49 protein-coding genes and 4 pseudogenes (1 of these 53 only partly in view) are annotated in these 57,396 nt (G+C 68.4%); 22 read left to right on the top strand and 31 right to left on the bottom strand.

All coding sequences use genetic code 11. The features are described from left to right. Nucleotides 1-32 precede the first annotated feature (32 nt). The 7 genes and pseudogenes from GA0074694_RS20165 to hutH all read right to left on the bottom strand — a co-directional run bounded on the left by GA0074694_RS20165 (nt 33) and on the right by hutH (nt 8,606). The gene (locus GA0074694_RS20165; RefSeq protein ID WP_091460717.1) at nt 33-1,319 is read right to left on the bottom strand and encodes a formimidoylglutamate deiminase; all 1,287 of its coding nucleotides are present in this window, start codon (nt 1,317-1,319) and stop codon (nt 33-35) included. Further along, nucleotides 1,316-2,527 (bottom strand): allantoate amidohydrolase, encoded by a 1,212-nt coding sequence (locus GA0074694_RS20160; RefSeq protein WP_091463462.1) that lies wholly within the window; start codon nt 2,525-2,527, stop codon nt 1,316-1,318. Before GA0074694_RS20160 ends, GA0074694_RS20165 begins: the two co-directional genes overlap by 4 nt. Nucleotides 2,528-2,826: 299 nt before the next feature. Continuing rightward, nucleotides 2,827-3,504 (bottom strand): annotated as a pseudogene (locus tag GA0074694_RS20155) (alpha/beta fold hydrolase); the annotation flags it as partial. Nucleotides 3,505-3,510: 6 nt separating this feature from the next. Then, the gene (locus GA0074694_RS20150; protein ID WP_281190143.1) at nt 3,511-4,245 is read right to left on the bottom strand and encodes an amino acid ABC transporter ATP-binding protein; all 735 of its coding nucleotides are present in this window, start codon (nt 4,243-4,245) and stop codon (nt 3,511-3,513) included. Between the two features lie 29 nt (nt 4,246-4,274). Beyond that, complete coding sequence (locus GA0074694_RS20145) at nt 4,275-5,159, bottom strand: amino acid ABC transporter permease (RefSeq protein WP_218105744.1); 885 nt, start codon at nt 5,157-5,159, stop codon at nt 4,275-4,277. Nucleotides 5,160-5,470: 311 nt separating this feature from the next. Beyond that, entirely contained in the window at nt 5,471-6,388 is a 918-nt protein-coding gene (locus GA0074694_RS20140; RefSeq protein WP_176738030.1) for an ABC transporter substrate-binding protein, read from the bottom strand. A 688-nt stretch (nt 6,389-7,076) separates the two neighbouring features. Next, nucleotides 7,077-8,606 (bottom strand): histidine ammonia-lyase, encoded by a 1,530-nt coding sequence (hutH, locus tag GA0074694_RS20135; RefSeq protein WP_091463459.1) that lies wholly within the window; start codon nt 8,604-8,606, stop codon nt 7,077-7,079. A gap of 212 nt (nt 8,607-8,818) precedes the next feature. Here hutH and GA0074694_RS20130 point away from each other — a divergent pair, with 212 nt between their 5' ends. Further along, complete coding sequence (locus GA0074694_RS20130) at nt 8,819-9,865, top strand: NADP-dependent oxidoreductase (RefSeq protein WP_245714815.1); 1,047 nt, start codon at nt 8,819-8,821, stop codon at nt 9,863-9,865. Nucleotides 9,866-9,886: 21 nt separating this feature from the next. Here GA0074694_RS20130 and GA0074694_RS20125 read toward each other — a convergent pair whose 3' ends face one another. Beyond that, nucleotides 9,887-10,744 (bottom strand): MurR/RpiR family transcriptional regulator, encoded by an 858-nt coding sequence (locus GA0074694_RS20125; protein ID WP_176738029.1) that lies wholly within the window; start codon nt 10,742-10,744, stop codon nt 9,887-9,889. A gap of 416 nt (nt 10,745-11,160) precedes the next feature. Between GA0074694_RS20125 and GA0074694_RS33700 the strand changes: the two genes are divergently transcribed. Then, nucleotides 11,161-11,571, top strand: coding sequence for a hypothetical protein (locus GA0074694_RS33700; protein ID WP_281190371.1), 411 nt, complete (start codon nt 11,161-11,163; stop codon nt 11,569-11,571). Nucleotides 11,572-11,773: 202 nt separating this feature from the next. Here the strand turns inward: GA0074694_RS33700 and GA0074694_RS20115 are convergent, their stop codons facing one another. Together GA0074694_RS20115 and GA0074694_RS20110 are read right to left on the bottom strand one after the other, a co-directional pair. Further along, entirely contained in the window at nt 11,774-12,799 is a 1,026-nt protein-coding gene (locus GA0074694_RS20115; protein WP_141714215.1) for a helix-turn-helix transcriptional regulator, read from the bottom strand. A 171-nt stretch (nt 12,800-12,970) separates the two neighbouring features. Next, entirely contained in the window at nt 12,971-14,320 is a 1,350-nt protein-coding gene (locus tag GA0074694_RS20110; protein WP_091460676.1) for an amidase, read from the bottom strand. Between the two features lie 434 nt (nt 14,321-14,754). Between GA0074694_RS20110 and GA0074694_RS20105 the strand changes: the two genes are divergently transcribed. From GA0074694_RS20105 to GA0074694_RS33965, 4 genes and pseudogenes are all read left to right on the top strand, one after another. Then, nucleotides 14,755-16,314: a sodium:solute symporter family protein gene (locus tag GA0074694_RS20105; protein ID WP_091460674.1), complete on the top strand. Its 1,560-nt coding sequence runs from the start codon at nt 14,755-14,757 to the stop codon at nt 16,312-16,314. Nucleotides 16,315-16,456: 142 nt separating this feature from the next. Then, nucleotides 16,457-17,344, top strand: a complete 888-nt coding sequence (locus GA0074694_RS20100) for an alpha/beta fold hydrolase (protein WP_091460672.1) — start codon at nt 16,457-16,459, stop codon at nt 17,342-17,344. A 28-nt stretch (nt 17,345-17,372) separates the two neighbouring features. After that, entirely contained in the window at nt 17,373-18,659 is a 1,287-nt protein-coding gene (locus GA0074694_RS20095) for a YlbE family protein (RefSeq protein WP_091460670.1), read from the top strand. Nucleotides 18,660-18,727: 68 nt separating this feature from the next. After that, nucleotides 18,728-18,943 (top strand): annotated as a pseudogene (locus GA0074694_RS33965) (hypothetical protein); the annotation flags it as partial. Here GA0074694_RS33965 and GA0074694_RS20090 read toward each other — a convergent pair. The 5 genes from GA0074694_RS20090 to tnpA form a co-directional block, all read right to left on the bottom strand. Further along, entirely contained in the window at nt 18,912-19,847 is a 936-nt protein-coding gene (locus GA0074694_RS20090) for a LysR family transcriptional regulator (RefSeq protein ID WP_091460668.1), read from the bottom strand. The pseudogene GA0074694_RS33965 and the gene GA0074694_RS20090 overlap by 32 nt on opposite strands. A 9-nt stretch (nt 19,848-19,856) precedes the next feature. Next, nucleotides 19,857-20,762: a formate dehydrogenase accessory sulfurtransferase FdhD gene (gene fdhD / locus GA0074694_RS20085; RefSeq protein ID WP_091463456.1), complete on the bottom strand. Its 906-nt coding sequence runs from the start codon at nt 20,760-20,762 to the stop codon at nt 19,857-19,859. Then, nucleotides 20,762-21,499, bottom strand: a complete 738-nt coding sequence (locus tag GA0074694_RS20080; protein WP_176738027.1) for a MoeA family protein — start codon at nt 21,497-21,499, stop codon at nt 20,762-20,764. The genes fdhD and GA0074694_RS20080 overlap by 1 nt, the downstream gene beginning before the upstream one ends. 104 nt (nt 21,500-21,603) lie before the next feature. Continuing rightward, nucleotides 21,604-21,828 (bottom strand): formate dehydrogenase subunit delta, encoded by a 225-nt coding sequence (locus GA0074694_RS20075; protein WP_091460665.1) that lies wholly within the window; start codon nt 21,826-21,828, stop codon nt 21,604-21,606. 108 nt (nt 21,829-21,936) lie between these two features. Beyond that, complete coding sequence (tnpA, locus tag GA0074694_RS20070; RefSeq protein ID WP_091460663.1) at nt 21,937-22,332, bottom strand: IS200/IS605 family transposase; 396 nt, start codon at nt 22,330-22,332, stop codon at nt 21,937-21,939. Between the two features lie 38 nt (nt 22,333-22,370). Between tnpA and GA0074694_RS20065 the strand changes: the two genes are divergently transcribed. Continuing rightward, nucleotides 22,371-23,591, top strand: a complete 1,221-nt coding sequence (locus tag GA0074694_RS20065) for an RNA-guided endonuclease InsQ/TnpB family protein (protein WP_218105743.1) — start codon at nt 22,371-22,373, stop codon at nt 23,589-23,591. On the opposite strand, the gene fdhF is transcribed toward GA0074694_RS20065, so the two are convergent. The 3 genes from fdhF to GA0074694_RS20050 are packed head-to-tail and all read right to left on the bottom strand — an operon-like array spanning nt 23,588 to nt 28,595. Continuing rightward, nucleotides 23,588-26,416 carry a formate dehydrogenase subunit alpha gene (gene fdhF, locus GA0074694_RS20060; protein ID WP_091463444.1) on the bottom strand — a complete coding sequence of 943 codons (2,829 nt, stop codon included), beginning with the start codon at nt 26,414-26,416 and terminating at the stop codon, nt 23,588-23,590. The two genes, GA0074694_RS20065 and fdhF, sit on opposite strands and share 4 nt — an antisense overlap. Beyond that, a complete protein-coding gene (locus GA0074694_RS20055) occupies nt 26,413-28,011 on the bottom strand; it encodes a formate dehydrogenase beta subunit (protein ID WP_091460661.1) in 1,599 nt (532 codons plus the stop codon). The genes fdhF and GA0074694_RS20055 overlap by 4 nt, the downstream gene beginning before the upstream one ends. Then, on the bottom strand, nt 28,008-28,595 hold the full coding sequence (locus GA0074694_RS20050; RefSeq protein ID WP_091460659.1) for an NAD(P)H-dependent oxidoreductase subunit E: 588 nt from the start codon (nt 28,593-28,595) through the stop codon (nt 28,008-28,010). The genes GA0074694_RS20055 and GA0074694_RS20050 overlap by 4 nt, the downstream gene beginning before the upstream one ends. 480 nt (nt 28,596-29,075) lie before the next feature. Here GA0074694_RS20050 and GA0074694_RS20045 point away from each other — a divergent pair, with 480 nt between their 5' ends. Further along, nucleotides 29,076-30,233 carry a glycoside hydrolase family 6 protein gene (locus tag GA0074694_RS20045; RefSeq protein ID WP_218105742.1) on the top strand — a complete coding sequence of 386 codons (1,158 nt, stop codon included), beginning with the start codon at nt 29,076-29,078 and terminating at the stop codon, nt 30,231-30,233. 469 nt (nt 30,234-30,702) lie between these two features. On the opposite strand, the gene GA0074694_RS20040 is transcribed toward GA0074694_RS20045, so the two are convergent. The 4 genes from GA0074694_RS20040 to GA0074694_RS20025 form a co-directional block, all read right to left on the bottom strand. Next, nucleotides 30,703-31,845 (bottom strand): RNA-guided endonuclease InsQ/TnpB family protein, encoded by a 1,143-nt coding sequence (locus GA0074694_RS20040; protein ID WP_176738025.1) that lies wholly within the window; start codon nt 31,843-31,845, stop codon nt 30,703-30,705. A gap of 71 nt (nt 31,846-31,916) precedes the next feature. Beyond that, entirely contained in the window at nt 31,917-32,501 is a 585-nt protein-coding gene (locus GA0074694_RS20035; protein WP_091460657.1) for a TetR/AcrR family transcriptional regulator, read from the bottom strand. Nucleotides 32,502-32,530: 29 nt separating this feature from the next. Continuing rightward, the gene (locus tag GA0074694_RS20030; RefSeq protein WP_091460655.1) at nt 32,531-33,853 is read right to left on the bottom strand and encodes an amidase; all 1,323 of its coding nucleotides are present in this window, start codon (nt 33,851-33,853) and stop codon (nt 32,531-32,533) included. Continuing rightward, a complete protein-coding gene (locus GA0074694_RS20025) occupies nt 33,840-34,055 on the bottom strand; it encodes a hypothetical protein (RefSeq protein ID WP_091460652.1) in 216 nt (71 codons plus the stop codon). Before GA0074694_RS20025 ends, GA0074694_RS20030 begins: the two co-directional genes overlap by 14 nt. Nucleotides 34,056-34,148: 93 nt before the next feature. Here GA0074694_RS20025 and GA0074694_RS20020 point away from each other — a divergent pair, with 93 nt between their 5' ends. The 5 genes and pseudogenes from GA0074694_RS20020 (at nt 34,149) to GA0074694_RS20005 (ending at nt 39,150) form a co-directional block, all read left to right on the top strand. After that, the gene (locus GA0074694_RS20020) at nt 34,149-35,390 is read left to right on the top strand and encodes an MFS transporter (protein ID WP_218105741.1); all 1,242 of its coding nucleotides are present in this window, start codon (nt 34,149-34,151) and stop codon (nt 35,388-35,390) included. A 6-nt stretch (nt 35,391-35,396) separates the two neighbouring features. Beyond that, a complete protein-coding gene (locus GA0074694_RS20015) occupies nt 35,397-36,293 on the top strand; it encodes an MBL fold metallo-hydrolase (RefSeq protein WP_091460649.1) in 897 nt (298 codons plus the stop codon). 265 nt (nt 36,294-36,558) lie between these two features. Further along, nucleotides 36,559-36,650, top strand: a pseudogene (locus GA0074694_RS33960) (GntR family transcriptional regulator); the annotation flags it as partial. A 101-nt stretch (nt 36,651-36,751) separates the two neighbouring features. Continuing rightward, entirely contained in the window at nt 36,752-38,290 is a 1,539-nt protein-coding gene (locus tag GA0074694_RS20010) for a fatty acyl-AMP ligase (protein WP_218105740.1), read from the top strand. A gap of 59 nt (nt 38,291-38,349) precedes the next feature. After that, nucleotides 38,350-39,150: an acyl-CoA desaturase gene (locus tag GA0074694_RS20005; protein ID WP_141714214.1), complete on the top strand. Its 801-nt coding sequence runs from the start codon at nt 38,350-38,352 to the stop codon at nt 39,148-39,150. Between the two features lie 14 nt (nt 39,151-39,164). On the opposite strand, the gene GA0074694_RS20000 is transcribed toward GA0074694_RS20005, so the two are convergent. After that, nucleotides 39,165-40,370, bottom strand: a complete 1,206-nt coding sequence (locus GA0074694_RS20000) for an RNA-guided endonuclease InsQ/TnpB family protein (RefSeq protein WP_091460644.1) — start codon at nt 40,368-40,370, stop codon at nt 39,165-39,167. Nucleotides 40,371-40,525: 155 nt separating this feature from the next. Between GA0074694_RS20000 and GA0074694_RS19995 the strand changes: the two genes are divergently transcribed. From GA0074694_RS19995 to GA0074694_RS19980, 4 genes are read left to right on the top strand one after another with little or no spacing between them, the layout of a single operon-like run. Further along, the gene (locus tag GA0074694_RS19995; protein WP_091460642.1) at nt 40,526-41,449 is read left to right on the top strand and encodes an acyl-CoA desaturase; all 924 of its coding nucleotides are present in this window, start codon (nt 40,526-40,528) and stop codon (nt 41,447-41,449) included. 2 nt (nt 41,450-41,451) lie between these two features. Continuing rightward, entirely contained in the window at nt 41,452-41,748 is a 297-nt protein-coding gene (locus tag GA0074694_RS19990) for an acyl carrier protein (RefSeq protein ID WP_091460639.1), read from the top strand. Further along, entirely contained in the window at nt 41,735-42,817 is a 1,083-nt protein-coding gene (locus GA0074694_RS19985; protein ID WP_091460636.1) for a fatty acid desaturase, read from the top strand. Before GA0074694_RS19990 ends, GA0074694_RS19985 begins: the two co-directional genes overlap by 14 nt. Continuing rightward, complete coding sequence (locus tag GA0074694_RS19980) at nt 42,814-44,019, top strand: cytochrome P450 (protein ID WP_091460634.1); 1,206 nt, start codon at nt 42,814-42,816, stop codon at nt 44,017-44,019. The genes GA0074694_RS19985 and GA0074694_RS19980 overlap by 4 nt, the downstream gene beginning before the upstream one ends. Here the strand turns inward: GA0074694_RS19980 and GA0074694_RS31815 are convergent. Beyond that, nucleotides 44,016-44,174: a hypothetical protein gene (locus GA0074694_RS31815; RefSeq protein ID WP_176738024.1), complete on the bottom strand. Its 159-nt coding sequence runs from the start codon at nt 44,172-44,174 to the stop codon at nt 44,016-44,018. The genes GA0074694_RS19980 and GA0074694_RS31815 overlap by 4 nt on opposite strands. A 196-nt stretch (nt 44,175-44,370) precedes the next feature. On the opposite strand from GA0074694_RS31815, the gene GA0074694_RS19975 reads away from it, so the two are divergent. The 4 genes from GA0074694_RS19975 to GA0074694_RS34270 are packed head-to-tail and all read left to right on the top strand — an operon-like array spanning nt 44,371 to nt 48,558. Then, nucleotides 44,371-46,380, top strand: a complete 2,010-nt coding sequence (locus GA0074694_RS19975; protein ID WP_091460631.1) for a serine hydrolase domain-containing protein — start codon at nt 44,371-44,373, stop codon at nt 46,378-46,380. 41 nt (nt 46,381-46,421) lie between these two features. After that, complete coding sequence (locus GA0074694_RS19970; RefSeq protein ID WP_091460628.1) at nt 46,422-47,753, top strand: sensor histidine kinase; 1,332 nt, start codon at nt 46,422-46,424, stop codon at nt 47,751-47,753. Then, nucleotides 47,750-48,406, top strand: a complete 657-nt coding sequence (locus GA0074694_RS19965) for a response regulator (RefSeq protein WP_091460625.1) — start codon at nt 47,750-47,752, stop codon at nt 48,404-48,406. Before GA0074694_RS19970 ends, GA0074694_RS19965 begins: the two co-directional genes overlap by 4 nt. Before the next feature lie 47 nt (nt 48,407-48,453). Then, nucleotides 48,454-48,558, top strand: a complete 105-nt coding sequence (locus GA0074694_RS34270) for a putative leader peptide (RefSeq protein WP_358042297.1) — start codon at nt 48,454-48,456, stop codon at nt 48,556-48,558. 148 nt (nt 48,559-48,706) lie between these two features. Here the strand turns inward: GA0074694_RS34270 and GA0074694_RS19960 are convergent, their stop codons facing one another. The 3 genes from GA0074694_RS19960 to GA0074694_RS19950 form a co-directional block, all read right to left on the bottom strand. Beyond that, nucleotides 48,707-49,960 carry an IS110 family RNA-guided transposase gene (locus GA0074694_RS19960; RefSeq protein ID WP_091460622.1) on the bottom strand — a complete coding sequence of 418 codons (1,254 nt, stop codon included), beginning with the start codon at nt 49,958-49,960 and terminating at the stop codon, nt 48,707-48,709. 275 nt (nt 49,961-50,235) lie between these two features. Next, a complete protein-coding gene (locus GA0074694_RS19955; RefSeq protein ID WP_091460622.1) occupies nt 50,236-51,489 on the bottom strand; it encodes an IS110 family RNA-guided transposase in 1,254 nt (417 codons plus the stop codon). 252 nt (nt 51,490-51,741) lie between these two features. Then, nucleotides 51,742-52,974: an IS110 family RNA-guided transposase gene (locus GA0074694_RS19950; RefSeq protein WP_091460619.1), complete on the bottom strand. Its 1,233-nt coding sequence runs from the start codon at nt 52,972-52,974 to the stop codon at nt 51,742-51,744. 1,240 nt (nt 52,975-54,214) lie between these two features. Between GA0074694_RS19950 and GA0074694_RS19945 the strand changes: the two genes are divergently transcribed. Beyond that, complete coding sequence (locus GA0074694_RS19945) at nt 54,215-54,994, top strand: IclR family transcriptional regulator (protein ID WP_176738023.1); 780 nt, start codon at nt 54,215-54,217, stop codon at nt 54,992-54,994. Nucleotides 54,995-54,997: 3 nt separating this feature from the next. Here the strand turns inward: GA0074694_RS19945 and GA0074694_RS19940 are convergent. The 4 genes and pseudogenes from GA0074694_RS19940 to GA0074694_RS19925 all read right to left on the bottom strand — a co-directional run. Then, a pseudogene (locus GA0074694_RS19940) lies at nt 54,998-55,287 on the bottom strand (winged helix-turn-helix domain-containing protein); the annotation flags it as partial. Between the two features lie 78 nt (nt 55,288-55,365). Beyond that, a complete protein-coding gene (locus GA0074694_RS19935; RefSeq protein WP_091460614.1) occupies nt 55,366-56,310 on the bottom strand; it encodes a hydroxymethylglutaryl-CoA lyase in 945 nt (314 codons plus the stop codon). After that, nucleotides 56,307-57,101 carry an enoyl-CoA hydratase/isomerase family protein gene (locus GA0074694_RS19930; protein ID WP_091460611.1) on the bottom strand — a complete coding sequence of 265 codons (795 nt, stop codon included), beginning with the start codon at nt 57,099-57,101 and terminating at the stop codon, nt 56,307-56,309. The genes GA0074694_RS19935 and GA0074694_RS19930 overlap by 4 nt, the downstream gene beginning before the upstream one ends. Next, nucleotides 57,102-57,396: the end of a CaiB/BaiF CoA transferase family protein gene (locus GA0074694_RS19925; protein WP_091460608.1), read on the bottom strand. 962 nt of this gene lie beyond the right edge of the window; 295 of the gene's 1,257 nt are visible here — the last part of the coding sequence; its start codon lies off the right edge, out of view; its stop codon occupies nt 57,102-57,104.

Raw genomic sequence — 57,396 nt, 5'->3', positions numbered from 1 at the left:
GGACGGTGGCGCGTCGGTCCACGGATTCAGGCTCAGCGACCGGGACGTGTCAGCCGACCGGCGACGATGGTCGCCCGCACATCGCAGGCACGTGCCGCGAGTGGCATCTGCCAAGGGTCGACTCCTCGAAGTCTCGCCGACGTCGTGTCGATCTCGACCGCGTCCCAGTGCTCGCCCACGCGCAGTCCCGGGGGAGATCCAGGGTTCCGTGACAGGCCGAGGGATCCGTACCCCCCGGCGGTGCCCGCCGCCCAGAGCATGTCCGGCGGGAAGACCCCACGCCGTTGCAGCCGCAGGCGCTGGTCGAGCTCCAAGCGGCTGAGTTCCTCGAGCGGATCGATCACCACGTGCTGGTCCGAACCGATGGCGAGGCGTGCCCCCGCGCCCTGGAGCTCGGGGGCGGGGCCGATCCCGTCGCCGAGATCGGCTTCGGTCGTGGGACACATCACGATCGTCGCGCCGGCGTCTCCGAGCAGGTCGATGTCGCCGGTGGTCAGGTGCGTCGCGTGAACGGCGGAGAAACGCGACGACACCAGCCCGTGATCCGCGAGCAGCCCGACCGGCGTCAGGCCGTGCGCCTCGAGGCATGCCCGGTTCTCCGCAGGCTGCTCGGAGACGTGGGCGTGCAGCGGCACGTTCTGTGGGAGGCTGTCGGCGATCACGGAGAGGTCGTATCGCGACACGGCTCGGACCGAGTGGATGGCGGCACCCAGGGTGACGAGCCCGTCACCTCGTCCGGACAGCGCGTCGCGCAGACGATGCCAGCGGTCCAACCACCGATGGGCGTCCCCGTCGCCGAACCGCTGCTGCTCCGCGCCCAGTGGCTCGTTGACGCCACCCGACAGGTAGCAGGTGTCCAGGAGTACCAGCCGGATGCCGGCGGAGGTCGCCGCCGCCACCAGCGCCAGCTCCATCTCGTGACCGCCGTACGGCGTTCCGCCGGGCTGGTGGTGCAGGTAGTGAAACTCACCGACTGCCGTGTAACCCGCGTCGCGCATCTCCGTGAAGACCCGTTCCGCGACGACGTGGTAGCTGTCCGGGGTCAGGCGGTTGGCGACCTCGTACATCCGGTGCCGCCACTGCCAGAAGTCACCTCCGTCGGCGTGCGTACAACCGCGCAGCTCTCGATGGAACGCATGGGAGTGGGCATTCGCGAATCCCGGCACGACCGTTCCGAGCACGACATCGTCGGGCCGCGGCGGTACGCCCACGACGAGCTCGACGACGACGCCGTCCACCGCCTCCACCCGCACCCTCTCGGCCAGGCGTCCCTCCACGAGCGCGGCCTCGCAGTGGAAGCGCTGCCGTTCGCCGCTCATCGGGAGGCCCCGCCGGCGAGGTCTCGGAGAACGTCGGCAAGCCCGTGCGCTCCGGCCTCGCAGTCCTCCTCGCGGGCGGTCTCCTCCGGGGCGTGCGAGATGCCGGTCGGATTCCGGACGAAGATCATCGCGGATGGGACGTACGCGGAGAGGACGCCTGCGTCGTGGCCGGCGCCTGTCGGTATCGCCGGCACACCGCCGAGAACGCCGGCGATCCTCGCCGTGAGCGGCTCGTCGAACAGGACCAACGGCGAGAACGACTCCTCGTGGACCTGGAGAGCGCAGCCCTCGGCCGCGACCCGCTTCTGGATGAGCGCAACCGTGGCGTCCAACTGCGCGCGCACCTCCGAGTCCGAATGCGCCCGGATGTCGAGCCAGGCGTCGACACGCGAGGCGATGACGTTCGTGCCGTTCGGGGTGACCGAGATGCGGCCGACGGTGCCACGAGCGGCCGGTCGCTCCATGGCGATCTCGCGGACCGCCAGAGCGGCCGACGAGACCGCGACCACCGGATCGCGGCGTCCCTGCATCGGCGTGGTCCCGGCATGGTTACCCTCCCCGAGGATCGAGAGCCGCCACCTGCCGTGCGCCATGATGGCCGAACCCACCGCGAGGGGGAGACCGCGGTTCTCCAGGTCGAGGCCCTGCTCGACATGAAGTTCGAGGAACATGTCGATGCCGGCGAGTCGGTCCGGGTCCGGGCCGATGGTGGAGACCTCCAGGCCCGCCTGCCGCCAGGCCTCTTCGAGGGTGACGCCATCGCGGTCGACCCGGGCGAGCGTGTCCTCCGGCGTGATCTCCCCGACCATCAGCCGAGAGCCCAGGCAGGGCATGCCGAAGCGGGATCCTTCTTCCTCCGCGAACGCGCACACGGCGATCGGCCGTGTGGGACGCCAGCCTTCGGCCTTGAGGATCGCGACCGCCTCGAGTGCGCTCACCACCCCGAGAGGTCCGTCCAAGGCACCTCCGCCGGGCACGGAGTCCAGGTGGCTGCCGGTCGCGACGGCTCCCCGTCGGGACTCACCCCACCACGCCCACAGGTTCCCGTTCCCGTCCACCTCGACGGAGAGACCCAGTGCCTCTGCTGAGCTTTCGAACCAGCCGCGAAGCACCATCTCCGCCGGGTCCAGCAGGTGACGCGAATAGCCACCGCGGACGTTGTCCCGGCCGATCGGGCTGATCTCCGCCAATCTGTCACGAACCGACACGGCGACCACTCCTTGCGTCGACGCGCGTCGTAGGTCGCCGTCGGTCGATAGCGATGTGGTGATGGAAGGCTGTACTGGACATAGGTTCTGTCAACGTCGTTTCTGTCGGAGGACACACGTCCTCACCGGCATATCGGGCTTGTCAGGAGGCATCGGCGGTGCGGTCCTCCGCCGTCGAACGTGGCCGTCACTCGCGGTGAAGGTCACCGACCACGGAAGAAGTCGACCAGCAGGCCCGACACGGTCGTGGGCTGCTCGAGGGGTGCGGCATGCGCCGCACCGGGAACGCACTGGACAGACCCGTTCGACAGCATTCGAGCGAGCTCCGCCGACTTGCGCTCGGGGACGAGCTGGTCGTACTCGCCCCACAACGCGAGAGCGCGGACGTCCGTCCGTGGCAGGTCGGCGGAGACGTCGTACGCGGCGAGAGCCTCGCACGCCCAGGCATAACTGCGGTCGTCGGTGAGACGGAGTGCCTCGACCATCGACGCCGCTCGGTCACCGCGGTGCTCCCGGGTCACCGGCGCGAACCAGCGCTGCAGCGATCCCGCAGCCAGCGCTTCGGTCCCTTTCGAACGCACCAGCGCCGCGCGCTCGGCCCAGGCCGCTGGCGCGTCGACATCGACACCAGCGGAGATGACCACGACGCCGTCGACGCGCTCGGCATGACGGACGGCCAGGTCCAACCCCACGGTGCCACCGATGGAGACGCCCGCGTACGAGAACGTGGAGACCCCCCGCGCATCGAGCTGACCGACCACCGCGTCGGACAGGTCGCTGATCGTGAACGCACCCTCGGCGGCGGGCGATGCGCCGTGCCCGGGAAGGTCCCAGGTGATGACACGGAAGTGCGGCGCGAGCACCGGGGCCGCGTCGGCCCAGAGGTCGGATGACGTACCCAGGGAGTGGCCGAGGACCAGGTATGGAGCATCCGTGGCGCCGCGTGGCTCACCGAACGCGATCTGCAGCTTGACCATGACCTCTCACTTCACGTGGTTGAGGAAGTTCTTCGTGCGTTCGGAGGTCGGCGAGTCGATCAGCTTCTTGGCGTCGTCGATCTCGGCGATCCGTCCCTGGTCCATGAAGGCGACGCGATCGGCGACGTCCCGCGCGAACCGCATCTCGTGGGTCACCACGATCATGGTCATCCCCCGCTCGGCCACGCGACGCATCACCGACAGCACCTCCCCGACGAGCTCGGGATCCAGGGCGCTCGTCGGCTCGTCGAACAGCATGAGCCTCGGCTCCATGGCCAGCGCGCGGGCGATGGCGACACGTTGCTGCTGCCCACCGGAGAGGTGGCGCGGGTACGAGTTCTCCAGGTGCTCCAGCCCGACGTCGGACAAGGACGCCCGCGCGCGGGCGACCGCCTCGCTCTTGGCGAATCCCCGGACCTTGACGAGTCCGATGGTCACGTTCTCGAGCGCGGTCAGGTGGGCGAAGAGGTTGAAGTGCTGGAACACCATGCCGATGCGCTGGCGGTACCTCGCGAGCTCGGCCTCGCTGGGCTCGTGGAGCTCGCCGTTCCTGACCGTCGCACCCGCGAAGTCGTTCTCGACCTGGATGTAGCCGCCGTCGATCTGTTCGAGGACGTTCACGCAACGAAGCAGCGTACTCTTCCCTGAGCCCGACGGGCCGATCAGACACAACACCTCTCCGTGCATGACGTCGAGGTCGATGCCCTTGAGGACCTCTACCTCGCCGAAACTCTTCCGCACGTCCCGGATGGTCACAAGTGGCTGCTGGTTCACTTCGACGCCTCCGCGACTCGAGGTTTCATGAGTTTCCGCTGCGGTCCTGCGGACAGGGAGTACTTCCTCTCGAGGAAGTGCTGGCCCAGGGTCGCCAGCATGACGATGGTCAGATACCAGAAACTGACCACCATGAGGAGCGGGATGACCTTGAAGTTGGAGCCGTAGATCTGCTGGGCGCGGGTGAGGAGGTCGCCTCCACCGATGACGGCGACGAGCGAGCTCGCCTTGAGGAGGCTGATGAACTGATTGCCCGTCGGCGGAATGATGACCCGGATCGCCTGTGGAATGACGATGGTCCGCATGGTGAGACCGCGCTTCATTCCCAGGACCTGGGCCGCCTCACGCTGGCCCGGAGGAACCGACATGAAGCCCGCTCGGATGATCTCGACCATGAAGGCACCCTCGTGCAGGGACAGGCCGATGATGGCGGCTGTGAACCCGGTGATGAGGGTGTTCGTCTCCCAACTGGCACCGCCGAGGCCGATCCGCGGAACGAAGAGTGCGGCGTTGAAGCAGATCAGAAGGAGAACAAGCAGGGGTAGCCCTCGGAACAACCCGACATACGCCTTGACGAAGGTGCGGAAGACGGGGTTCCGGGACTCGCCGAGGAGGGCGAGCAGGCAACCGATCAGCACAGCGATGAACTGGGAGAGCAGCGAGAGCTTGATGGTCATCCACAAGCCCTCCAGGATGGGATCGGCGAAGAGGTAATCGCCTACGACATCCCATTCCAGGTTCTCGTTGTTCACGAGTCCGTAGACGAGGAAGCCCAGGATCGCAGCCGCGACGAGCCCACTGATCCAGTGGCTCGGGTGTCTGCGTGGCCGGGGTTTCGCGAAAGGATCTCGCACTACGACATCGGCTGCCGGTTGTGTCACGACGTTGCACCTTCTCTTGTTTCTCGCTGGCGGTGATCCGAGAGGCCTGGTTGATGTCCGAGGCCGACGCTCCTCGTGTGCTCACGACAGGCGGTCAGCGTGGATGGCCGGGCTTGCGCGCTCGAGTCGGTCCGAACCGCAGGGTTCGGTGCGGTGTGGATGTCCGTTCCGCACCGAACCCTGGCGGCTCTCGATACCGTGGCGATGCCCCTTGCGGTTGTCGAGAAGCTCGGGGCGACGAGCTGATCGAGGCCATTCTCGACGCGGCCCGCCGGGGTGACGTCGACGCTGATATCGGCGCGTTCCCTAGGTCAGGAGCCGCACGACCCGCAGACCTTCGGCACGTCGAGGGGACGCTCGGTCGCCAGGTTGATGCCGGGCTTGTCCAACGCGATGTCCTTGAGGTCCCACTCCGCCATGATCTTGTCGTAGGTGCCGTCCTTGATGATCGCCTCGAGTGCGCCGAGCAGGGCCTTGGCGGTGTCGTCGGACTGAAGGCCCACCACGATGCCGACGTAGGTGCGCGACAGGAGCGGACTCGGAATGATCTTGAATTGGCCGTTGCTGGCCTTTGCCTGCCACACCCCGGTCGCGGTGTTGGTGAAGGCGAAGTCGATCCGGCCGGACTGCAGTGCGGTGTTCTGGTCGCCGGCGGTCGGGAAGTTGGTGATCTGCAGCGGAGCCTTGCCCTCCGACTCGCAGTTCTTCGAGAACAGCTCCGCGTCCTGGACGAACTCGGTGCCGGTCTGGACGCCTGCCTTCAACCCACACGCGGTCAGGGGATTCTCCGTGATGCCGCGCTTGTTCTCGGAGGTCGTGATGACACTCTTGGTGGCGTAGGCGTAGTCGACGAACTTCACCGTCTTCTGGCGCTCCACGTTGTCCGTGATGCACTCCATCGCGGCATCGAACCGACCGCTCTGAACTCCGGGAAGCAGGCCGTCGAAGGCGATGGCCTCCTGGCGGATTTCGACGCCGAGTCGCGGCGCCATCGCCATCAGGATGTCGTGGTTGAAGCCATCGATCTTCCCGGAGTCGTTGGTGAAGTCGCACGGCGGGTACTGCGGATCGGTGGCCACGGTGAAGACGCCCGCGTCGCGCACCTTCTGCGGCAGCAGTTCATTCAGTTCCGGGACGAGCAGAGCGCTGTCCTTCGACGTGTCGGCCTCCGTCCCGCATCCGCTCACGAGGATCGCGGTGGCGGCAAGGAGGGAGAGGGTGGCGGTCACTACACGGCTTCTCGGCATCGTTGGCTCCTTGGGGGACTCGAGACTCAACGTGAAAGAATTCATTCAGTGCTGGCGGAACGGTATCCCCTTCCATGCAGCACGGCAACCCCCCTCCCGCATGCGATCTGAGGACGTATCGGAGACGTAACACAACCGCCTTCAAGGCGCCCTTCGGGCGTTCGTTGGGTAGCGGATCGCGCGCATGGCGTAACGGTGGAACGTGTCGATGCGAGATGCTCGACAAACGGGATCATCCCGTCAGGTTGTGCGATGGGTGTCATCCGGGCACGGCGGGGACGATGCCCGCCAAGTCTCTCGCAAGCGACCGACGCGATGTGGGCCGACTCGAGCCCTATGTGCGTCCGGCCGATTCCCTCGGCGGCGAATTCCGCGCAATACTGCACCGCAGAATGCGGCGGATCGCTGGTTCACGGCGGGGCGCAAGAACGAGACACGCGACGCAATCCACGACGAGCTTCGCCGGGCCGGTGACGGGTCGAATCGACAGCATCGACCTCATCCCGGTTCTGCCTCTCCCCCGCAGGTGGGTCGTGGAGAGGCGCGTTGGGCTGGCCGAGGGCGACCAGGGCCCAGGAGCATCGCTCAAAAAGGACGTGAAGGGGGTGGGCGCGTTGTGCCCACCCCCTGGCAATACACACGTCATGCGGCAGGAGCGGAGAGCCGTCGGTCAGGCGATACCCTCCAGCGCACCACCGACGATCCCGGTGAACACCCCGTCGAGGACTTCCGCGGCGACGGCCTCCATCTCACCCGCCATGATCCGGTCGTCCTCGAGGAACTCGGCCTTGGAACGGACAAGGTCGTAGGTGGGGCGATTCGCCGGCGCTGCGGTCCCGCCGTTCCTCAGGTCCAGGCCCTGGGCAGCACACAGCAGCTCGATCGCGACGACGTACGCCGCGTTGCGGACCATGGGTCCAAGGCGCACGGAAGCATGCGTCGCCATGCTGACGTGGTCCTCTTGGCCGGCGGAGGTCGGAATGCTGTCGACGCTGTTCGGAGTCGCCTTGGCGCGGTTCTCCGCGACGAGCGCGGCACTGGTGACCTGGGCCATGATGAACCCTGAGTTCAGGCCGGCGTTGCCAACCAGGAACGGCGCCAGCCCGCTCATGGAGGCATCCATGAGCATTGCCTGGCGGCGTTCGGAGATCGACCCGATCTCACAGACCGCCATGGCGATGATGTCCGCCGCGTAAGCGATGGGCTGGCCATGGAAGTTCCCGCCCGACAGGACGACATCGTCGTCGGGGAACATCAGCGGGTTGTCGGAGACCGCGTTGACTTCCTGCTGGATCGTGTGCGCGGCGAACGTCAGGAGATCCAGCGCTGCCCCCATGACCTGGGGCTGGCAGCGCAGGCAGTAGGGGTCCTGGAGCCGACGTCCCTCGAACTCCACGTCGAGGACCGCGCTGTCGGCGACCAGGCGCCGCAGGAGGCCGGCGACCCGAATCTGGCCAGCGTGCCCGCGGATCTGCTGGATGCGGTCGTCGAGAGCGACCTGTCGGCCCGCCGTCGCCTCCAGCGTCAGCGCACCGGCGGCCAGGCCGGCGTTGAACACGGCCTCGGCGCCGAACAGCCCGCGCAGGGCGATGGCGGTGGATGCCTGGACTCCGTTCAGGAGGGCCACCGCCTCCTTGGGGCCCAGTTCGACGGGAGCCATGCCCGCCTTCGCGAGACCCTCTGCGGCGTTGTACGTGACGCCGCCGATCCGAACGCTGCCCTCTCCCATGAGTGCGCCGGCGAGGTGCGCCAGCGGCGCCAGGTCTCCCGAGGCCCCGACGGAGCCCTGCGTGGGGATGACCGGCAGCACGTCCGCGTTGATCATGTTCACGAGCATCTCCGCGGTCTCGACGCGGATTCCGGAGTGCCCGCGCGCAAGACCGATGAGCTTGATGACCATGATGGCGCGGACCGTGTCGTCGGGAAGCGGGTCACCCACCCCGACCATGTGCGACAGCACCGACCGGCGTTGCAGCTCCACGAGGTCGGACGGCGAGATCCGTCGGTCCGCCAGCTTCCCGAAGCCGGTGTTCACCCCGTAGACCACGTCTGCCCGGCTGATCGCGTCCAGAATCACCTGGTTCGCGCGTCGCAGGTTCTCCACTGCCTGCGGGGCGAGCGCCACCTGGACAGGGCCCCGGAAGACAGGACGAAGCGTCTCGAGGCTCACATGCTCGCCGGTGATCGTGATGGTGCTCACGATGATCAATCCTCCTGTTAGCTGATCTCTTGAGGCTCGCATCCGATGGTCGACCCAGCGACGGGGGCGACGGCAGCGACCGGTCGCCCAGCGGCTGGCGCCCTCGACGTCGAGCGAGGACCTTGCCCCTGGCTGTAGAAAAGCATTCATCTGGCCGGGGCACCGTATCCCGCTCTATGCAGTGGGGGCAACCTCCAGTTATGGTGCCCCGTGTGACCCAGTCCCGTGCCGTCGTCCTCGCCTCCCGACCCGTCGGTGAGGCCGTCCGCTCGAACCTTCGTCTCGAGACGCGCGAGCTCCCGGCCATCGGCAACGGCCAGGTGCTGCTGCGGACGATCTACCTCTCGCTCGACCCGTACATGCGTGGCCGGATGAACGCATCGCGCTCCTACGCCAAGCCGGTGGAGGTCGGCGAGGTGATGGAGGGCGGTACCGTCTGCGAGGTCCTCGAGTCGGCGTCGCCCTCCTTCAGCCCCGGCGACATCGTCCTCGCGCACTCCGGCTGGCAGACCCATGCCGTACAGGACAGTGAGCACCTGCGCAGGGTCGACCCGGCCAAGGCGCCTATCTCAACCGCGCTCGGGGTGCTCGGCATGCCCGGTTTCGCCGCCTACGTCGGGCTCACCGAGATCGGGCGCGTCGTCGCGGGCGAGACGCTCGTGGTGGCGGCCGCCACGGGGGCCGTGGGGTCCGCCGTCGGCCAGATCGCCAAGATCCAGGGGGCGCGGACCGTCGGCATCGCGGGCGGCGCCAGCAAGGTGGCGTGGCTGCGCGAGCTGGGATTCGACGTCGCGCTCGACCACCGTTCACCCACCTTCAAGAACGAGCTGAGCGAGGCCGTTCCGGACGGGATCGACATCTACTTCGAGAATGTCGGCGGCGCTGTGTGGGACGCCGTCTTCGATCACCTCAACGATTTCGCACGGGTGCCCGTCTGCGGTCTGATCTCGCAGTACAACGAGGCGTCCGCGCCGCCTGGACCCGACCGGCTCCCGCAGTTGATGAGCGCGATCAACATCAAGCGACTCGTCGTCCGTGGCTTCACCCAGCGGGACTTCATCTCGACCCACTACTCCGCCTTCCAGCGCGACATGGCGGCGTGGCTTTCGAACGGTCGGATCAGGTATCGGGAGGACTTCGTCGACGGGATCGAGAACGCCCCCGAAGCCTTCTTCGGCCTTCTGAAGGGAAAGAATTTCGGGAAGCTCATCGTCAGGGTCGCCGACGACCCCACGCGCTCCGCACCGCCCGTGCCGTGATGCGCTGGACGACGGCCTCGCTCACTCCTCGAAGACCACGAGGTCGGTGGCGTGTCGTTCGAAGCGCTCGAGACCGTCCTGGGAGGCTCCGGGGTTGGAATCGGCCATGGCGTGAAGGAGCGCGGACGAGGCGATGTTCATCGCTGCGGCCGTGTCGAAGAGCAACCCACTCCCGAACCTGACGGTGATGAGCTCATCGGTCTCGTGCCCGACTGTCGCAAACGACTCGTCGCTCAGAACCGCGGCCTTGAGCCCGATCTGTCTCGCGTAACGCACCAGGTCACAGGCCTCCCTCGGGTAGCGCGGAAGAATGAACGCCAGGCACCAGGTGCCCCCCTCCGCCGCAGCACGAGCAAGGCTCTCCTTGGCCTCCGTGTCGCCGCGGTCGATCACCGAGATGTGCGGGTGCACCTTGCCACCGAGGTAGGCGAAGTGCTGGGCGAACGAACGCGAGATGCGCAGCCCGATGACCGGCAGTCGTTGCGAGGACATGAGGGCGGCCCCGACCCGAGAGATCTGTTCTTCGAGGGTGGCGGACTGGCCGAGCCACTGAAGGTTGGCCACCTCGGTCCCGATCGCCTCGGCCAGAGGACTCGTGCTCTCGCCTGCGGGCGGAAGTGCCGACATCTCGGAGCGTGCCCACTTCTGGAGCGCTCGCTTGAAGTCCGAGAACCTGGCGTAACCGAGCGCGGCCGCGAACCGCGAGACCGAAGGCTGGCTGACGCCGACCTGCCGCGCGATGCTCTCGCTGGTGAGGAACGCCGCCGCATCACGGTGGTCGATCACATAGCGTGCGATCCGTCGCTGCGCAGGCGAAAGCCGAGCGCTGGTCAGGCGCTCATATACGTCGATCGGCGCCGCAGCCGCGGTGGCGGTCATTTCAAGCATCTCCTAGCGCAGATCAGAACACGAGCGGGCGGGTGCGGCGCCCCGCCAGTGGGGAAAGCCTTCTCGGGCAGGCGATACGCGCCATGTTCAGCCGCGCGAACCTCTGGTCTGGGCGCTCCGCCGAAGGAAGTGGTGTGTGCGGCAAGGGTCATGCCCATCCATCACCCTTCCCCTGGAACGCGAGTCTCAGGCTACAGTCGACAGTCGGTCCGCCGGGCCAAACCGCATAGCTTGATGCATGCTATCAGGGATTGGTATGCAAACAATCCAGTGGCTGGCCGGGCGGCGGCGCACTCGTCGGACGGCACCTACCGGACCGCTGGAGCGGCGCCCAAGCGTACGGCGTTGACGACCTTTCGGTCGAGGTCAGACCGGGCATCGTCACCGGCTTCCTCGGCCCTAATGGCGTGGGGCAGTCCACCACTCTGCGGATGCTCCTCGGCCTGGACAGGCCGACCAGCGGCGCGGCGACGGTCGGCGGGCACCGACTGGCAGAACTTCCCCACCCCATGCACGTGGTCGGTGCCGTACTCGACGCGCGCAGTCCACCCGCGCCGCGCGGCGGCCGATCATCTGGCGGCCATCGCCCGAGCCGGAGGCGCGCCCCGGAAGCGGGTGACCGAGTCCCTTGGCCTCGTCGGCTTGGCCGATGCGGCGGGCCGTCCGGCCGGCGACTTCTTTCTGGGAACGTTGGTTGCCGGATTCTCGTCGCACGCTTTGGCCGAGCAGGGTCTGTGCCCGTTCGAAGGAGGCGTCGTCGTCAGTCGCACGGACGGGTGGTTCAGGGTGCGGCTGGACAGCGCGACCGCGGACGGTAAGACAGGCAGCGAGGCTTCCGGTTGGGGCATCGGGTTTTGGTCGACTGCTGTCTTACCGGGAGCCTCGCCCTACGTCGATCCCTGCCCCACCATGCCAGTGACGCATCCCCGCCGACGCTCGCGAACTCAGCTAAGGATTGGACATGGCCGTCTCCTCGCGAGACCGGACCTGGTCGTCTCGCTCGGCTGCGGGAGGTCGGAGTCAGCGGGCTGAGGTCGAGTGCGCCCGCCCGAGGGCAGACCCCATGAGGAGGAGGTCTGCGTCGACGGCGAATCGCGCTAGCTGCGCACGGGACTGGCAGTTGAGCTTGTGCAGGATGTGCTCGACGTGAGTGGAGACGGTTCTCGGGCTGATGAACAGCTCTTTGCCGATCTGCGGGTTCGACATGCCGTCGGCTACGAGTCGCAGGATCTCTGCCTCTCGACTGGTCAGGCCGAAGGGCCAGGAGATCCGCTGTTCCACGAGCATGGTCGTGCGGCCTCGCCACGGGACCAGTTCGATGCGGTGACAGAGGCCTTCGGTGCTCGCCCAGAGGAACCGCCGGGCCCTGTAGGTGGGCTCGCGGATCAGGTCGCGGAGAACCTCAGGGTCCGAGAGGATGGGGCCCATGCTCCGCCCAGGCATATCGGTGATGGAGCCCTCCGCCGAGACGAGTGCGACGTGTGCCTCGGGACCGAGGTCTTGCACTCCGTGTTGAACGTCGCTGAGCAGGTCGCAGGCGCGGGCGAGGACGGGTCGGAACCCTTCGATGATGCGGCGTGCTTCGTCGGTCGCGTGAGCTGACTTCTTCCAGCTGACGTGCAATGCACCTGTGTACCTGCCGTCTGGCAGCCTCAGGCACATAGTTGCGCCTTCGGTGAATCCAGCGGGTATAAGGTGCTCTTCTGCGGAGGACGTTCGGGCGAACTGAATTTCCCAATCGCGAGCGAGGTCGAGCCATCGCAGGGCGTGTGGGACTCGTGTGTGAAGGACGCGGAAGCCGGGGTTCTGCTCGACGAACGCATCGTTCATGTGGTCTTGCAGATCGGTCGGGTAGCCCTCGCTCGCGAGGGTGATGTGTCGGTGGGTTCCAGTTCCGATGTCCCAGGCCGACAGGGCGTAGCCATCCCATGGGATCAGTTCGCGGAGCACTTCCATAGCGGCATTTGCTCGCGCACGTTCTTCGTCTCGTGCGTCGTCGTGTCTCGCACCGGTCGCCATGTACGGGAGAACGGGTTCGATTGTCATCTTCTGCTCCCTGGCCAAAACACCGGACCGAGACTCATCGGTCTCGGGGTGGCGGCAGGATTGGATGTTCGTCTTACGAGCGTAACCCAGGGTTCACCTGTGGGCCAGGGGGCTGTCCGGCCCTCCACGCGGGGGTCTGCGGCTTGGGATGCTCGGACGAGAGGGCCAGAGTCATCCGGCCGATTCGAGTGTCGCCGCGAGCTGCAGGAGGTGGGGCTCCGCGCCAGGGGGTCCGACCAACTGCAGCCCAACGGGCAAGCCGTCCACCTCACCAGCAGGGACACTGATCGCGGGCAGACCCATCACGCTCCAGGGGCTGGTGAGGGCGAGTAGAGCTGACCGGACCTCGACCTTCACGCCCGCGACGGACTCGACACGGCTGTTGATGGCAGGCGGTAGCAGCGGGACGCTCGGCAGAGCGAGCACTCCGTGTTTCCGCAGCAAGCCCAGTGTTCGGCGGCGGGCGAGTCTGCCGAGGTTGAGGGCCTGGATGTACTCGGTCTCGCTCACCCTGCCACCCTGCTGAAACCGCTCGAGGACCTCGGGGTCGTACAACGACGGCAAAGTCCGTAGGGACTCGGCGTGCCGTAGGTACGCCTCACGTCCCTGGATGACCCGGTACGCGGCATGCAACTCGTCCGCTCCCTGGAGGTCCAACTCGTCGACAATCAGGTGGTCGACCAGGGCTCGCGACCGGCGAGTGACTGACGGCTCCGTCGCGTGGATCGAGTCCGGGCGTACCCACGCCACCGTGCTCGACGGATGAGCCGGCCCGCTGCGAGGACGGCCCAACGCATGCCAGAGGAAGCGGCAACCGTCCAGGTCCCGGCTCAGCAGGCCGATGGTGTCCAGTGACGGAGCTAGCGCGTAGACGCCGACCACGCTCAAGGCGCCTTGGGTCGGACGCAGACCGACTACACCGCACATCGATGCCGGTATCCGCGCGGAACCTCCGGTGTCTGTGCCGAGGGCTACCGGCACGACGCCCGCGGCCACCGCCGCGGCGGATCCGCTGCTTGATCCGCCCGCCATCCGGTCTTGCCGGTGGGGGTTACGAGTGGGCCCTGTCGCTGCTCGATCGCCGGTCGGGCCATTGGCGAACTCGTGGGTGGTCGTCTTTCCGATCACGATCGCCCCGGCCTGACGCAACGCACGGACGGCCTCCGCGTCGGCGTCGGCCAGCCGCCTGTCCGTGACTCGCGAGCCCGCCGTGGTGGGCATCCCCTGCACGTCGATGACGTCCTTGATCGCGACCGGGACGCCGTGCAGGGGCCCGCGGTCGATGCCTTGCGCAAGCTCGCGCGCGACGACACGAGCTGCGCGTCTAGCGTTGAAGGCGTCTAGATCGACGAACGCGTTGATGGCCGGTTGCCATCGCTCCGCCTCGGCGAGCGCGATGTCAGTCAGGTCTGGCGCCGTGACGCGCCTTGCTCGAAGGTCTGCTGCGATCTGGCTGACGCCGATGCGCGCGAAGAAGCCGGATCCAGGCACTTGCGAGCCTGCTTCGCTCAGCGAAGACACGTCGACTCCTTCGTCAATCGCCGGGTGGCGTCGCTGGCCGTCTGAGCCATTGAACTCACGTTAGCCCGCACCGGCCGTCCGCGAGATACGTCACCTGACGGATATCTAAGGTGACGACGCTTACCTACGCTCGACCGTCATACCCCCCAAAGTCCACGGAGAAGCCCCCTGAGGTGGAGTCGCATGGAACGCACACATGAAGGTCGGCCGCAGTCAACATTGACTGCGAGAGCGCGATACGCATTTGGTGTACTCTTCGCAGCGGTGTATCTGGTAGCGCTTGCACCCCCGATCTACATCGCATTATCCGGCCAGCACGCCATCGTGGCGATGGTGCCCGTATCCGTCTGGTACATGCTGCTCATTTCAGCGGCGCCTATCGCCGTCACTTATGGACTCTGGGTCACCGAGCGCCGATACGGGGGCATGGACTGATGCTAATCACTTTCGGCTCGCTGGGCCTGTTCTTCGCCATCATCGTTTGCGTACTACACACCTCGAAGCGCCGCGCGGACGTGGCGAACTTCAGCAATTACGCTGTCGGTGAGCGCTCGTTCTCCAGTTGGTTCGTCTCCATGGCGTACACCAATTCCTGGTGGCCGGGTTCGACGTTCACCGCAGTGTTCGGTCTCGCTGTTGCCAGCGGAATCATCGGACTCTACTTCTTGGTCTACTCCGTGCTTGGGGTGATCGCGATGTACTTCATCGCGCGACCGGTGTGGAAGTGGGGTAAGGAGTTCGACCTTCGCACTCAAGCCGACCTTCTGTCTCTACGGTATGGCAGCTCGGCGCTCAAACTGGTCGCCAGTGCTATCAGCGTAGTTGCGCTGGTGCCGTGGCTGATTCTCGGTCTGATCGCCATGGGCGCGGTCGTTGAATGGGCCTCGCTGGGCAACCTGTCGGTGCGAGACTCGATCCTCATCGGAATCGTCATCCTCGTGGTGCGACAGTTCTGGACCGTGCAGATGGGCATGAGGGGTCTCATCATCACGGATATGGTGCAGGGCATCGTCGCCTACTTCGGCGCTGCCGTTCTCTGTCTCGGCCTGCTGTTCTTCTACTTCGATGGTCTCTCGAATCTCGGCAAGCTCTCGGAGAGCCAACTCAGTCTTCCTGGATTTCAATCAGAGTCCGGTGGCCTGTTCTATTTCGGGATTGTCGCGGCCGGCATAATCGGCAGTCTTTGTTGGCCGATGATCTTCACCCGGATCTACACAGCGGCCAGTGTGCAGGAGGTGAAGAAGGGGTCGTTGCAGACGATGATTATCGGTTTCGTCTTCTTCGTGCTGCTGATGGCGGTCGCCTTGTGCGCAGCGCCACTTCCGATCGCTTCCGAACAGCCGGTGTCTTCGTTCTTCGCGATCGCCCAGGACGCGGGTGGGACATGGTTGCTCGCGGCTGCGCTCGTCATCGTCTTCGCAGCAGGCATGGGCTTCGTGGATGGGGTGACACAGGCCATCGGCACACAGGTCGCGAACGACATCATCGGTGTGGTCCGTCCGCTCCGCGACAAGCAGGAGCTCTACCTGGCAAAGGCCGCGATGGCGGGGGCTGCGGTCGTTTCGGCGGTCATTGCCTACCAGATCTACGACTCACCGAACCTGGCTGGTGTCACGCAGCTGGCTTATCAGGCAATCATCCAGCTTGCGGTTCCGATCTTCGGCGGCCTTGTCTGGCGGCGCGGGAACCGCGATGGTGCTATCGCCGGACTGATCGTCGGTTCTATCGTGGCGCTCGCCCTCACGGTGCCCTATATGGACATCGGTGGTGCTGTTCCGTGGCTCGCCGGCCTCGGATCTGGCCTCGTCGGGCTGGTGGTCAACCTCGGCGTCTTCGTCGCGGTGAGTCTCGTGCGACCGAGCAGTGCAGCGGAGCTCGAGCGCGTCGACGGTCTCTTTCGGGCGGCGAAGGCTCGCGGTACCGCCGAGACCGCTGCGGACACCTCAGTGCGTGCTTCGGCGCACAGGGCCGCGGCGGCGCATGAGCCAATCTGAAAGCAGAGCAGTGACGGCTGCACGCCAGGTGTGAGCCGGATCCTTAGTCCCCCGCCTGGCGTCTACGCCGTCGCATACCGCCACCCATCACCTTCACCCGAAGCGCCCTCTATCACCTTCACCCGAAGAATGGAAAGCCGACATGAGCAAGACTGAACTGACCGTCGACATCCCCCACCTCGGCGGTTCGACTATCGGGGCCACGTTCGCCAAACCGTACAGCCCGGATCTGCCGACCCTGGTGATGATCAACTCCTACACGACGTCTGCGGAGCTGTACCGCCCACAGTTCAGCGACGAGGAGCTGAACAGCAGGATGAACCTGCTCGCACTGGAGCCCTATGGCCACGGCCGAACCAGGGCTACCTATCGGCACTTCACCTACTGGGACAGCGCAGTCGCGAACTTGCAGGTCCTGGAGGCGCTCAAGATCGACAAGGCATTCGTCCTCGGAACCTCTCAGGGCGGCTGGATCGCGACCCGCATGGCACTTCTCGCACCCCACGTCGTTCAGGGACTGATCCCTCTGGGCACGTCCATGGATCGGGAGAGCCAGCGCAGTCGGGACCTCGGCTGCTGGGACGGGCCTGCGTTCTGCACTCCCTTCATCGACCAGTTCGGGCATCCGGTGGATGATAGTTGGGTTGTCCCGGACCAGTTTGTTGACGACACCTTCGATGCTGCCCTCGGTGGGCTGACGAGCGAGGAACGAGCGTTCTGGCTGACCACCTACCGCAGCAACTTCGCGGGCGATGATGGTCGTCACCGGCTGCGACTGTGCACGATCAACCTGCGTGATCGCGATGGACTGTATGGGCGCCTCGACGAGGTGACCACACCTCTGCTGTGGCTGCACGGTACGGCAGATCAGGTGTACTCGGTCGCGAACGCAGAGCAGGAAGTGAAGCTGTTCTCCCATTCGGTGGACGCGCGGCTTGAGATCGTCGAGGGTGGGCACCACTTCCTGAGTGCTTCCAAGCCCGCTGAAGTGAACCAGGCCGTGACTGACTTCGTCAGCCGATGGTCCTGATCAGGCTGCGTTGAAAGGTCTTCCTCTGATGTCCGGACTCACGGAGATACGCGCTGCGGCCAATCAGGCGGCGGTGACGAGAATGCTCGCTACGGACCCGGTGTTGGTTGACGTGGTGCCAGCCCTGCATGCGCTGCCCGGCATGACGACGCACACCATCCTGACTTCCGGAGCGCCACTTGCCTGGTCGGAGTACCAGGGAGGGCAGCGACGCGCGATCCTCGGTGCTGCCTTGTACGAGGGTTTGGCTGCGACCACCGAGGAGGCTGACGCGCTTCTGGCCGCTGGGGAGATCGTGGTCAAGCCTTGCCACGATCACGCGTGCGTCGGGTCTGTGACCGGTGTGACTTCGGCGTCGATGCCGGTCTGGGTCGTTGAGGACCGGGCGACAGGGACTCGTGGGCACTGTGTGTTGTACGAGGGGAGTGATCGCGAACGACTGACTTATGGCGTCTGGAATGCGACAGTCCGTCAGAAGCTCCTGTGGATTCGAGAGGTACTGGGTCCCCAACTGTCGGCGGCTCTGCGGATTTGTGGGGGAGTTTCGGTTTCTCCCATAATCCGTCGGGCGCTCGGTATGGGTGATGACCTGCACAGTCGAAACACAGCCGCCTCCGCAGTTCTCTTCCAGCAGCTCTTCGATCCGATCCTCGAGGCGAATGGTCTGACTTCGAAGACGCGCGAGGTCCTTGCGTTCTTGAGCAGGAACGACCTGTTCTTCCTGCACGCCGCGATGGCGACCGGTAAGTGCATTGCCGACTCGGCGTTTGACGTGACCGGAAGCACGATTGTCACGGCGATGGCCCTCAGTGAGAAGGAGTTCGCCATTCGCACGGCAGGGACGGGGAGCCGATGGTTTCGCGCTCCGATTCCGCCGTTGAGGGCGAGGCTCTTCGCTGGCCTCCGAGACGAGGACACCGCTTTCATGGGTGGGGAAAGCCTCATCACGGAAACGGTGGGTCTCGGTGGTCTCGCGGCCGCTGCCGCATTCTCGTTGCAGGATTACAGCGGCGGTTCGGCTGACGAAATGGTGAAGATCACCAAGTCGATGTATCAGATCACGAACTCCGTCCACCCGCTGTGGAAGATCCCATACCTCGGTTTCAAGGGTGTTCCCTTCGGGATTGACGCCGCGAAGGTCGCTTCGACGGGCGTCGCCCCCCGCGTGCACATGGGGGCGGCGCTCCGAGAGGGTGGACACGCCGGGGCAGGGCTGCTGATCCCGCCTACGGAACCGTTCCGGGAGGCTGCCGAGATGGTGGACCGGCTCACCACTGAAGTCATTGGTGGACGGCGTCGAGTCCCCAGCGCCTGAGATGACACGCATCGAGTTCGAGGAAGGCCCCCGGTCGGAGCGCACCTTTCGGTCTCAGCCGCGAGGTCGTCGAGGCGCTCGCCGAAGACGCGGAGCCCCACTACGGCGTGTCCACCGGGTTCGGGGCGCTGGCGACCCGGCACATCCCGGTCGAGCTGTGCGCGCGCTCTCCGCGTGATCCTGGCTGTCAGCGACCGCGGTCACGGCGGGCGGGCGGCCGGTCGCCCTCGCGGCGGGCCTGCTCCGCCTGCGCTACGCGGCGGACCGGCGGGTGTGCCGGTTGATCAGCCGCTCCAGTTCGGCTCGCATGTCCAGCGTCGTCGCGACGTCCAGCAGCGCCCTCGCCAGCATCGGTGGCGGCTCCCGACCGGCCAGCACCAGCCCGACGTGGTGCGCGCGCTGGGGCCGGGCTATCGGAATCAACTGCATTCCGTCCGGAACACCGAACGCGTGCAACCACGGCTGCGCGACCACCGTCGACCAGCGGTGGGTCGAGACGTGCGCATAGAGCACCGAGAGGGTGTCGGACTCCAGCTTCGGCAGGATCGTCACCCCGGCCTCGGCGAAGTGCTGGTTGAGGATGCGCCGGTTCTCCATGTTCGGCGGAAGCAGGCACAGCGGCACCTCCGACAGCTCGGCCCAGCCGATGCTGTTGCGCCCGGCGAAGGGGCCACCCTCCGGCGTGAGCAGCAGATAGCGCTCTCGGTAGAGCGCCACGGTGCGGACCGCGCCCAGGGGCTCACCGTCGATGTAAGTGATCCCGACGTCGAGCTCGAACGCCGCCAGTTGGCGCACGATCTGGCGCGACGACAGCGACTCCACCGCGAGCCGCACCAGCGGATGGCGGGCGGAGAACGGCTCGGTCAGCAGTGCCACCGCTGTCAGGGCGGTCGGAATCGCCCCGATCCGCAGGACCCCCGACAACGCCCCGCGCATCGCCGTCAGGTCATGGCACAGCGCGTCGCGCTCGGCGAGCATCCGACGCGCCGATGCGACGACCCGCTCGCCCTCCGGGGTGAAGCCCTCGAACCGGTGGCCCCGTTGAACGACCTGCACGCCGAGCTCGGTCTCCAGCTTGCGGATCCCCGCCGACAGGGCGGGCTGCGAGACGTGGCATACCTCGGCAGCGCGGGCGAAGTGCCGTACCCGCGCCAGCGCGTCGAGATACTCGAGATAGCGCAGCAGCATGGCCCCTGACTATCCCACCTTCTCCTGCCCTGCCAGCTCCCGGCCCTCGGCGCCCGGCGCCGCGGGCTGCTGCCGGGCCGGCTCGGCCCGCTCCACCAGCACGCGCTCGGCGCCGGCGTAGACGTTCATGCTCGCTCCGCGCAGGAAACCGACAAGCGTCAGACCTGACTCGACGGCCAGATCGACGGCCAGCGAGGACGGCGCGGAGACCGCGGCCAGCACCGGCACGCCCGCCATCACCGCCTTCTGCACCAGTTCGAAGGACGCTCGTCCGGACACCATCAGCACGCACCCGCGCAGCGGGACCCGCCCGCCCAGCAGGGCCCAGCCCAGCACCTTGTCCACGGCGTTGTGCCGCCCGACGTCCTCCCGGACCACCAGCAGCTGCCCGTCGGCGGTGAACAGCGCCGCAGCGTGCAGCCCACCGGTGGTGTCGAAGACCTGCTGCCCTGCCCGCAGCGCAGCGGGCAGCCCGGCCAGCACCCGGGTGCTGATTCGCACCGGGTCCACGGCGGGACGGAAGCTGGAGGCCAGCTTTACCGCGTCCAGCGAGGCCTTGCCGCACACCCCGCAGGAGGACGTGGTGTAGAAGTTGCGCTCCACCCCCGGCTCGGGCGGCGCAACCCCGGCCGCGAGCGCGACGTCGAGCACGTTGTAAGTGTTGCGACCCTCGTCGTCGCGAGACCCGCAGTAGCGGGCGGTGATCACATCGGCTGCGGTGCGGATGACGCCCTCGGTGAGCAGGAACCCGTGGGCCAGTTCGACGTCGTGTCCCGGGGTGCGCATCGTCACTGCGAGCGCTCGGGCGCCAACCCGCAGCTCGAAGGGCTCCTCGGCGGCGAGGCTGTCCGGGGCGCGGTGGGCGCCGGCCGGGGTGATCCGCAGTACAGGCTTGCGGACCGACAACCTGCCCATCAGCACCCCCCGCCGGGCAGCGCGATCAGCCGTACTGGGCCCTCGCCCGGCCCGACGACCGCGATCGCGTCCGCACCGGCGGCGCCGCGCACCATCGCGCTGCCGACGTGCGTCACCGGCTCTGCGACACCCGCGAGGACCCGGGCCGGAGACAGCGCCGGGATGCCGGGACGCCGCGGCAGCCCCCTGGTGCACAGCTCGTCGCCGGGGGGCAGCGCGCCGGCCAACGGCCGCAGGTGCACCTCGAGCAGGTCGTTGCCGACTGCGGCGGCCAGCGCGGCCAACTGGGACGTGACCCGCGTGCCGACGGGGGCCAGCTGCTCCCCCCGCCGACGCTCCTCGCCCGCCCGGCGCACGTGCCGACCGAGCGGCGCCATGGCCGCCGCGGTCACCGACCGTTCGTGACGAAGGGCCTGCCCGTTGGGCAGCATCCTGTCGGTCCCCTCCGGAACCGACGCACCGGTGGCCGCCCCACGGGCCTCGCTGGGCCGCAGCACCGACCCGGCAGCCTGGCCCGCATCGACCCGACCACGGATCGTCCACCGCGGTGCGCCCCGCACGGCGTAGCCGTCCATCGCCGATCGGTCGAAAGACGGCAGGTCGATCAGGGCGAGCAGCGGCCGGGCCAGCGTCGTGCCGACCGCTGCTGCCGGGTGGGGCCGGTTGGGCGCCAGCGGCTCGGCCACCGACGGGGCCAGCGCCCGTGCCTCACCCCAGTCCGCCCTCTCCCCGTCCACCCTTTTCCGGCCGAAGCTCGCATCCGTCGTGGCCTGTCCATCGCGGCGGCAGTGGCCGGTTCGGCGGCGCGGCCCTTCGCGACGAACGTCCGGCCGCAAGAAGCTCACGCCCTCTCCGGCAGCCGGGCCGCCGCCGCCACGGCGAGCGGGTCGAGCCGGTCTCCGCCCTGTTCGATGTACACGAGGAGGGCTGCGCGCAACCCCGGTGCCCAGAACCTCCGGATGTGGTCGGCCACCGCCGCCACCGCCTCCTCTTGCGGACGGTGTTGAAACTGCCGGGAGATGTCGTTGGCCATCCGCACGTGCGGCGGGGTCGTGATGGCGCTCATCGGATGTCTTCCGTGGAAACCCCCGGCTTTGGCCGTGGGGAGGAAACGGAACCCTTGCGGAGCAGGTCAGGGATAGCCCATTCGCTGCCAAGGCGGATGGGCGTCTGGTCACACGTTGCGCTGGTTCTCGACATACCTCTTGACCACCTCCGAAGTGGCGCCGCCGGTCGTGGCGACGAAGTACGAGTTGGTCCACAGGGTCGGCATCCGGGACTTGAGGTGCGGGAACTCCTGGCGCAGCAGACGGGAGGATCGACCCTTGATCTGCTTGACCAGGCGGTGGATGCCGTACTGCGGGTCCACGACCACGAGCAGGTGCACGTGGTCGGGCATCGTCTCGATCGCCTCGATCGGTGCGTTCCGCTCGGCGCAAACCTCGCGGATGATCTCTTTGAGCCGCTCGTCCACCGTGCCGTCGATGACCTTGCGCCGGTACTTCGGGCACCAGACGACGTGGTAGTGGCAGCGGTACACGACGTTGTTGTTCGACCTGACCTCGTCCACGCCGAGACTATATAGCTTTGTGGTGTATAGTGTTCGGGGTGGACGAGACAGTGCGTTACACCTGTCGCCTGCGGCCCGGCCGTATCGCGCAGGCCGCACTGCTCGACGAGTGGGGCCGGTGCCGGTGGTTGTGGAACGAAGCTGTGCACCAGCAGAAGACCGGCCGTAAGCCGACGTTCGGGAGGCTGTCGAAACTGCTGACCGAGGCCCGCAGCCGTCATGCCTGGCTGCGCGAGGGATCGCAGGTCGCACAGCAGCAGACACTGCGCACCTATGGTGCCGCCCTGGCCCACTCGTTCACGGTCAAGGGCCGGGGCCGACCGAAGGTCAAGCGGCTCAAGGACTCGCTGCCGACCCTGGAGTACACCACCCGCGGCTTCCGGATCAAAGACGGCCGGCTGTGCCTGCCGGGCACGGTGACCGTTGCGGTCGTCTGGTCGCGGGAACTGCCGTCCGAGCCGACCAGCGTGCGCGTCTACCAAGACACCCTCGGCCACTGGTACGCCTCGTTCGTGGTCCGCCGTGAGATCACCACCGCACCCGAGTCGGACTCGCCGGGTATCGGCGTCGACTGGGGCGTCAAGACCACCGCCGCCACGACCGACCCGGCGTTCGACCTGCCGCACCTCGGCCATCGCCGCCGGTGCGCCGCCGAGATGGCCAAGGCCCAGCGCACGATGGCCCGCCGCCGTCGTCCCAAGGGACACGCCCCGTCGAAGGGCTACCAGACCGCGAAGCGGCAGGCCGCCCGGATCGCGACAAAGGCCGCCCGACAGAACACCCACGACGCCCGCGTCTGGGCCAAGAACGTCACTGACCACCACGCGCTGATCGCGGTCGAGGACTTCAAGCCGACATTCCTCGCCCGCACCACGATGGCCCGCAAAGCGGCCGACGCGGCGATCGGCGCATGTAAGAAAGAACTGATCGAGCGTGGTACGCGGGCGGGCCGCAAGGTGGTGCTGGTACCGCCCGCCTACACCACGATGACCTGCTCCGAGTGCGGCGAGAGAGCCAATCTTCGCCTCGGACTGGGTATCCGTACCTTCGAGTGCGCGGCATGCGGCTATACCGCATGCCGCGACCGAAACGCCGCGAGGACGATCCTCGCCACGGCCGAACGCGACCGTGCCAGTGCCGACGACGTAAGACATCTGATCGCCTCCTTCCGGGACGGTGGATCAGGTGCGGTCCGAGCTGGGAATCCAGGGCCTGGCCCCGGAGGAAAATCCCCCGGATTCATTCGTGGGGATCGTTAACGCTCGTCCTTCACGATCGCGACCGGGAGCGCAGGGCGCTCGGCTGCGGCGGCCGTCGCCGTCGCGCTCGCTGGTGTCACCTGCACCGCGGTCACCTTGTACTCCGGGCAGTTGGTTGCCCAGTCGGAATGCTCGGTGGTGACCACATTCGCCCCGGACTCCGGGTGGTGGAAGGTCGTGTAGCAGACCCCGACCGGCATCCGGTCCGACAGCTGGGCACGCATCGTGGTCTGCCCGACCCGGCTGGCGAGGGTCACCGTGTCCCCGTCGTGGATGCCGCGCACCTCCGCGTCGTGCGGGTGGATTTCCAGAACGTCCTCCGGATGCCAGGCGACATTGCCGGTGCGCCGGGTCTGGGCGCCCACGTTGTACTGGCTCAGGATTCGGCCCGTGGTCAGGATCAGCGGGAAACGCCGCGTGCTGCGCTCCTGGGTGGGCACGTAGTCGGTTCTGTTGAAGCGTCCCTTACCGCGCACGAAGCCGTCGACGTGCATGATCGGCGTCCCGCTCGGAGCCGCAGCGTTGCATGGCCACTGCACGCTGCCGACCCGGTCCAGCATCTCGAACGAGACGCCGGCGAAGGTCGGGGTGGTCAAGGCGATCTCATCCATGACCTGGGCCGCCGACTCGTAGTGCATGGGGTAGCCCATCGCCTGTGCGATCTCGCAGACGATCTGCCATTCCTGCTTCCCGGTGCGGGCCGGCTGCACCGGGCGGACCCGGTTGATCCGCCGCTCGGCGTTGGTGAACGTGCCGTCCTTCTCCAGGAAGGACGTGCCGGGCAGCAGGACGTGGGCGAACGTGGCCGTCTCGTTGACGAACAGGTCCTGTACGACCAGCAAGTCGAGCGCCTTCAGGGCGGCGTGTACGTGCGTGGTGTTCGGATCGGACTGGGCGATGTCCTCGCCTTGTACGTACAGGGCCCGGAACGACCCGTCCAGCGCCGAGTCGAACATGTTCGGGATGCGCAGGCCCGGCTCGTCGAGCAGCGGTACTCCCCACAGGTGCTCATAGACCGACCGCACATCGTCGTCGGCGACGTGCCGATAGCCGGGCAGCTCGTGCGGGAAGGAGCCCATGTCGCACGAGCCCTGCACGTTGTTCTGCCCGCGCAACGGGTTGACCCCCACCCCGGGACGGCCGATGTTGCCGGTCGCCATCGCGAGGTTGGCCATACCCATGACCATCGTGGAACCCTGGCTGTGCTCGGTGACGCCAAGGCCGTAGTAGATGGCGGCGTTGCCCGCGGTCGCGTACAGCCGGGCCGCCTCACGTAGCTCGGCTGCTGGCACGCCGGTGATCTCCTGCGCAGCCTCGGGGCTGTTCTCCGGGCGGGCGATGAACGTTGCCCACTCGTCGAAGTCCTCGCAGCGCTGCGCGACGAACTCGTCGTTTACCAGGCCCTCGGTGACCACCACATGTGCCATCGCGTTGACAACCGCGACGTTGGTGCCGGGGGCCAGCTGCAGGTGGTGGCGCGCCTGGACGTGCGGAGAGCGGACGAGGTCGATACGTCGTGGGTCCACCACGATCAACTGGGCTCCCCGGCGTAGCTGCTGCTTGAGCCGGGAGGCGAAGACCGGGTGCGCGTCGGTGGGGTTCGCCCCGATCAGCAGCACGACGTCGGCATCGGCGACCGAGGCGAAGTCCTGCGTGCCTGCCGAGGTGCCGAATGCCTGGCTCAGGCCGTAGCCGGTGGGCGAGTGGCACACCCGCGCGCAGGTGTCGACGTTGTTGTTGCCGAACGCCGCCCGCACCATCTTCTGGACGACGTAGACCTCCTCGTTGGTGCACCGCGACGAGGTGATCGCACCGATCGCGCCCTGGCCGTACTCGGCCTGGATCTCGCGCAGCCGCCGAGCGGTGAACGAGATCGCCTCCTCCCAGCTGACCTCCCGCCACTCGTCGGTGATCGATTCGCGTAGCCGCGGGGTGAGCACCCGGTCGGGGTGGGAGGCGTAGCCGAAGGCGAAGCGGCCCTTGACGCACGAGTGGCCCTCGTTGGCGCCGCCGTCCTTGTAGGGGATCATGCGGACCAGCTCGTCGCCGCGCAGCTCCGCCTTGAACGAGCAGCCAACGCCGCAGTAGGCGCACGTGGTGATCACGGTACGGGTGGGCATGCCGAGTTCGACGACCGAGCGCTCCTGCAGCGTCGCCGTCGGGCAGGCTTGCACGCAGGCGCCGCAGGAGACGCAATCGGAGCTGAGGAAGTTGTCGGCCGCGGTGCCCGCGGAAACCTTCGAGTCGAAGCCGCGACCCTCGATGGTCAGCGCAAAGGTGCCCTGGATCTCGTCGCAGGCCCGCACACAGCGCGAGCAGACGATGCACTTGGACGAGTCGAAGTCGAAGTAGGGGTTGGAGCGGTCGGTCGACGCGTCGAGGTGATTCTCGCCGTCGAACCCGTAGCGGACCTCGCGCAGCCCGACCACGCCGGACATGTCCTGCAGCTCACAGTCGCCGTTGGCCGAGCAGGTCAGGCAGTCCAGCGGGTGGTCGGAGATGTAGAGCTCCATGACGCCGCGGCGCAGGCGTTCCAGCCTCGAGGTCTGGGTGTGTACGACCATGCCCGGCCCGACCGGGGTGGTGCACGAGGCCGGCGTGCCGCGTGCACCGTCGATCTCGACCACGCACAGCCGGCACGAACCGAAGGCCTTCAGGCTGTCGGTGGCGCACAACTTGGGGATGTCGATCCCGGCCTCGGCGGCGGCGCGCAGCACCGAGGTGCCCGGTGCGACAGCGACCACGACACCGTCGACGGTGAGTTCCACGGTCGCCTCACCCGGGACAGCAGGGGTGCCGAGGTCGGGTTCCTTGAGCAGGCTCATCGGGTGCACTCCCCCTCGGGCCGCGTGAGGGCGGCATCGGCGCGGGCCTCGCTGCCGGCGGATTGGACGTCGAAGTCGGCGCCAAAGTGCCGGACCGCGCTGCGGACCGGCATCGGCGTCAGGCCGCCCATCGCGCACAGCGACCCGTCGGTCATCAGCTCGCACAGGTCCTCGAGCAGCACCAGGTTGCGCTTCCGCTGCTCGCCGGCCCGAATCCGGTCGATCACCTCAACCCCACGGACGGCACCGATCCGGCAGGGCGTGCACTTGCCGCAGGACTCCTCTGCGCAGAACTCGAAGGCGAAGCGGGCCATCCTGGCCATGTCGACGGTGTCGTCGAACACGACGATCCCGCCATGGCCGAGCATGGCGCCCGCCGCGGCGAACGCCTCGTAGTCCATCGGCAGGTCGAACTGCTCGACCGGCAGGTAGGCGCCCAGCGGGCCACCGACCTGGACCGCGCGTACCGGTCGGCCGCTGCGGGTGCCCGCGCCGTAGTCCTCGACCAGCTCCCGCAGGGTGACGCCGAAGTCGGTCTCGACGATCCCGCCACGGGCGATGTTGCCGCCGAGCTGGAACACGCTGGTGCCGCGCGAGCGCCCGGTACCGCGTGCGGCGTAGGGCGCCGCGCCGCCGGCCAGGATCGCCGGTACGGTGGCCAACGAGAGCACGTTGTTGACCACGGTCGGACGGCCGAAGAGCCCTTGCAGGGCCGGGATCGGCGGTTTGGTCCGGACCATGCCGCGCTTGCCCTCCAGGCTCTCCAGCATGGAGGTCTCCTCACCACAGATGTAGGCACCGGCACCGACCCGCACATGCAGGTCGAACCGCAGCGACGAGCCGAGTACCCGCTCACCCAGCCAGCCGTGGGCGTAGGCGATCTCGATCGCTGAGGTCACGGTGGCGACCGCGTCCGGATACTCCGAACGGATGTAGACGTACCCCTCGGTCGCGCCGGTCGCGTGCGCGCCGATCGTCATACCCTCGATCAGGCTGAACGGGTCGCCCTCCAGCAGCATCCGGTCGGCGAAGGTCCCGCTGTCGCCCTCGTCGGCGTTGCAGCAGATGTACTTCACCGGGTCCTGCGCCTCGAGCACGGTCCGCCACTTGATGCCGGTCGGGAATCCCGCCCCGCCGCGGCCACGCAGGCCGGAGTCGATGACCTCGGCGACGACGTCGGCCGGGGCGAGCTCCAGCGCCCTACGCAGCCCGGCCAGCCCGCCGTGGGCCTGAAAGTCCCCCACCGACAGCGGGTCGACCACGCCGACCCTGGCGAAGGTGACCCGCCGCTGGTCGCGCAGCCACGGCAGCTGCTCAACCGGACCGAGGCACAGCGGGTGGTCGGTCGGCCCGTCGGTGAGTCCGGTCGTGGCCAGCAGGCCGTCGACATCGCCCGGCTCCACCGGCCCGTAGCCGATCCGCCCGGCGGGAGTCGCCACCTCCAGCAACGGTTCCAGCCACAGCAGCCCGCGCGATGCGGTCCGCACGACCCGCCACTGTCCCGGTGCGCCCGCCAACTGCTGGGCCACCGCGTCGGCGCCCACCGAGCGGGCCGCGGTGTCCTGCGGCAGGTAGATCGTGACCGGCTCGTTCATCGTGCTTCCTCGCCGTCGCGGTCGGACCGGTCAGCCGCAGGCGCACCCGCTGCCGGAGCGGCGAGGCCGTCGGCCGGAGCGGCCGACGGCCCGCCGGGCCGCCGCCGTGCACTGGTGACGAGGCCGTCCAGTCGGTCCCTGTCGACCCTCCCATGTACGGTGCTGCCGATCTGGGCCGAGGGGCCCAGCGCGCAGTTGCCGAGGCAGAACACCTGGTCGAGGGTGACCGAGCCGTCCACCGTGGTCTGGCCGACGTCAACGCCGATGCTGGTGCGGGCGTGCTCGACGAGCTGGTCGGCACCGACCGACTGGCAGGCTTCCCCCCGGCAGATCCGCACGGTGATGCGGCCGGCCGGGGTGGTCCGGAAATCTCGGTAGAAGCTGATCACGCCGTGGATCTCGGCCCGGGAGAGGTTGAGCCCCTCGGCCATGACGCCGATCGCGGCAGTGTCCACGTGACCAAACTCGGCCATCAGTGTGTGCAGGATCGGTAGCAGGGCTGCAGGGTCCCCGCAGTGCGCGGCCACGACCGACCGCACCCGTTCCTCGTATCCAGATCCGCCCACCACGACGCCGTGTGTCATCGGGCCATGGTCTAGGGAGCCGATTGGCAGGTCAAAGCACTCCTGGCTATCAGCGGATAACTACCGTCTATCACCGGTACGAAACACCGGAAGCGATCAATTGAGCCACCCCCGCCTTCATGGCGCTTCTTGATCATGGCCTGATACCTGGGTGTGACTGCGTTCTCCCTTGTTGGTCGTGGCCGGCTGACCCGCTGTCCTCCACTGCCGCCTGCGAAACAGGCACACCATGCCGACCACGTTCCGCACCCGAACGACCACGAAACGACGTACGTCCATGTCAGCCTGCGACTGGGTCTCGGGTGTTGCGTCCGGTCCGGCCGGCGGCGGCCCGGCTGGAGTTGGTCCCGGCGGGGCCGATCGACGTCAAGCCCGACCCGTGGCAGCGTCTGGTGGCCATCGGCGGCATCCTGTCGGTGTTGTTCGTGCAGTGTCCCGATTGGTACGTTCGTCGGGATTTCGACACCGAGGGGGACGAAGATGCAGGTTCGAGGCTGGCAAGTCACCGGTGCGGCGGTCGCCATGCTCGCCGCCGGGATCGTCCTGGCGGTCACCGCGAACGCCGACGACTCGACGCGGGGCTACGAGGTCGAAGCGCACGGTTCCGCCGCGGCCGGGCCGTCGTCGCAGCCCGCACGGCCGTTCGCGTCGGCCGGGCCGTCGTCGCAGCCCGCACCGCCGTCCGCGTCGGCCGGGCCGTCGTCGCAGCCCGCACCGCCGTCCGCGTCGGCCCGGCCGCTGGCGAAGACGTCCGGGCCGCTGGCGAAGACGTCCGGGTTCTTCGTGGACCCGAACTCCGAGCCGGCGAAGTGGGCCCGCGCCAACAAGAACGATCCCCGTGCCGCGAGGATCAGCGCGGAGATCGCGACCCGGCCGATCGCCAAGTGGTTCGGCGAGTGGTTCACCGACATCGGCGCCTCGGTCGACAAGTACGTCGACGCCGCCACGGCGGCCGGGAAACTGCCGGTCCTCGTCGCGTACACCCTGCCGGGCCGGGATGCGTGCAGCGGGTTCTCCGGTGGCGGCCAGAAGACACCCGCCGAGTACAAGAGGTGGTTCTCGGCGTTCGCCGGTGCCATCGGCGACCGCCCCGCCGTCGTCATCGTCGAACCCGACGCCCTCGGCGACGCCGAATGCATGTCCGCCGAGCAGATCGCCGTCCGCAACGAGCTGCTGAACTTCGCCACCCGCGAGCTGCGCGCCAAGGCACCGCAGGCCTGGGCCTACCTCGACGCCGGCAACGTCGGCTGGGGCGAACCCGCCGAGATGGCGGCCCGCCTGCACGACGCCGGTGTCCGCAACGTGCGGGGCTTCGCCCTCAACGTGTCGAACTTCTACCCGACGGCGAAGACCGTGGAGCACGCCGAGAAGATCAACGCCCAGCTGAAGAGCAAGGGCCACCACACCGCAGGCTTCGTCATCGACACCAGCCGCAACGGCAACGGCCACGCCGGCTCCTGGTGCAACCCCCCGAAGCGCAAACTCGGCTCGGCACCGCAGCCCGGCACCACCGGTGAGGACTACCGCCTCTGGGTCAAGACCCCCGGCATCTCGGATGGCCCCTGCGGCACCGCGCCGGGCGTTCCGTCCGGCACGTACAGCCCCGAACTCGCGGTCAAACTCATCGACGGCAGCTGAGCAACACCACACCCAGATGTCACCTACCGGTGCAGCAGACCCCTCGGGAGAGCCTCACCCCGTACGTCTTGAGTGCCGTGCGTCGGACGACGAGGAGTCCGGGGAGGACCGTCCCCGGTCATGGCTGGCCGAGCTGGCTCAGGCTCGCGGCTTGGAAGTGACCGCGGACGACCTACGAGGGCTTCCGTACGAGGTGGTCTTCACCGACGCGGTGTCCCGCTGGCTCACGCCCGGCTGAGGCTCCCGGCCAGGAGTCGGTCACGGTGGTTCGCACGTCTTGTGGGTTCGCACGTTCCGCATGGGGGCAAGGCGGCCTTGCCCCCATGCGGATGGCTCAGCCGGTGAGGTAGCCGGCGAGGGAGCCGTTTCCCTACCCCAACCTCACTTGACATCCTTCCCACGGCTAAAGCCGGGGGATTCCAACCTCACGGTTGGATCTTCCTGTTTCATCGACGGTCGCCTTCCCGCGCTAGACGCGGGACGGTCTCACGCCATCTCCGCAGGCTGACACGGCGAGCCCCGCCGCCAAAATCGCCTTCGCCGCATTCACGTCCCGGTCGTGGGTCGCGCCGCAGCGACACACCCACCCCCGGACGCTCAACGGCAGCTTCTCCACAACCACGCCGCACGCCGAGCACGTCTTGCTGCTCGGATAGAACCGGTCGATCGCGATGACCGTGCGTCCGTACCAGTCGGCCTTGTACTCCAACTGTCGCCGCAACTGCGACCACGCCGCGTCCGAGATCGCTCGGGCAAGGCTGTGATTGCGGACCATGTTGCGGACCGACAGGTCCTCGATGACCACCGTTTGGTTCTCGCGGATGATCCTCGTGGACAGCTTGTGCAGGTGATCCCGCCGCCGGTCGGCGATCCGGGCGTGCACCCGGGCCACCTTGAGCCGCGCCTTGGCCCGATTGTGGGAGCCCTTCGCCGTGCGGGCCAACCGCCGCTGCGCCACGGCCAGCCGCTCCCGATCCCGCTGCTCGTGCCGCGGATTGGTGACCTTCTCCCCGGTGGAAAGGGTGACCAGCGAGGTGATCCCAGCGTCGATCCCGACCGCCCGGGTTGCCGGCGGCAGAACCACGATGGTCTCTTCCACCAGGATCGAGATGTGCCAGCGGTTCGCCGCGTCGCGGGACACCGTGACCGTGGACGGTTGAGCGCCCTCGGGCAGGGGCCGGGACCACACGATGTCCAGCGGGACGTCCGTCTTCGCCAGTGTGATCTGCCCGTCGCGGAACGAGAACCCTGACGTGGTGAACGTGGCTGACGCCTTCGACGTGCGCTTGGACTTGAACGTCGGATACGTCGCCCGCTTCGCCCAGAAGTTCACGTACGCCTGCTGAAGGTGCTGCAACGACTGCTGAAGTGCCACGTTCGACACCTCGTACAGCCAAGCCGTGTCGGGCTCGTTCTTCCATGCGGTGAGCATCCGGCAGGTTTCGGCGAACGTGACCCGCCGCTGTTCCTGTGTCCAGGCGCGGGACCGCTCGGCCAGCGCCCGGTTGTAGACGTAGCGCACGCAGCCGAACGTCCGGTTCAGCAGCTCCCGCTGCTGGTCGGTGGGGTAGAAGCGGAACCTGTACGCCCGCTTCACCACTCGACTCGACATACTGAAACACTAGCACACTACTGTTTCAGTTGGATGCGCTAACCCCACGGCTGAAGCCGGGGGCTTGCGCGCTACGCACTTCGGTCACCCCTCTGACCGCCGGCGTTGGTCGCCCGGTAGAGCAGGGTGCGCAGGTGTGCTTCGCCGAGGCCGTCGGGACGGAACAGGATGCGGTACATGATCGGCGCGACCAGTTGGTCCATGACCGCCTCCAGGGGAGGTGTCGGTTCCTGCCGTTCGGTGGCGCGGGCGAGGATGATGTTGATCTGCTCTGCGGCGTAGGCGGAGCACTGCCCGGCGTTGGTGCCGTCGGGATCGCCGAGCAGTGCGTCCCGGATGTAGGCCTTCCCCGGTGGTGAGGACATCTCGTCGAGGAAGGACTCGGCCCAGGCGGCGAGATCTTCCGCGAAGGAGCCGTGGTCCTCGGGCGCCGCCTCGGGCCGCAGCCGTTCGACGGCCACGTCCGACAGCAGTTCCTGCAGGTCACCCCAGCGCCGGTAGATGGTCGAGGGGGTGACACCGGCCCGAGCGGCGATCATCGGGACGGTCAGGTTGTCGCGGTCGGTCTCGGCCAACAGGGCGCGCACCGCGTCGTGTACCGACCTCTGGATGCGGGTGCTGCGGCCACCGGGGCGTGCCATGGGCTTGCGGCTCATGGCCACCAGCCTAAGGCAAACATTTCGCTTTAACCGGTAGCCTCCTCGTGGGCCAGACCGACGCGCAGCAGGACGTCCTCGGTGAAGGGTGCTCCGATCAGCTGCAGGCCAATCGGCAGGGCGTCGTCGTCGAAGCCAACCGGAACGCTCAGAGCGGGAAAACCGGTCAGGTTCGCGGGAGCACAGAGCCGCACGTACGCGTCCGTCACGCTCTCTACCTCCCCGTTCGGCCAGACGATGTTCTCCTGTCCGATCGGAACCGCGGTGATCGGCACGGTCGGAGCGGCGAGGACGTCGACCTCGGTGAACAGCCCTGACCATGCCTCCCGGACCAGGGTGCGGGCACGCTGGCCGCGCAGGTATTCGCCGGCGCCCAGCAGCCCGCCGGCTTCGAGCAGGCCGCGGACGTCCTCGCCGTACAGGTCGGCGGCGGCGCGCAGGGTGTGCTCGTGGTAGGCGCTCGCCTCGGCCAGCATGATCACCAACTGCGCGGGGACGAGGTAGCGCGTCATCGGGATGTCCACGTCGACGAGGGTGGCGCCCAGCGCGGCGAGCTTGTCGACGGCGGCGAGCACCGCCCTCTCGACCTGCGGGTCGAGCCGGTCGAAGTAGTAGTTCCGCGGCACGCCCACGCGAATTCCGCGCAGGTCGGTGTGCAGCGCGGCGCGGCGCCCGGTGAGGGCGGAGAGGGCGAGAGCGGCGTCGGCGACCGTACGCGTGATCGGTCCGACGTGGTCCAGGGACCACGACAGTGACGTGACGCCCTGGCGGGACACGAGGTCGTACGTGGGCTTGAGGCCCACCACGCCGTTGAGGGCGGCCGGGACGCGGATCGAGCCGCCGGTGTCGGTGCCGAGGGCGAAGGTGGCGCTGCCCGCGGCCACGGCTGCCGCGGACCCTCCGCTGGATCCGCCGGCCACCCTGTCGCCGTTGACGGCGTTGCGCGTCTGCGGCGTGATCAGACCGTAGGCGAACTCGTGGGTGTGGGTCTTGCCGAGCAAGATCGCCCCAGCGTCGCGCAGACTCGACACCACCGCGCTGTCCTTCTCGGCGCGGTGGCCGTCGCGCACCCCGGAGCCCGCACCGGTGGGTCTGCCCTCGATGTCGATGAGGTCCTTGATGCCGACCGGGATGCCGGCGAGCGGGCCAGCGTCCCGGCCGGCGGCCAGCGCGCGTTCGGCGGCGTGCGCCGCCTCGCGCGCTCCGTCGGCGTCGATCGCGGAGTACGCGTTGAGCTGGGGTTCCGTGCGCTCGGCGCGCTCCAGCACGGCGTCGACCAGCTCGACGGGCGAGAGTTCGCGAGCCTGGATCGCCGCGGCGAGTTCGGTAAGCGACAGGTCAGGCAGCTGCATGGTCATCCTTCTGTCGACGCGTGCCGGCCTCGTACACGAAGGCCGGTGGTGTGTCGCCGAAGTCGAGCTCCCGCAGGACCTTGACGGCGTCGTGGATGTGGTTGGTTGCCGCCGCCAGCCCGGCGTGCCGGGCTTCCTCGACCAGCAGCCCGGCACGGGCGGCGAGAGCGGCCGCCTCCGGGGGCGTCAGGGGGGTGGTCATGCACGTCCTCCACTTAAAGCTAACGGTTTGCGTTAGAGAACGATACGGGCTACGGTCCACTAACGCAAACGGATAGCTTTAAGTGGAGGTGTCATGCCAGCGGGACTGTTCCCCCGGTACGCGGCGGTGCTCATCGCACTGCTGGCCGCCTCCAGCGCGCCCACCCCGCTCTACCCGCTCTACCAGCAGCAGTGGAAACTTTCGGAACTCACGATCAGCGTCGTCTTCGCCGTCTACCCCGTGGGGTTGCTGCTGGCGCTACTGCTCGCCGGCACCCTGTCCGACCGCTACGGCCGTAAACCGGTCACCGTGATCGCCCTGATCGTCCAGGCGGTCGCGATGCTGCTGCTGGCTGTTGCCTCCGGGCCCGGCCTGCTGATCGCCGCGCGGGTCGTGCAGGGAATCGCCACCGGCGTGGCCATCGGGGCGGTCGGCGCCGCCCTGCTGGACCTCGAAGCCCCCGGTCGCCCGGGACGCGGTGCGGTGGCCAACAGCGTCGCACCCCCCGCAGGGATGGCGCTCGGCGTCGTAGCCGCGACCGCGCTCGTCTACCTCCGCCCTGAGAACACCGTGATGATCTACCTCGCGCTGGCGGTCCTGTTCATCGCCGGGGCAGCGATGCTCCTCACAGGGCCAGAGCCGCGACTTCGACCGCCCGGCTCCATGCGGCCGTCCGCCCCCGCCACGGCGACTGCGACGACCGGCGCAACGCAGATCAGCTCGGCCCCACCGCGCCGTCAGCTCCGGGTGCCCGCGACGGCTCGCCGCGAACTGCGGATCCTGGCCGCGGCGATGGTGGCGGTCTGGGCGCTCGGCGGCTTCCACTCCTCGCTCGGCCCGTCCCTGCTGCTGCACATCGCCCCGGCCCTGCCCCTCGCGGCAGGCGGCCTGATCTTCCTCGCTGTGACGGTCACCGCCGTACCGGTTGTGCTGCTCACCCGAGCGGCACCCCGCGCGGCAGTTCGGGTCGGCAGCCTGGCCGTACCCCTCGCCGCGGTACTGACCGTGGCCGCTCTGCACGGCGGCGGACCGCCCGCGCTGCTCGGCGGGGCGGTACTGGCCGGCGCCGCGTTCGGCATGGTCAACCAGGGCAGCATACGCATGGTCACCGCACCGGTCGGCGAGCGCCACCGAGCCGCGGTCGTCGCCGTGTGCTCCATCGTCAACTACCTGGCGATGAGCCTGCCCGCCGTCGCGGTGGGCGCCGTCGCCCGCATGTCCGGTCTCGCCACCGCCACGCACGTCTACGCCATGGGCACCGTCCTGCTCGGACTCGCCGCCTCGGTGGTGCTCGCCCTGGCTTCCCGTTCGATCCCCAACACCGAAGGACACTGAAGCGCCATGACCGCCACCTGGACCGTAGGCTCCATCACCATCCACCGCATCGACGAACTGCTGCTCGCCCCACAGACCGGGCAGTGGCTGCTGCCGGACGCGACCCCCGAGCTGGTCGCCCGGCAGGACTGGCTACGCCCCGACTTCGCCAGCCCCGACGCCGAACTGCGCCTGCACAGCCACAGCTTCGCCGTCGAGACCGAAGGACTGCGGGTGCTCGTCGACACCGGCATCGGCAACGGCAAGAGCCGCGCCAACCCGGCCTGGCACAACCTCGACACCACCTACCAGGACAACCTGCGTAGCGTCGGGTTCACGCCGGACTCCGTCGACCTGGTCGTGCTGACCCACCTGCACACCGACCACGTCGGCTGGAACACCCACGAGGTCAGCGGAACCTGGGTTCCCACCTTCGGCAACGCCCGCTACATCACCTCCCGCGTGGAGCGCGACTTCTGGGCCGGGTACGCAATGGACGCGCCGCGCCGGCAGATGTTCGAGGACTCGGTGCTCCCGGTGGAACAGGCCGGTCTGCTCGAGCCCGTCGAGGTCCCCGGCGACGGGATCGAGATCGCCCCGGGGCTGCGGCTGCTACCCACCCCCGGCCACACCCCCGGCCACATCTCCGTCCACCTCAGCAGTGCGGGAGAGACAGCACTGATCTCGGGCGACGCCGTCCACCACCCCGTCCAGTTGGCCCATCCCTCGCTGAGCTCCTGCGTCGACATCGACGCAACCCAGGCCGAGGCCACCCGCCGACGGCTGCTCGCCTCGCTCGCCGGCACCGGCACCCTCCTACTGGGCAGCCACTTCCCCGCTCCGACCGGCGGACACGTGCTGCCTGAGGGCGACGCCTACCGCCTCGGGCATCAGGCGAAAGCGGCAGTCGCGGCATCGAGTTGATCCACCGGCTGATCGGGCTCGGCTTTGCGTGCAGGACACTCGCGGCTACCGACGTGGCGACGCCGAGGGCGAGGGTGGCACGCACCGTCGCCTCGGCGTCGTGGCACTCCATGAGAACGGCTCGGCGGCGGGCCGCCGGGCCGATTGCCCGGGAACTGGCTCGATTCACGCGGCAGCTGACGTGCAGCCTTGCGACCTTCTGGATTGCGATCGATGTTCCTCGGGTCCGACGTGGAGCGAGCGGGTGATGCCGTTGGCACGCGCGGAGCACTACGGGGTCGCCGAGCCGGTGATCGACCGCGCCGTGCAGGTGCTACGGATCAAGGGGTGACCGAAACGCTTCCCGGCGTTGGCGTGTCCAGTCCCATTTTTCTCAACCCCCTGTTCGCGCTGGGTGCCAACATCGACATCAGCGGTACCCTTGAGCACGCGTCTGCGTGATGCGAAGAGGGGGGACTGTGGCCGCCACTGGATGGTTGCCGGGGATCTTGGCTGCCCGGGCCGCGGAGGAGCCGGATCGCGTTGCCTACCGGTTCTTGGTTGGCGGTACGAGCGGTAGTGCCGTGAGCTGGAGCTACGCTGAGCTGTACGAGCGGGCTTCGGCGGTTGCCCGGTTCGTGGAGCCCGGGACGCGAGTTGTTCTGGCGTTGCCGCCGGGGCTTGACTACGTGGCTGCGCTCTTCGGGGTGCTGCAGGCCGGGGCTACGGCCGTACCCGCCTATCCGCCGACGTCGCGGCGGACGGCCCGGCACGTTTCCGCGATCGTCGACGACTGTGCCCCGTGTGCGGTGATCGCGGAGTCGTGCGAGGCGGTGGCGGATCTCGGCGTACCGGTCATCGTCGCACCGGTCGGAAGGTCGGAGCCTGCCCGCCGCGTCCCGGATGAGCCGCCGTCCGCACCGGCCGTTCTGCAGTACACCTCAGGGTCGACGGATGATCCAAAGGCCATCGTGCTCACCCACGCCAATCTGGTGAGCAACTGTCGCTCGATCTCGGAGCGGATCGGTGAGGACCCGGAGCGGGTAGGGGTTTCCTGGCTGCCTCCTTATCACGACATGGGGATGGTCGGGACCCTCATGCTGGCGCTGTACGGAGGCTGGCCGTTGGTGATGATGTCGCCCGGGCACTTCGTGCAGCGACCGTCCCGGTGGCTACAGGCGGTCTCGGACTATCGGGCCACGATCTCGGTCGCGCCCAACTTCGCCCTCGAGATGTGCGACGCAGAAGACGCGGTCGACCTGTCGAGCCTGCGGCACCTCTTCTGTGGTTCGGAGCCCATCTCACCCGCCGTGCTGCGCCGCTTCCAGGAACGCTTCGAGCCGTACGGCTTCAACCCCGCCGCGTTGATCCCTTGTTACGGGCTGGCCGAGGCGACCCTGATGGTGACCGCCCGGGCCGAAGGCGACCCGCTCCGGTTCGAGCGCCTCGACGGGACCGAAGTGGTCAGCTGCGGCCGCCCGGCGAGCGACGTCCAGTTACGCATTGTCGAGCCCGAGTCCGGACGCGATCTTCCTGAGGGCGAGGTCGGGGAGGTCCGAGTGTTCGGGCCCGCAGTCGCGGCCGGCTACTACCAAAGGCCGGAGCTGACGGCCCGGACGTTCGAGGCGGGGATTCTGCGCACCGGGGATCTGGGCTATCTGCGCGGAGGCGAACTGTTCGTCACCGGCCGGCTCAACGATCTCGTCATCATCGCGGGACGAAACCTCTACCCGCACGACATCGAGCGGTCCGTCCTCGCGACCGACGCGCGGATCCGCCGGGCGGTCGCCTTCTCAGTGCCCGGGACCGAGGAGAGGTTGGTGGTCATGGCCGAAGTCAGACGCGCCGACGAACTCGCACAGCTCGAGGGCCGCATCGTCGCGGCGGTCACGGCGGACCACGGCGTAAGGCCCTCGGACGTACGGCTCGTACGGCCCGGCACCATCGCGATGACCACCAGTGGCAAGCCACGCCGCCGGCATACCCGGGAGGAGTACCTGTCGGCGGGCACCCGATGATGCGGCGGTGGGCGTACCTCCACGTCCTGCTCTCGACCGCGGGCTTCGCAGGCGCGATCGTGCTCGAGGTCCTCAGCGGCTTCCACTGGTGGCATCTCGCGGTCTTCACCGGCATGTACCTCGTGACCTCGATCGGCGTCGAGGGCGGGCTGCACCGCTTCTTTACGCATCGGTCCTTCAGGGCTGGGCCGGTCCTGACCGCCGCGCTGGGAATCGCCGGGAGCATGGCGGCGCAGGGGACGATTCTGTTCTGGGTCTCGGTGCACCGCAAGCATCACGCCTTCGCCGACCGTGACGGCGACCCGCATTCGCCGAGGCCGCGGGGTCCGGGTCTGGCCGGTGCGCTGGCCGGCTTCTGGCACGGCCATATGGGCTGGCTGTTCACGGTGGACCAGACCGGCTGGGACCGCCGGGTCACCGACCTGCTGCACGACCGGCGGGTGATGACGATCGACCGCTATTACGCCTGGTGGGTCGGTGCAGGGCTCGTCCTGCCAGCTCTGGGTGCCTTCGCGGTCACCGGCCGCCCAGTCGACGCCCTCGCGGGGCTGCTGTGGGGCGGGTTCGCCCGCATGTTCGTGCTCGACCACGTCACCTGGACCGTGAACTCGCTCGGGCACCTGATCGGCAACCGGCCGCATCCGACGCGAGACGGCAGCGGCAACATCGCCGGGCTCGCGCCGATCACCGTCGGCGGCTCCTGGCACAACAACCACCACGCGCAGCCGTCGATCGCCCACAACCGCCAGAGCTTCTGGCAGCTGGACCTGACCGGAAGCGTGATCCGGGTGTTCGAAAAGCTCGGCCTCGCACACGACGTGCGATACCGCGCGGGGAAAGGCGAGGGAGGAAGAGCTTGACTTTCTCCCCGCGCCTACAGGCGGGGGATTCCAGCGGTCGCCCGCTGGGTTTCCTGCTTCGTCGACGACCGCCCCGTCCGGACGTCCGTCCGTTGGGGTCTTACACCGCCTCCACAGGCAATCACGGAGAGCCCCTCCGCGAGGATGTTGCGGGCTGCGTTGACATCACGGTCGTGGGTCTGCCCGCATCGGCAGGTCCACGACCGCACGTTCAGCGGCATCCGCTCAGCGAGCCCACCACACGCCGAGCACAGCTTGGACGACGGAAACCAGCGGTCCACGACCACCAGGTCGCGGCCGTGCCAGTCGGCTTTGTATTCCAGCAGGGTGCGGAACTGCCGCCAGGCCGCGTCGCTGATGGCGCGGGCCAGGCTGTGACTCGTGACCATGTTACGCACGGTCAGATCCTCGACGACGATCGTTTGGTTCTCACGAACGAGCCGAGTGGTCAGCTTGTGCAGGTGGTCCCGCCTGCGGTCGGTGATCCGGGCGTGCACGCGGGCGACCTTGAGCCGGGCCTTGGCCCGGTTGTGGGACCCCTTGGCCTTGCGGGCCAGCTCCCGCTGCGCCCTGGCGAGCGCGACCCGGTCGCGGCGCTCATACCTCGGGTTGGCGAACTTCTCTCCGGTAGAGAGGGTCAGCAGGCTGTCGAGCCCAGCGTCAACGCCCACCATGCCCGAAGCCGGAGCCTGCTCGATCACGTCGTCGCAGAGCAGAGACACGAACCAACGTCCGGCCGCGTCCTGCGACACGGTGACCGTGGACGGCCTCGCGCCCTCGGGAAGCGGCCGGGACCACACGATGTCCAGCGGTTCGGCCATCTTCGCCAGGGTGAGCTGACCGTCGCGGTACCGGAACCCGCTGGTGGTGTACTCCGCCGACCGGCGCGACTTCTTCTTGCTCTTGAAGCTGGGGTACCGGGCACGCTTGGCGAAGAAGTTGGTGAACGCGACTTGCAGGTGCCGCAGGGTCTGCTGCAACGGCACCGACGACACCTCGTTGAGGAACGCCAGGTCGTCGGTCCTCTTCCACGTGGTCAGCATCGCCGAGGTGGCGTTGTAGTTGACCCGTTCCTGGCGCAGCGTCCACGCCTCGGTGCGGGCGGCCAACGCCATGTTGTAGACCAGCCGGACACAGCCGAACGTACGGGCAAGCTCGGCGGCCTGCGCGCCGGTCGGGTAGAAGCGGAATTTGAACGCCCGCTTCACGGCCCTGGTCACGGCTCACAGCCTAACAAGCTAGCTGGTAAGCAATCCGGTGGCATGGGGACGGACACCGACCCGCCTTGGCGACGGGCCGGCTTTCCCCGCCCGGCTCCGCCGGAGTTCCGTTTCCTCCCCACGGCTAAAGCCGGGGGTTTCCACGGAGGTTTGCGATGAATGTGGCTGAGGCCGGCATCGTCCGGCTCGACCCGCAGAGCCTGCGGATCAAACGGTTCTCCGCGCTTACCACCATGACACTGCCGCTGATCGGTACGGCCGTAGCGGTCTGGCTGCTCGTGACCGGCCACGTCACCGCCCTCGACCTGATCCTGTTCGGCGCGATGTACCTCGTACATCTCGGCGGCGTCACGATCGGCCTGCACCGGCTCATCGCCCACCGTGCGTTCAAGACGCGGCCGTGGGTGCGCGACGTCCTCATGGTGGCCGGTTCGATGGGCGCCCAGGGTCCGCTGCTCTTCTGGGTCGCCACGCATCGACGGCACCACAAGTTCGCCGACCAGGAGGGCGACCCACACTCGCCCAACCTCCACGGCACGGGCTTGAAGGCAAGGGCACAAGGCCTCTGGTATGCACACATGCCGTGGATGCTCAGCGAAGAGAACTCGAAGTGGTCCGTCTTCGCGCCCGACGTCCTGCACAACCGGCAACTCGTGGCCCATCACCGGATGTATCCCGCCTGGGTGCTGCTCGGCCTCGCCCTGCCCACCGCGGTCGGGCTCGTGGTCGGCGGGAGCCTCGAGGCCGCGGGGACCGCGCTGGTGTTCGGCGGCCTGGCGCGTATCTTCGTCGCGAACCAGGCGGCCTGGTGCGTCGGCTCGATCTGCCACGCATTCGGCAGCCGGCCCTTCGCCACCCGCGACCAGAGCACGAACAACTGGTGGGTCGCCGTGGTGACCATGGGCGAGGGGCTGCAGAACAACCACCACGCGTTCCCCGGCTCGTACCGGCACGCCGTGCGGTGGTGGGAGCCCGACCTCAGCGGCTGGCTCATCGCCGGGCTCGGCCGGCTGCGCCTCGCCTGGGACCTGCACGAACCGAGCGCGACGGCGGTCGCGCGCCGACGGATAGGAGATTGACGATGGCCTTTTTCAAAAAGGTGGAAAAACCGCAGGGCCCGTTGACCGCGGACACGCTGCGGACCTGGCTGACGAACTACGTAGCCGAGCGGGTCGGCGTGCCGGCCGCGGAGATCGACACCGCCAGGAACTTCGAGGACTACGGCCTCGACTCGCGCGCGGGAATCACGCTGACCGGGCAGCTCGAACGTCTCGTGGAGCAGCGCCTCTCGCCCGCTCTGCTGTTCGACTACGGGTCGATCGACGCCGTGGTGGAGCACCTCGAGTCGCAAGGGATGCTGGCCCATGCCGGCAGTTAGCGTGCCCACCTCGCCCGGGGCGGACTTCCACCACTTCATGGAGAAGTCCCGCCTGCTCGAGGGCGAGAATCTGACGACCGCGATACCCAGGGCGCTTTTCACCCCCCGTACCAGTCGGGGTCTGCTCGGATTTGGCGTCAGCCTTTCCCTGTATGCCGTTTCGATTGCCGGGATCGTGCTCGCACCGCACTGGTACCTCTACCCGCCGCTCTGGGTCCTGGCCGGACTGGGCGGCTGGGGTCTGCATTGCATCGCGCACGATTGCGGACACGGGTCCTTTTCCCGTTCGCGGCGGCTCAACACCTATGTCGGGCACATAGCGCTGCTGCCGCTGCTGTACCCGTACCAATCGTGGCGGCACGTGCACAACATGCATCACGCCCACACGAACAACCTCGAGCTCGACACCGACTGGCGGCCGGTACCGGCGCAGGTGTACGCCCGGATGCAGTGGTGGGAGCGGGCCGTGTACTCGGCGACGCGTACGTGGGCGTTCTGGGGTGGCAGCATCCGTTACTGGCTGGTGTCGGGGTTCCGTCCCGGCTTCTTCCCGAAGGCGTCGACGGCCCGTGAGGTACGTCGCTCCATCGCCTTCACCGCCCCGGCCGGCCTGCTCCTGGTCGCGGGCCTGTTCGTGCTGGCGGGGTGGCAGGGGTTCGTCGTCTGCTTCCTCGTGCCGTGGCTCGCGATCCACCTGTGGTTCAGCGCCACCACGCTGATGCACCACAGCGCCAGCGACCTGCCGTTCCTCACCTCCGAGCACTGGACCCGAAACGCCGGTCGGCTGCTACTCACCACCGACTTCGTCTATCCGCGGTTCCTCAACTTCCTGACCCACAACATCGCGGTACACACCGCACACCACGTGGCTCCGGCGGTGCCGTTCTACAACCTGCCCCAGGCCCAGGCCGCCCTGCGGCACGCCTATCCCGGCGTGGTGCGCGAGGAGAGGCTGCGCCCGCTCAGCCTGTGGCGGATCCTGCGGGACCTGCACCTGTACGACGCTCGGAACGGTTTCTACCAGACGTTCTCCGGAGCGCCAGTGCCCCCCGAGGGGAGCGGTTCGTGACGCTGGTCGGAATGGGACCGAGTGAGGCGCTGGCGCGGCTGTTCACCGCCGAGGGCAAGCGGGACCCGTACCCGTTGTATGACGCGTTGTGGCCGCTCGGGCCTGCTTTCCGCCTCGGGCCAGAGCTGGTCATGGTCCTCGGTTACGACGAGTGCTCGGCCGCGCTGCGCCACCGCGACCTGCTGGTCACCGACGCGGACGCGCACCGGCGTACCGGTCTGCTCGCGCACTCCACCTGGCAGTGCTTCACCAAGATCATGATGTTCAGCAACGAGCCCGACCACGGACGGCTGCGCCAGTTCGCCGGGGACGCCTACTCACCGCGGCAGGTCGCGCGCCTTCGGCCTGCCGCAGTCGATCGGGGCAGGACGCTGATCGCCGACCTGTCAGGACGCGTCGACCTGGTGGCGGCGTACACGTATCCGTTCACGATGGCGGTGACCGGCGACCTGCTCGGCATACCTTCGAGCGACCGGGACGCCCTGCGCGTACCCGTACTCGCCTGCACAACGGCGTTCGAGCCCATCCTCACCCAGGACGAGCTGGTTGCCGCCGACGCGGGCATGGACGTGCTCACGGACTATTTCCGCGAGCTGATCCGGCACCGGCGGCGGCACCCCTCGGACGACCTCACCGGCACCATGGTCCGGGACGGCGACGCCACCGGCGCGATCTCCGAGGAGGAGCTCGTCGCCAGCCTGGTCCTGTTCCTCATCGCCGGCACGCAGACACCGAGCGACGTCATCGGCAACGCCGTCCAGCTCGTCGTCTCCCGGCGCCTGCCCGCCCATGACCTGGTCGCGGACCCGGGAACGCTTGCGGACTTCGTCACCGAGGCCGTGCGCATCGACCCCGCCATCCACATGCTGACCCGCGTCGCCGCCCGCGACCTCGAGCTCGGCGGCGTCCACATCGCAGCCGGCTCACGGGTTCTGCTCACCCTGGCGGCGGCGAACCGGGATCCTCGACGGTTCGGGCGGCAGGACGAGTTCGACGTCGGCCGGGAGGGCAACGCGCCGCTGGCCTTCGGGCTCGGCACCCACTACTGCCTTGGCGCGAGCTTCGCCAAGCTGCTGGTCGACGTCGCGCTCGCCGAGCTGCTCGGGCGCTTTCCCGCGATGTCCCTAGCGTCCGAGCCGTCCTATCGGGAGCAGCTCGTGCAACGCGGCCTGGCCGACCTGGTCGTCAACCTCGAGGGCTAACAACTGCTGGCGTTTTGGACGGTGACCGGCACCCGCACGTCGGAGGCGACGTGCACGACGGGTTCGCCGTCGGCGTTCTCGGTGAACCGCATGCGGAGGCTGTCGTGCCGGGCGGCGGTCGCGTCGACGGCGGCCCGTAGCAGCTCGACGTTCAACGGCCCGCGCGGTCGAGTGCACGAGGTACGCGGCGGTGCCGGGTACGAGCTCGATTTCCGACGAAGGTCGTAGGCAGAATGCCGTCCTGCGCCAGATGGCACCACGCCCCCGGTCCCGCAGGCTTTTCCCAGGCACCGGGTGACGCCGCACGGATCCCTCCGGACACCCGATCGGCCTGGAAGGTAGCAGCCCGACATGCTTCGCCAAGATCCCGCCCGGCCCCGGGCGTCCCGCCTGCGCCGGCTCGGCGCGGCTCTGGCGGCGACGGTCGCCGTCGTCGCCACCGTCGCCGGGTGCGGCACCGCACCGACCGCCATGTCCGTTCCCACGCCACCCGCTCCCGGCGCGCCGGCCGACCAGGCCGCGCTGAACGCGGCCGACGTCGACGCCTGGCTCGACGGCCTGCTGCCCGCCGCGCTCCAGCGGACCGGCATCCCCGGCGCCACCGTCGCCGTCGTCCGCGACGGCGAGATCCTCACCACCCGTGGCTACGGCCACGCGGACACCGGCACCGGCACCAACCAGCCGGTACCGGTCGACCCGGACCGGCACCTGTTCCGGGTCGGCTCGGTGTCGAAGCTGGTCACCGCCGTCGCCGTCCTCCAGCTCGTGCAGAGCGGCGATCTCGACCTCGACGCCGACGTCAACGAGTACCTGGACTTCACGCTGCCCCGCCGCTACGACGAGGCGGTCACGCTGCGGCACCTGCTGACCCACACCGCCGGGTTCGAGGAGCGCGTCGCCGGGTTGATCCGCCTCGACGGCCGCACCCCGGACCTGCGCGCGGCGTTGGCCACCGACCCACCGGAGCAGATCTACCGGCCGGGCACCGTGCCCGCCTACTCCAACTACGGCAACGCGCTGGCCGGATACATCGTCGAGCACGTCAGCGGGACGCCGTTCGAGAAGTACGTCGACCGCAACGTGCTGGCCCGGGCCGGCATGGCGTCGTCGACGTTCGCGCAGCCGCTGCCCCCGGCCCTGGCCGACCGGATGGCCAGCGGCCACGACGCCGCCGGTGTCGCCGGTCCGTTCGAGATCGTCGGCACTCCCCCGGCGGGCGCGTTGAGCGCACCGGCAACCGACATGGCCCGGTTCATGCTGGCGCTGACCGGCGAACCGGTCGGCGAGGGTCCGCTGCTCAACGCCGCCACCCGCGAGCTGATGCAGCGTCCCGGGCTCGACGCCACCTCGCTCGGCACCCTCGCGGACGGCCCCCGGATGGCGCTGGGGCTGTTCGACGAGAGCCGCAACGGCCGACACATCCTCGGTCACGGCGGCGACACCATGTTCTTCCACTCGCACCTACAGATCTACCCGCGGGAGCGGGCCGGCATCTTCCTCTCGCTCAACGGCGGCGGCCGGGGCGACCGGGACAGCCACGAGCTGCGCCAGGCGGTGGTGAACGGCTTCGCCGACCGCTACTTCCCGGGCACGTCGGAGCGACCGGCCAGCGTCGACGCGCAGACCAGCGCCGCACACGCCGCCGCCGCAGCCGGTACGTACACCGACTCGCGCGGTTTCGGCAGCAACTTCCTGACCACCATGGGCCTGGTCGGTCGGACCACCGTCAGCGTCGCCGACGACCACCGGCTGCTGTTCGAGCCGGGCCCGCTGTCGGCCACCCCGGCCCTGTACGAGGAGGTGGCTCCCTGGGTCTGGCGCGAGGTGGGCGGGCAGCGCACGCTGGCCATGCGGGTCACCGACGACCGGGTGACGGCGATCAGCCACGACTCCGCGTTCACCCTGCTGCCGGTCGAGCCGGCACGGGCCACGGCGGTGGTCGTACCGGTACTCGGTGCCTCCGTGCTGGTGCTTGCGCTGACCGTGCTCTCCTGGCCGTTCGGTGCCCTCGTCCGACGAGTGCTCGGTCGGCCACGCCGTGATCCGGCGGGGCGTACCGTGCGGGTGCTCAGCCGCGTCGCGGTCGCGGGTGCGCTGCTCGCGCTGATCGGTTGGGCGGTGAACATCGCGGCCATTATGGGGTTGCAGGAGGTCTCCGCCGCCTCGCTGCGCACCGTGCAGGTGCTCCAGGTGATCGGCCTGCTCGGGGTGCTGCCCGCAGGGGTGCGGTTGGTCGACGACGTACGGCGGCGCGTCGGCTGGCACCGGGTCGCCGCCAGCGCCCTGATCCTGCTGGCCCTGGCCGGTACGGGCTGGTTCGCCGTCGAGTTCATGCTGCTCGCGCCTAGCATCTCCTACTGACGCGTCGATCCGGGACGGACCGGAGCAAGGAAGTCCACCGCATGAGCACCCACCCCGATCCGCAGGCCGAGGCGACGCCCCGGACGCCCCGGCTGACCAGGCGGCTTGACGAGCGGCTCACCCGGCTCGGCGTGACCGGCCGGTTCGCCCGGGACGGCCTGCTCGCGGCGGCCGTCACCGTGGCCACCCTGCTGCTGCTGGCGATGCTGTTCTGGATCGTCGCACCGGCGGAGGGTCTCGCCGTCGACCCGACGTGGGCCTGGCTGGTGCTGGTGCTCTGCGGTGTGCAGGCGGTGCTGCTCTGCCTGCGTCGGATCCGTCCGCTGCTCTGCCTCGCCCTGGTCGTCGCCCTGCAACTGGTGGTGGTCGGCCTGTCCCTGCCGGAGATGTCGATCCGGGGCCTCGCGCCGTTCGTCGCCGCGTACACCGTCGGCACGCTGCGGCCGGTCCGGACGGCGCTGCTGATCGCGGGGGTCGCCACGCTGGCGGAGACGGCGGGCGCGGTCGCCATCGCCGTCCTCGTCGCCCCCGACATCCTCCTCGCCACGCTCGGCAGCCTCACCGCGAGTGCCCTGACCTACCTCGGCGCGGCCTTCGTCGGTGGCTACGTCGCCACCTACCGGCGCTACCTCGAGCTGGTCCGGGTACGCGCCGAGGAGGCGGTCCGGGCACAGCAGGCCGGCGTACAGGCGGCGATCGGCGCGGAACGGTCCCGGATGGCGCGGGAGCTGCATGACGTGGCCGCCCACCACCTCTCCGGCATGGTGGTGCAGGCGGCGGCGGTGGAGCGACTGATCGACCGCGACCCGGCGGCGGCCCGCGCCGGGGTGGCCTGGATCCGCGCCCAGGGCAAGCAGACCCTGGACAACCTGCGACTGGTCGTGGGGGTGCTGCGCGGACGGACCGGGGCGGACGCCGGCGACGGCACGGTCCCGGTGCCCGGCCTGGCCGTCCTCGACGACCTCGTCCGCACCGCCGCTGACCTCGGCGGCCCGGTCGAGCTCGTCCGCGAGGGGCAACCGCGCGAGGTGCCGCCGATCGCCGACGTGGCGCTCTACCGGGTGGCGCAGGAGTCGCTCTCCAACGCCCGCCAGCACGCCCCCGGCGCCCCGGTCCGGGTGGCTCTGCGCTACCTCGACCGCCGGGTGACGCTCCAGGTACGCAACGACCCGCCGCCCCGGCGGCCCGAGCCGGCCACCCGCACTACCGGCGGCGTGGGCCTGGTGGGCATGCGGGAACGCGCACAGCTCATCGGTGCCGAGTTCACCGCCGGGCCGACCGCCGACGGCGGCTGGGCGGTCACGGTGCACCTGCCGACCGCACCGGAGGTCGCCCGCGCCGCGACGGCGACCGCGCAGGGAGACCCCACATGATCAGGGTGATGCTCGTCGACGACCAGGCGGTGGTGCGGACCGGGTTCCGGGTCATCCTGGAACAGGCCGGGGACATCGAGGTGGTGGCCGAGGCGTCGAACGGCGACGCGGCGGTCGACCTGGCCCGCCGGCACCGGCCGGACGTGATCTGCATGGACGTCCGGATGCCCGGCGGCGACGGGCTCACCGCCACCCGCCGGATCGTCGGCGAGGCCACCGAGACGCCGCCCGCCGTGCTGGTGGTGACCACGTTCGACCTCGACGAGTACGTCTTCGGCGCGCTGGAGTCCGGTGCCAGCGGGTTCATCCTCAAGGACTGCGAACCCGAGGAGCTGATCGAGGCGGTACGCCGCCTGGCCGGCGGGTACGGGCTCGTCGACCAGGCGGTCACCCGCCGGGTGATCACCGAGTTCGCCCGCCGCACCGCCGCACCGCGTACCGACGCGGTGGCCGCGCACCAGCTCACCGCGCGGGAGGCCGAGATCGTCCGGCTGCTCGCCCAGGGTCTGTCGAACGTGGAGATCGCCACCGAGCTGTTCATCGAGACCAGCACCGTCAAGTCGCACCTCGGCCGGGCGATGGCCAAGATCGGTGTACGGGACCGGTTGCAGACGGTCGTCTGGGCGTACCAGAACGGTGTCGTGCCGCGCTGACGCGCCGACGGGTGTGATCCGGACGGTCGGCACATTCACATCCGGGGATGGTCCGGGGAAAGATCGTCAGCGTGCGAAGCGCCTATCTGACCAAGCGGGGTCACATCGACCTCCTGCGCGTCGCCAGCGCTGCCTGCCGACCCTGCCGCTGACGCCGGGTTCCCCCTCTTCCGCCCGTCGCGGGCGTCGTCATCCGCGTCAGGTCTCCGGCCCTACCGTCCGCGCCGGTCACGTCCGCGCAGGTGGTGTAGGAGAGGGTCTGGTACGAAAATAACGACCGTGACTGATCGTCTTACCTGTTCACGCGGCTTTCGTGGTGGGTTCGATCGGGTTGAGGGTGACGGTGTAGCCGAGCTTGTTCAGTGCGGCGATCGCGCGGCGGCGTTCGCGTTCGGGGTCGCGGCGTAGGAAGTGGTCGGCGCCGAGGTCCTGGTAGCCGGTTCCGTCGGTGAGCATGTGCCATACGGAGGTCAGGATGGAGTGTTCCAAGGCGACCAGGGCCTTGGGTTTGCTGCCGAGTCGGCGTACGAGGCGGGTGTACTGGGCGCCGAGGTAGGTGTTCTTGGAACGGGCCGCGGCCATCGCGGCGGTGCCGAGGGCGTCGCGCAGCCACCGGTTGCCTTTGGTGGTCTTGCCGGACTTGCGTTTGCCGCCGGATTCGTGGTTACCGGGCGACACCCCGGCCCAGGAGGCCAGATGCCCGGCGGTGGGGAACCGGGACATGTCCCCACCGGTCTCCGCGATGATCACCTCAGCGACCCGGAGGCTGATCCCGGGAATGCCATCCAACCGGGTCAGCTGGTCACGAAAGGGTGCCATCACCCGCTCGATCCGGGTGCTCAACGTGGCGATGTCCCGGCTGATGGCATCGATGCGGTCCAGATGCATCCGGCACAGGAACGCGTGGTGATCACCGAAGCGGCCGATCATCGCCTGGGCCAGGTCAGGAATCTTGGACCGCATCCGGCCTCGCGCCATCTCCGCCAATACCTGCGCGTCGCGCTCTCCACGGATGAGCGCTTCCAACATGGCGCGCCCGGAGATACCGAGGATGTCGGTGGCGAAGCTGGACAGCTTGATCCCGGCGTCCTCCAACTCCTTCTCCAGCCGCTGGGCCTCCCGGGTACGCTCTTCGGTCAGTACCGTGCGGTACCGCGTCAGATCGCGAAGCTGGCGGATCGGCTCGGGCGGCACGAAGCTGGCCCGTAGCAACCCGCACTCGGCCAGTTGTGCCAGCCACACCGCATCGGCCACATCGGTCTTGCGTCCGGGCATCGCCTTGACCTGCCGAGCGTTGACCAACTCCACGTTCAGGGCGTCTTCGAGCAGGTAGTACGGGGCCCGCCAGTAGTCGCCGGTGCCTTCCATGACGACCAGGCTGACCTGCTCGGCGACCAGCCAGTCCCGCAGCGCTAGCAGGTCGTTGGTGGTCGTGGCGAACGTACGTACCTCGCTTCGCCGCTGGTTACGCCGTGTTCCCGGGGTCCGCAGGCACGCCTTCACGTCCCGCTTGCTGATGTCCAACCCGGCACAACGATCATGCAGCACATCCACGGCCTGCCGTCTCCTTCCCCTCGCGACATCACATAGCCGTCCGAGCCGGCAGCTGCGGGAGGCAAAGAATCTGGTACTCGTGCTCTTACGGCAACAATCCACGACTCCCGAAGTACGCGGCTGCCAGGGTCAAGCTGAGACACGAGCTTCAGGCATCAGTGACGGTTCGACCTCGACCCGGACGAGCGGCACCATTTTCCCGCCCCACGGCGGCCCCGCAAGGGGCAGGGGAAGCTGGTACGAAAATAACGACCGTGACTGATCGTCTTACCTGTTCACGCGGCTTTCGTGGTGGGTTCGATCGGGTTGAGGGTGACGGTGTAGCCGAGCTTGTTCAGTGCGGCGATCGCGCGGCGGCGTTCGCGTTCGGGGTCGCGGCGTAGGAAGTGGTCGGCGCCGAGGTCCTGGTAGCCGGTTCCGTCGGTGAGCATGTGCCATACGGAGGTCAGGATGGAGTGTTCCAAGGCGACCAGGGCCTTGGGTTTGCTGCCGAGTCGGCGTACGAGGCGGGTGTACTGGGCGCCGAGGTAGGTGTTCTTGGAACGGGCCGCGGCCATCGCGGCGGTGCCGAGGGCGTCGCGCAGCCACCGGTTGCCTTTGGTGGTCTTGCCGGACTTGCGTTTGCCGCCGGATTCGTGGTTACCGGGCGACACCCCGGCCCAGGAGGCCAGATGCCCGGCGGTGGGGAACCGGGACATGTCCCCACCGGTCTCCGCGATGATCACCTCAGCGACCCGGAGGCTGATCCCGGGAATGCCATCCAACCGGGTCAGCTGGTCACGAAAGGGTGCCATCACCCGCTCGATCCGGGTGCTCAACGTGGCGATGTCCCGGCTGATGGCATCGATGCGGTCCAGATGCATCCGGCACAGGAACGCGTGGTGATCACCGAAGCGGCCGATCATCGCCTGGGCCAGGTCAGGGATCTTGGACCGCATCCGGCCTCGCGCCATCTCCGCCAATACCTGCGCGTCGCGCTCTCCACGGATGAGCGCTTCCAACATGGCGCGCCCGGAGATACCGAGGATGTCGGTGGCGAAGCTGGACAGCTTGATCCCGGCGTCCTCCAACTCCTTCTCCAGCCGCTGGGCCTCCCGGGTACGCTCTTCGGTCAGTACCGTGCGGTACCGCGTCAGATCGCGAAGCTGGCGGATCGGCTCGGGCGGCACGAAGCTGGCCCGTAGCAACCCGCACTCGGCCAGTTGTGCCAGCCACACCGCATCGGCCACATCGGTCTTGCGTCCGGGCATCGCCTTGACCTGCCGAGCGTTGACCAACTCCACGTTCAGGGCGTCTTCGAGCAGGTAGTACGGGGCCCGCCAGTAGTCGCCGGTGCCTTCCATGACGACCAGGCTGACCTGCTCGGCGACCAGCCAGTCCCGCAGCGCTAGCAGGTCGTTGGTGGTCGTGGCGAACGTACGTACCTCGCTTCGCCGCTGGTTACGCCGTGTTCCCGGGGTCCGCAGGCACGCCTTCACGTCCCGCTTGCTGATGTCCAACCCGGCACAACGATCATGCAGCACATCCACGGCCTGCCGTCTCCTTCCCCTCGCGACATCACATAGCCGTCCGAGCCGGCAGCTGCGGGAGGCAAAGAATCTGGTACTCGTGCTCTTACGGCAACAATCCACGACTCCCGAAGTACGCGGCTGCCAGGGTCAAGCTGAGACACGAGCTTCAGGCATCAGTGACGGTTCGACCTCGACCCGGACGAGCGGCACCATTTTCCCGCCCCACGGCGGCCCCGCAAGGGGCAGGGGAAGCTGAGTCGAAAATGAACCTCAGGTGATTGGGGTTATGACCGCCTGGTAGCCGAGTTGATGGAGTTGGCCGAGGAGGCGGCGGGCTTGTCGGGCTGGGTCGGTGCGGGTCAGGAAGTACGCGGCGCCGAGGTCGTTGTAGTCGGTGTCGTTGCTGATCATGTGCCAGATCGCGGTGAGGATGCTATGTCCGACCGCGACGAGCGCTCGTTTCTTGCCGCGTCGGCTGGCGATTCGTCGATATCGGGCTTGAAGGTAGGTGTCTTTGCTGCGTGCGGCTCCGGCTCCAGCCTCGCCGAGTGCGCCGCGGAGCCAGGAGTCGCCTTTGCGGGTTGCTCCGCCGTGGTGTTTGCCGGCGGACTCGTGGTTACCGGGACACATCCCTGCCCATGAGGCGAGGTGGCCTGGGGTGGGGAACCGACTCATGTCGACGCCGATCTCGGCGATGAGGACCTGGGCGGTGCGGGCGTTCACGCCGGGGATGGTGTCGAGCCGGGCGACGATGGTCTGAAAGGGCCGGATCTCGTCCTCGATACGTGCCGAGAAGGCGTCGATCGTAGCGGCTGCGGCGTCGATCCGGTCGAGCATCGTGCGGCAGATGAAGGCGTGATGGTCGGTGAACCTACCGACAAGGGCGTCCCGCAGTGCGGGGATTTTCGCCCGCATCCGTGCGCGGGCGAGGGCGGCCAGCACTTGCGGGTCACGCTCCCCGGCGATCAACGCATCGATCATCGCGCGGCCGGAGATCCCGAGGGTGTGTGACGCCACCGTCGACAGCTTGATCCCGGCGTCTTCGAGGACCTTCTCCAGCCACTGGATCTCCCGGGTACGTTCCTGCACGAGGGTGGTGCGGTATCGGGTGAGATCACGCAGCCGGCGGATCCGCGGCGGAGGCACGAAACTGGGCCGCACCAGGCCGTGCTCGATCAGCCGGGCGATCCAGGCGGAGTCGGCGACGTCAGTCTTGCGGCCAGGGACGTTGCGCATGTGACGGGCGTTGAGCAGTTGCACGTCGAAGGCGTCTTCGAGTAGGTAGCACACCGGCTTCCAGTAGTCGCCGGTGGCTTCCATCCCGACGACGGTGACCTCGTTGGCGCTCAGCCAGTCACGCAGTTCCAGTAACGCCGGTGTGGTCGTTGCGAACGTGCGGATCTCCTGATGGCGGCGTCCTCTCCCGCCGGGAATTCGTACGCAGGCTTTGAGATCGGCCTTGCCGATGTCGAGTCCCGCGCACCGTTGGACCAGGGTGTCCATGTCCTCACCATCCTCGATCGTGGCGGGCGAAGCACGGACGGCCCGGGGAGCCGCACAGGCGAGAAGAGTCTGAGTCGCGTGCTCGTGGCAACAATCAAGAACGCCTGTCGCACGGCTCCAGCGTCCCGCTGTCAAACGGGCTCGAAGCACCACAGACCCACGACGTCGCCGGACCGCCCGCCCACCCATTTTCAGCCCGTCAAAGGCGCCCCCACCAGAGGGGCACTCCCGCTGTCAAACGAACAGCCCTGTCTCACATTCGGTGGTGACGGAGAGTCGTGGGGGTCGTTGACACTCGCGTGAGGGATGTCGATGAGCTTGCGCGGACGGTGTTTTCGGGTCTTTCTCCGCTGGTCGTAGAGGGTGTGGCCGACGAGGGTGAGCGGATCGTGGTGTGGGCCCGGACGTCGCAGGACGGGACTGCCCCGGCAGCCCGGCGATGTCCTCGAACAGCCCCTGCCCCACGGCCTGCCGGGCGTAGATCTCCTCGTTCATGGTCAGCACGTCGGCGACCGGCCGCTTGGCCTTGAACTCCTCGTCGAACCGTTTGGTGAGCTGGGCGCTCTGCACCCGGACCGATTCGACCTCGATCCCGGTCTTCTGTGTGAAGGCCGCTGCCAGTCGCTTCTGGGCGCTCGGTGTCAGCGTGCTGTAGACGGTGAGCTTTCTTCGGGTCGCTCGGGCCTCCGGAGGCTCCGCCCGGGGAACAGCCGGCCGCCGCCGCGGCGAGCGCCGTAGCGACGAGCGCGGCGATGAGGGATCGGTAAGAGAGCTTGGACTTCATGACGACTCCTCTGCTAGCTGCAGGGAAGGGTGGCCTTCAGGGCTACTGTCTTTATATGTAGACGATCGTCTTGATGTGGAGGCACCGATATACAGGGGTAGCCAGGGGGTCAAGGCCTGCATAAACTTGTTCCGAAGCGTCACGAGGCGGAAACCCACCGCCGGGACCAGGGACGTCGCACGCCGCGAACCGGCACGGGACACACGACGCGGCCGGCGAACCGCCGGTGACGAAGGGAGCGGGATGTCCACGACGCCGAGCGCGGCCCGGCCCACCCCGCCGCGTATCGCGGGCCGCGCCGGACACCCGCCGGGTGACCGGCGCGCCACCACCCCGGCCGCCCGGGCGGATCGACGCGAGCATCGGGGTGCCGGCCTTGACGCCGTCCCTGCGCTGACGCACAGTAACCAGCCTGACGATCCCGTTCACCACGTCCCCGAATTCAGAGGAACCGAGATGGTCCTTCCCACGCCCGATCCCGAGTCCAGCGACGGCGGCGTACGCACCGTGAAGAGCGCCGACCGGGCGCTGGCCGTGCTGGAGTACCTGATCGAGTCCCGCGAACCACGGACGCTCCGGGACGTCACCCGGGACCTGGCGATCCCGCGCGCCTCCGCCTACGCGCTCCTGCTGACCCTTCAGCGACGCGGCTGGGTGGACGTCGACGACAGCCGCTTTACCCTGGGGCTGCGCTCCCTACAGGCGGCGGTGGCGGCCATCGACCTGGACCCCACGGTGCGACGGACCGAATCGATCCGGCACGAACTCAACGCCGAACTGGGCGAGACCATCCACCTGGGACGGCTCGACGGGGCGGAGATCGTGTACGTGCAGACCCTCACCGCCCCGAACCGGATGTCCGCGCTGACCCGTCCCGGCCGTCGTCTTCCGGCGCACGCCTCGGCACTCGGCAAGGCGCTGTTCGCCGCGCGACCGTGGCGGCTGGTGTCCGAGGTGCTGCCGAAGAAGCTGGAGATGATCACGCCACACACGGTGACGACGCGCACCGAGCTGAAGAAGCAGCTCGAAACGACCGCGAAGGTCGGCTACAGCACCGAGATCGAGGAGAACACCCTCGGCATCATGTGCTACGCGATCGCGGTTCCCGCCGACCCCTACCCGAGTTACGCGATCAGCTGTTCGGTTCCCCTGACCAACCTCGACGAGGAGCACCGGGCGACGGTGCGCAACCGCCTGTTGCAGGCGGCCAACCAGTTGGCCAGCAACCGGTACTGAACGTCACCCCTGCTGGTCGGGGCGGAACCGGTAGCCCATGCCGGGTTCGGTGACGAGGTGGCGGGGGCGGGCCGGGTCGTCCTCCAGCTTGCGGCGCAGTTGGGCCAGGTGCTGCCGCAGGTAGTTGGTCTCGTTCTGGTACTCCTGCCCCACACGTCGTGCAGGAGCTGCCGCTGGCTGACCAGCTTGCCGGGATGACGCAGCAGCTGTTCCAGGACGCCCCACTGGGTGGGGGTCAGCCGGACGTCGGTGCCGTCGTCCCCGGTGACCGTACGGTCGGCGAGGTTCACAGACAGAACGTCGGGGCCGTGGCTCCACCCGTACCTCGTGTGGTGTTGAGCGCCGGCGGAGGTAGCCGCGGTTGGTGGGCGTCAGGCCTGGCCCCGGTCGTCGGTCGAGGCCATGGCCCGCACCACTCGGGAGGAACTCGGCCGTCTCAGGTGCTTCGCCATCCAGACACTGGCCTCGACGAGGTGCTCCAGGTTGACGCCGGTGTGGTAGCCCAGGCCGGTGAGCATCCAGACCAGGTCTTCGGTGGCGAGGTTGCCGGTGGCGCTCTGTGCGTAGGGGCAGCCGCCAATCCCGCCGGCCGAGGCGTCGAACTCCGTGATTCCTGCGGTCAGCGCGGCGTGCACGTTGGCCAACGCCTGTCCGTAGGTGTCGTGGAAGTGCATGGCCAGGACGCCACGCGGGATGCCTGCTGCTTCCAGGCGTTCGACGAGCGCGAGCACGTGCCCGGGCGTGCCGACGCCGATCGTGTCGCCGAGGGACAGGCTCGTCACGCCCATGTCGATGAGCCGTTCGGCTACGTGGACGACCTTGGCGAGCGACACCGGTCCCTCCCAGGGGTCGCCGAAGCACATCGAGATGTAGCCCCTGACCGCGACGCCCGCGTCGCGGCTGCGCCGCACGACCAGCTCGAACATGGTGAGCGCTTCGTCGACCGAGCGGTTCAGGTTGTTCTTGGCAAAGGATTCGGTGGCGCTGGCGAAGACGGCGATCTCCCGGACACCGCTGGCTAGCGCGCGGTCGAGCCCTCGCTCGTTGGCCACGAGGACCGGGTGCCGGGCCGAGTCCAGGTCGACGCCAGCGACGACGTCGGCGGCGTCGGCCAGCTGCGGTACCCATTTCGGTGAGACGAAGCTGGTCAGCTCGATGGTTCGCAGGCCGGCCGCCAGTAGGCGCCGGATGAACTCGAGCTTCACGTCGGTGGCGATGAGCTGCTTCTCGGCCTGCAGGCCGTCCCGCGGGCCGACCTCATAGATGCGGACGGCATCGGGCATGCCGGGCTGCGCGACCACGCTGGGCAGGTTCATGACGAGCTCGGCTCCGGGTACGTGCGGGAGGGAAAGTTCGGACGACGACGTGCGTAGAAGGCCGACATGCCTTCGCGTGCGTCGGCGGAGGTGAACGCCTTCTGCCCCAGCAGGGCCTCGTATCGGAAGGCCTGATCACTGGGCAGGTCGGCTAGGTACTGGACGGCTTCTTTGACGACGGCCATCGCCGTGCCGCTGTTCTGCGTCAGCCGCACCGCCCACGTCATCGCCGTGTCGAGCAGCGCGTCCGCGGGGACGACGTCGTTGAGCAGGCCGAACCGCAGGGCCGTGTCCGCGCTGATGCGGTCGCCGCCGAGCATCAGCTGCATCGCCCAGGCGTATGGGATCTGGCGGGTCAGCCGGACCAGCGTGCCGCCGGCCGGAACGACCCCGATGCCGACCTCGGGCAACCCGAACTCGGCGGTCGTGCTGGCGATGCGGATGTCGGTCGAGAGCATGATCTCGAACCCGCCGCCGAGGCAGAGGCCGTTGATCGCGGCGATGATCGGTTTGCGCTGCTGCACATGCTTCTGGTGGGCGTGATCCCACTCCGAGATGTCGAAGCGTCCCTCAGCCAACGCCGGGATCGATTCGGTCAAGTCGGCGCCGACGCAGAAGGCTCTTCCGCCTCGCCCGGTCAGCACCGCGACGGCAATCGCGGGGTCGGCGTGGACCTCGATCAGGGCGTCGCCCAGCTGCTGATACATCGCCAGGGTGAGGGAGTTGAGCTTGTCCGGCCGGTCGATGGTGACGACTGCGACCGCTTCGTGGCGTTCGAGGGTGATGGTCATTCAGACGACTCCCGCCGCGCGAAGTTCGGCGATGGACTCGTCGGTTAGGTCGGCCAGCGCCCGGAGCAGGACGTCGGTGTGCTCGCCGACACGCGGTGCCAGACCCCGAGGCTGAGCGGGAGTGACGCCCAGCTTGACGGGTTGCCCGAACATCCGCAGCGGACCGAAGTCGGGGTACTCGACGTCGACAATCATGTCGCGGGCGGCGATCTGCGGGTCGTTCACGACCTCGTCCATCGTCTTGATCGCCGAGAGCGGGACCTGGTCGCCGGCGAGCGCCTCCAGTTCGGCCTTT

It is taken from the genome of Micromonospora inyonensis (genome assembly GCF_900091415.1).
GTDB classification, from domain to species: domain Bacteria; phylum Actinomycetota; class Actinomycetes; order Mycobacteriales; family Micromonosporaceae; genus Micromonospora; species Micromonospora inyonensis.
Note: the sequence above shows the minus strand (reverse complement) of the source record. Positions and strands in the feature narration are given on the sequence as shown.

Excerpts from the sequence above, each read along its gene's own strand:
- GA0074694_RS20165 (WP_091460717.1), bottom strand. The coding sequence starts at position 1,319 with ATGAGCGGCGAACGGCAGCGCTTCCACTGCGAGGCCGCGCTCGTGGAG.
- GA0074694_RS20125 (WP_176738029.1), bottom strand. The coding sequence starts at position 10,744 with ATGACCGCCACCGCGGCTGCGGCGCCGATCGACGTATATGAGCGCCTG.
- GA0074694_RS20115 (WP_141714215.1), bottom strand. The coding sequence starts at position 12,799 with ATGACAATCGAACCCGTTCTCCCGTACATGGCGACCGGTGCGAGACAC.
- GA0074694_RS20105 (WP_091460674.1), top strand. The coding sequence starts at position 14,755 with ATGCTAATCACTTTCGGCTCGCTGGGCCTGTTCTTCGCCATCATCGTT.
- GA0074694_RS20100 (WP_091460672.1), top strand. The coding sequence starts at position 16,457 with ATGAGCAAGACTGAACTGACCGTCGACATCCCCCACCTCGGCGGTTCG.
- GA0074694_RS20095 (WP_091460670.1), top strand. The coding sequence starts at position 17,373 with ATGTCCGGACTCACGGAGATACGCGCTGCGGCCAATCAGGCGGCGGTG.
- GA0074694_RS20090 (WP_091460668.1), bottom strand. The coding sequence starts at position 19,847 with ATGCTGCTGCGCTATCTCGAGTATCTCGACGCGCTGGCGCGGGTACGG.
- fdhD (WP_091463456.1), bottom strand. The coding sequence starts at position 20,762 with ATGGGCAGGTTGTCGGTCCGCAAGCCTGTACTGCGGATCACCCCGGCC.
- GA0074694_RS20075 (WP_091460665.1), bottom strand. The coding sequence starts at position 21,828 with ATGAGCGCCATCACGACCCCGCCGCACGTGCGGATGGCCAACGACATC.
- fdhF (WP_091463444.1), bottom strand. The coding sequence starts at position 26,416 with ATGAGCCTGCTCAAGGAACCCGACCTCGGCACCCCTGCTGTCCCGGGT.
- GA0074694_RS20055 (WP_091460661.1), bottom strand. The coding sequence starts at position 28,011 with ATGAACGAGCCGGTCACGATCTACCTGCCGCAGGACACCGCGGCCCGC.
- GA0074694_RS20050 (WP_091460659.1), bottom strand. The coding sequence starts at position 28,595 with ATGACACACGGCGTCGTGGTGGGCGGATCTGGATACGAGGAACGGGTG.
- GA0074694_RS20045 (WP_218105742.1), top strand. The coding sequence starts at position 29,076 with ATGCAGGTTCGAGGCTGGCAAGTCACCGGTGCGGCGGTCGCCATGCTC.
- GA0074694_RS20040 (WP_176738025.1), bottom strand. The coding sequence starts at position 31,845 with ATGTCGAGTCGAGTGGTGAAGCGGGCGTACAGGTTCCGCTTCTACCCC.
- GA0074694_RS20035 (WP_091460657.1), bottom strand. The coding sequence starts at position 32,501 with ATGAGCCGCAAGCCCATGGCACGCCCCGGTGGCCGCAGCACCCGCATC.
- GA0074694_RS20030 (WP_091460655.1), bottom strand. The coding sequence starts at position 33,853 with ATGCAGCTGCCTGACCTGTCGCTTACCGAACTCGCCGCGGCGATCCAG.
- GA0074694_RS20025 (WP_091460652.1), bottom strand. The coding sequence starts at position 34,055 with ATGACCACCCCCCTGACGCCCCCGGAGGCGGCCGCTCTCGCCGCCCGT.
- GA0074694_RS20020 (WP_218105741.1), top strand. The coding sequence starts at position 34,149 with ATGCCAGCGGGACTGTTCCCCCGGTACGCGGCGGTGCTCATCGCACTG.
- GA0074694_RS20015 (WP_091460649.1), top strand. The coding sequence starts at position 35,397 with ATGACCGCCACCTGGACCGTAGGCTCCATCACCATCCACCGCATCGAC.
- GA0074694_RS19995 (WP_091460642.1), top strand. The coding sequence starts at position 40,526 with ATGAATGTGGCTGAGGCCGGCATCGTCCGGCTCGACCCGCAGAGCCTG.
- GA0074694_RS19990 (WP_091460639.1), top strand. The coding sequence starts at position 41,452 with ATGGCCTTTTTCAAAAAGGTGGAAAAACCGCAGGGCCCGTTGACCGCG.
- GA0074694_RS19985 (WP_091460636.1), top strand. The coding sequence starts at position 41,735 with ATGCCGGCAGTTAGCGTGCCCACCTCGCCCGGGGCGGACTTCCACCAC.
- GA0074694_RS19975 (WP_091460631.1), top strand. The coding sequence starts at position 44,371 with ATGCTTCGCCAAGATCCCGCCCGGCCCCGGGCGTCCCGCCTGCGCCGG.
- GA0074694_RS19970 (WP_091460628.1), top strand. The coding sequence starts at position 46,422 with ATGAGCACCCACCCCGATCCGCAGGCCGAGGCGACGCCCCGGACGCCC.
- GA0074694_RS19965 (WP_091460625.1), top strand. The coding sequence starts at position 47,750 with ATGATCAGGGTGATGCTCGTCGACGACCAGGCGGTGGTGCGGACCGGG.
- GA0074694_RS34270 (WP_358042297.1), top strand. The coding sequence starts at position 48,454 with ATGGTCCGGGGAAAGATCGTCAGCGTGCGAAGCGCCTATCTGACCAAG.
- GA0074694_RS19950 (WP_091460619.1), bottom strand. The coding sequence starts at position 52,974 with ATGGACACCCTGGTCCAACGGTGCGCGGGACTCGACATCGGCAAGGCC.
- GA0074694_RS19945 (WP_176738023.1), top strand. The coding sequence starts at position 54,215 with ATGGTCCTTCCCACGCCCGATCCCGAGTCCAGCGACGGCGGCGTACGC.
- GA0074694_RS19935 (WP_091460614.1), bottom strand. The coding sequence starts at position 56,310 with ATGAACCTGCCCAGCGTGGTCGCGCAGCCCGGCATGCCCGATGCCGTC.
- GA0074694_RS19930 (WP_091460611.1), bottom strand. The coding sequence starts at position 57,101 with ATGACCATCACCCTCGAACGCCACGAAGCGGTCGCAGTCGTCACCATC.